This is a genomic window from Rhodococcus sp. IEGM1339 (genome assembly GCF_050321925.1).
In the GTDB taxonomy this organism is placed as follows: domain Bacteria; phylum Actinomycetota; class Actinomycetes; order Mycobacteriales; family Mycobacteriaceae; genus Rhodococcus; species Rhodococcus pyridinivorans.
In genome coordinates, this window is the sequence record NZ_JBNQFT010000001.1 from 285,542 (window position 1) to 342,369 (window position 56,828).

Consider the following 56,828-nt stretch of genomic DNA (forward strand, 5'->3'; position numbering starts at 1 on the left):
CAGTTGACGGAGACGCGGGAGATGCTCGTGCAGGCCCTCGTCGACCTCTCCGCCGACCCCGATGAGTCGAGCCGCGCACTCGGGCTGGGTACGAAGGGCGCCGACGAGATCGAACGCAACGCGAAGTTGTGGGTCTCCCCCACCCGCCCGGCGCTGGAGCGGTACACCGGCGTGCTGTACGACGCGCTCGACGCGGGAGCCTTCACGAAGGCGCAGCGCGACAAGGCCTATCGACGCCTGGGCATCGGGTCGGCGCTGTTCGGCGCGGTCCGGGCTGCGGATCCGATCCCCGCCTACCGCCTCTCCGGAGGGTCGAAACTGCCCGGCTTCGGCACCGTGAAGTCCGTGTGGCGGAACGAGCTCACCGACGCGCTGGTGGCCGAAGCCGGCGGCGACCTCGTGGTCGATCTCCGCTCCGGGATCTACCAGCAGCTCGGTCCCGTGCTGGGTGCGGTGACCGCAACCGTGCTCACCGAGCAGCCCGACGGCACCCGCAAGGTCGTCAGCCACTTCAACAAGCACCACAAGGGCCTGCTGGCCCGCGCGCTGGTCCTCACCCGCGCGGAGCCGAGCGATATCGGAGCGCTCGCCCGCGTCGCGACGAAGGCGGGACTGAGGGTCGAGGTGGAGTCGCCGACCGAGTTGGTCGTGCTCACCTGACCTCGAGTCCCATCGCCGCGACGATCCGGCGAGCCGTGTGCAGGACGGCGCCGAGTCGCGCGGTCAGGACCAGGTCGTCCGATTCGGTGGCGAACCGTTCGAGGTCGGTGAGATTGCTGCGGCACGTCCCGTCGGGGTCGACCTCCCGGCCCGCCCCCACGGCATCGACCATCTCGGCGAGGGCGTCGAGCATCGCTGCGATCCCCGTCCGCAGGCGGCGACGGTCGGCTTCGGCGACGTCGTCGCCGAGTACGGGGTCCAGAGCGTGCGCGAGTTCCTCGACAGCGCTGGACACCGACGAGAGGTCGTCGAGGGTCCGGTCCCAGCGACGTGCCCATTCCCTGGCCCGTGCAGCGGCGGGGCGTGGGTTCATCCGGGCACTCTCGTGCGCCCACCGTGATTCCTCGAAGGCGCGCTGCACGAGGCTGTCGATGCCCCGCGCGCGCTGCACCCAGTCCCGCACACCCGACGATCCCTCACGGCATCCGGACGCCATGTCCCGCAGCAGGTCGCGCAGCTCACCGGTGAGTTCGCGGGCCTCCTTGCCCGCCGAGTACACCGGCGGGAAGACCAGCGCCGTCACGGCCACGCCGATCGCCGCGCCGATCGCCGTCTCCGCGAGTCGTTCACCGAGCAGGATCGGGCTGTCCGAGGCGCCCGTCGCGATCACCAGCAGCGCGGTGATCGCCACCCAGATGCCACTGGCCCCGAACCGTCGCCAGCGACCCGCGAAGTAGCCGATCGCCACGGCGATGCCGATCGCAGCGGTCGTCGACTCCACGAGCCGCGTCACCACGACCGCGACCAGCAGACCCGCAACCACCGCCCCGACCTGCACCACCGCCTGCTGGAGCGAGCGCACGAGTGTCGCCTCGACGAGGAAGACCGCGACATAGGGCGCGAGGAAGGCCTGCTGGAAGTGGAAGACCTCGGTCACGACGAGCCACGCGACGACCGCGGCGAGCGTGGACCGGAACGCCTGGAGGGCGACGTACCGCTCGTGTCCGGCCTCGCGCACCGCGCGGACGATCCACGATCCGACGAATCTGCCCCGTTCGAGAACACCGACCTGCATGAGTGTCGGGTACCCGGGGGTCGTGCGTGGCAGGCGTGAGCAAACTCATCCGCCGCAGCGATCGCTCGTCCGCCACGGTGACGGTCCGACGGTCAGGAGGTCTGCGCGGCCTTCTCGGCCTCCTGCGCCTGCGCGACCTCTTCGGGAGTGAAGCGGATGAACAGCGCCGCGACACCGGCGATCACCGCGCAGACCGCGCAGCCGACGAGCGCGAACATGTATCCCTCGCCCTGGGCGACGAGCTGGGCGTCGGTCATGTCGGCGACGGCTCCGGAGACACCACCGAGCGACATCGTCCGCGAGGTGGCCATCGCACCGATCACCCCGAGGCCGACCGGACCTCCGAGAGTCTGGGCGACCTGCGCGATCGCCGAGAGCGGTCCGATCTCGTGCGGTCCCACCCCGGAGATCGCGCACAGCGGCAGCGGGACCACGGCCAGGCCGACCCCGAAGCCGACAACGAGCACCAGCACGAACAGGGTCGGGAAGTAGCGGACGCTGCCGTCCATGGTCGAGCCGTAGAGCAGGCTGACAGTCATGATCGCCGAGCCGGTGACCACGAGCCAGCGCGGTTCGATCCGCGCGACCAGCTTCGACGACACCGCGGCGGCACCGCCGAGACCGAAGGCGAACGGCACGAAGGCCAGACCCGCGGCGAGCGGGCTGTAGCCGAGGATGTCCTGCACGAACAGGGCGACGAAGGCCGCGAGGCTGAACATCACGGCGCCCGCGAAGAAGATCGCCACGAAGGTCGCGACGCGGTCCTTGTTGCGGAACAGCACGAACGGCAGCAGCGGGTTCTCCGCCCGCCGCTCGACGAGCAGGAACACTCCGAGCAGCACGAAGCCGGCGACGATCGCGCCGATGACCGAGGGGCTCGACCAACCGACTTCGGGACCCTCCGTGAGACCGAAGACCAGGCCGGTGCATCCGAGTGTCGCGAGGATCGCGCCCGGCACGTCGAGCGCGAGGCGTTCGGAGGCGGTCTCACGCAGCGCGATCGCGGCGAGCACGACGATGAGGACGCCGATAGGGACGTTGATGAGGAAGATCCAGCGCCACGAAAGCTGGGTGAGCGCACCCCCGAGGATCAGTCCGGCGATGGACCCGACACCGGTCATGGCCGCGAAGACCGCGATGGCGCGGTTGCGTGCCGGACCTGCGGCGAAGGTCGTCGCGACGAGCGCGAGGGCGGTCGGGGACGCGACCGCGGCGCCGACGCCCTGCAGGGCGCGGGCGCCGATGAGCATCGCCTCGCCGGTCGCCAGACCGCACAGCAGGGACGCCAGGGTGAACAGGCCGACTCCGCCCATGAACGTGCGTTTGCGTCCGTAGCTGTCGCCGAGACGGCCGCCGAGGAGCATCAACCCGCCGAAGGCGAGGGCGTAGGAGGTGAGGACCCAGTTGCGACCCGCATCCGACAGTCCCAGATCACTCTGCAGCGGCGCGAGCGCGAGGTTCGCGACCGTTCCGTCGAGCACGACCATCAACTGGAGGCCGCTGAGGACCAGCATGGCCAGAGCGACCGCGCGGGTGGCCGACGGATGCGAAGTGGCTGACACGTGATCCAACGTTACCCACCGTCCGAGTCGGAGCCGGTCCGCGGATCGAGTCCGAATCCGGCCACCGGCCCGATCACGACGATCGCGGGCGGGCGCACGGCCTCGTCCCGGACACGCTGAGCGACGGTCGACAGATCGGCACGCACCACACGTTGGCTGCTCAGCGTGCCCTCCTGCACGACGACCACGGGGGTGTCGGTGGGACGTCCGCCGACGATCAGGGCGTCGGCGAACTGCTCGATGCGTTCGACGGCCATGAGCAGGACGAGGGTGCCGCGCAGCTTGGCGAGCGCGTCCCAGTCGGTGAGCGAGTCGGGATGTCCGGGCGCGACGTGGCCGCTGGCCACGACGAATTCGTGGGTGACCCCTCGGTGGGTGACGGGGATCCCGGCCGCGGACGGCACGGAGATCGCGCTGGTGATGCCGGGGACGACGGTCACCGGGATGCCGGCCGCGGTGCAGGCCTCGAGCTCCTCATAACCGCGACCGAAGACGTACGGGTCGCCGCCCTTGAGTCGGACGACGAACTTGCCGGCCTTTGCGCGGTCGATGAGGGTCTCGTTGATGACCTGCTGGGCCATGGCCCGTCCGTACGGGAGCTTCGCCGCGTCGATCACCTCGACGTGCGAGTCGAGTTCCGCGAGCAGTTCCTGCGGGGCGAGATGGTCGGCGACGACCACGTCGGCGCGGGTGAGGAGGCGTCGACCGCGCACGGTGATCAGGTCGGGATCGCCCGGTCCTCCGCCCACGAGGGCGACGCCGACCGGCTTCGGCGCGGTCTCGGCGAACTCGGCGACGGCCGCTCCGGCGAGGGCGTCACGGATCGAGGTGCGTACGGCGGCGGACCGGCGGTGGTCGCCACCGGCGAGGACGCCGACGGTCAGACCCTCGTAGCGGGCCGTGGCGGGGGTGACGGCACTGCCGTGACGGGCGTTGTCCGCACGGACGCAGAAGATCCTGTTGCGTTCGGCTTCGGCGACGACCGCTGCGTTGGTCTCGGGTTCGTCGGTGCAGGCCATGGCGTACCACGCGCCGTCGAGGTCGCCGTCGCGGTAGTCGCGCAGGTCGAGGGAGATGCGGCCCTTCGTCGCCATGCTCTCGACCACGGGGGTCGCGGCCCGGGCGACCACGTGGACGTCGGCGCCGGACGCGACGAGCAGACCGAGACGCCGCTGCGCGACGCTGCCTCCTCCGACGATCACGACGCGGCGTCCACGGAGATCGAGTCCGACCAGGTAACTGGTCTCGTCCTCAGCGGCAGCGGACACGGGCATCTCCCCATCTCTCGTGTCGGGGCGAATCCGATCGGACCCACCTTCGGGACACCTGTGGCCCGGGCATCGCCCCGGGCCACAGGTGCAGTGATCGGATCAGACCGCGGCGGCCTCTGCGGGTGCCTCGGCCACGGTGTCGGAGACGACGTCGAGCTGCAGCGACTTCGTGCTGTGGTCCCATACCTGGCGGAACAGGTCGGGGTTGTCGGACAGCTTCAGACCGAGCGACGGGACCATTTCGCGGAGCTTGGACTGCCAGCCCGCCCACTGCTGCGGGAAGCAGCGCTCGAGGACGTCGAGCATGGCTGGAACGGCCGTCGAGGCACCCGGCGACGCACCGAGCAGACCGGCGATCGAACCGTCACCCGCGTTGACCACGGCGGTACCGAACTCGAGGACACCGCCCGCACCCTTCCGGCGGATGACCTGCACACGCTGGCCGGCGACGATGAGCTCCCAGTCCTCGAGGCGCGCCTCGGGCACGAACTCGGCGAGGGTGCCGATGCGGTCGGCGGGCGACTGCATGAGCTCACCGACGAGGTACTTGACCAGGCCGAGCTCGGTGACGCCGACGCCGAGCATCGACATCAGGTTGCCGGGCTTGACGGACTTGGGCAGGTCCATGATGCCGCCCTGTTTGAGGAACTTGGGCGACCAGCCGGCGTAGGGACCGAAGAGTAGACCCTGCTTGCCGCCGATGACGCGGGTGTCGAGGTGCGGCACCGACATCGGAGGGGCACCGACCGCGGCCTTGCCGTAGACCTTGGCGCTGTGCTGCGCGATGACCTCGGGATTGGTGCAGCGCAGGAAGGCACCGGAGACGGGGAAGCCACCGAAGCCCTTGATCTCCTTGATGCCCGACTTCTGCAGCAGGTGCAGCGCGCCGCCGCCGGCGCCGACGAAGACGAACTTCGCCTGGACCTTGCGCGACTCGCCGGTGCGGCGGTTGCGGACCTTCACGATCCAGCTGCCATCGGACTGCTTGGACACGTCGGTGACGTCGTGGCCGAAGAAGACGGTGCCGCCGGAGGCCGCGACGTGGTTGATGAGCTGCTTGGTGAGGGCACCGAAGTCGATGTCGGTGCCGGTCTGCGTCCAATTCAGGGCAACCGGGTCGGAGAAGTCGCGGCCCTTGCCCATGAGCGGCAGACGCTCGGTGAAGACCTCGGGGCTCTCGGTGTACTCCATGCCCTCGAAGAGGGGATGGCCGGCAAGGGCGTCGTAGCGGGCACGCAGGTACTTCACGTTCTCGGCGCCGTGTACGAAGCTGACGTGCGGAACCGGATTGATGAAGTTCTTGGGGTCGGACAGAATGCCGTTGTCGACGGCGTACGCCCAGAACTGGCGCGAGACCTGGAACTGCTCGTTGACGTTGACGGCCTTCGCGATGTCGACCGAACCGTCCGGCTTCTCAGGAGTGTAGTTGAGCTCACACAGCGCGGAGTGGCCCGTACCGGCGTTGTTCCAGGGGTCGCTGCTCTCGGCGGCCGCGGCGTCGAGGCGCTCGAACGCGGTGATCGACCAGTCGGGCTGCACCTGACGCAACAACGCACCGAGGGTTGCGCTCATGATGCCCGCGCCCACGAGCACTACATCGGTTTTCGCTACTACGTTCTCTGACACTGGGAAATCGACTTCCTTGTCTGGTTCGCACGCGCCGCCGAAGTACGGAGGTACCGTCTCGCGTGGGTGTCCCGTCAACGCGGCGCGCGAATGCGACCGACGGGTTACCCGCGCGTGGTCCAACGTTTCATTTCACCTCATTGTGTACCCATGAGCGGTGGTCGGCGAACACACCTAGGGTGTGATAGTGACTACTTGGCGTCCTGACGTCCTCGGAGACGGCTACGAACAGCTCGAACTGCCGCTGGGCATCGACCCCGACGGCGAAGGCGAGATCTCGGCGACCCTGGTGCGCTACCAGCCTCCGTCTACCGATCTCCCCGACCGGGCGGTGCTCTACGTCCACGGCTTCACCGACTACTTCTTCCAGCAGCACCTCGCCGAGCACTTCGCGGCGCGCGGTTACCGCTTCTTCGCGCTGGACCTGCGCAAGTGCGGTCGTTCGCGGGCACCCGGGCACACCCCTCACTTCGTCACCGATCTCTCCCACTACGACGCCGAACTCGACGAGGCGCTGCGCGTGGTGCGCGAGGAGGTCGGTGGCGGTGTGCTGCTGGCGGCCCACTCGACGGGCGGGCTCGTCCTGCCGTTGTGGCTCGACCGTCTCCGTCGCCGGCCCGGCGGGGTTGCCGCAGCGGGCATCGTGGGTCTCGTCCTGAACAGTCCGTGGTTCGACCTGCAGGGACCGTCCTACCTGCGCAATGTCGGCACGGCGGCCGTCGACATCGTCGGCCGCCTCCGCCCGCGCGCGCTCATACCGCTGCCGAAGACCGAGGCCTACGGCCGCAGCCTGCAGTGCGACGGCTGGCGCTACGACCTCGACTGGAAGCCGTTGACCGGGTTCCCCGTCCGCTTCGGCTGGTTACGTGCCGTGCGGCGGGGCCAGGCCGTCCTGCACCGCGGGCTCGACATCGGGGTGCCGTCGCTGATCCTGCGGTCCGGTGCCTCGCGCTTCGCTCCGCGGTACGACGCGAGCGTCGACACCGTCGACGCGGTCCTCGACGTCCGCCAGATAGCCCGATGGGCGGGATGCCTCGGCAACCGCACGACGATCGTGCCGATCGACGGTGCCCGTCACGACGTGTTCCTGTCCACACCCGGTCCCCTGGCGGAGGCCTTCCGGGAATTGGACTTGTGGCTGGAATGGTTGGACGGAGCGGACGAGGCGGACACCTCCGGTTCCCGAACCGAGGCCGACGACTCCGACGACTCCGCCACCGTTTCCGTACTGCACCGACTCACGGGAGAGCACGCGTGACCCACTACGACCTCGCGATCATCGGCACAGGATCGGGGAATTCGATCCTCGACGAGCGGTACGACGGGAAGCGCGTCGCTCTCCTCGAAGAAGGCACCTTCGGGGGCACCTGCCTCAACGTGGGCTGCATCCCCACGAAGATGTACGTCTACGCCGCGGAGGTCGCCCACACGGTCCGCACCGCGGCGAAGTACGGCGTCGACGCGTCGATCGACGGAGTGCGGTGGAACGACATCGTCGACCGGGTCTTCGGTCGCATCGATCCCATCGCTGCGGGCGGCGAGCGCTACCGCCGCGAGGACTGCGCGAACGTCACCGGCTACGACGGTCACGCGCGGTTCGTCGGCGAGCGCCGCATCGACACCGGAACCGGTGAGGTGATCACCGCGGACCAGGTGGTCGTCGCGGCCGGTTCGCGGCCCGCGATCCCGCAGGAGGTACTCGATTCCGGTGTGAGATATCACACGAGCGACGGCATCATGCGGTTGCCTAAACTGCCCGAGTCCCTCGTAATCCTCGGGACGGGTTTCATCGCGATGGAGTTCGCCCACGTCTTCTCGGCGCTCGGCACGCGGGTGTCGGTGATCGCGCGGACCGACCGTCTACTGCGGCACCTCGACGCCGACGTCTCCGAGCGGTTCACGGCGCTCGCCGCGGCCAAGTGGGACGTCCACCTCGCCAATCCGGCCCGGGCGTTCCGTCCGGTCGGCGACGGCGTGGAGGTCGAACTCGCCGACGGCACCGTTGTGAGCGGCGACGCCCTGCTCGTCGCGACAGGTCGGCAGCCCAACGGTGACCTGCTCGACGCCGCGGCGGCCGGCATCGAACTCGATGCGAAGGGCCGGATCGTGGTCGACGAGTTCCAGCGCACGTCCGCGGCGGGTGTGTTCGCCCTCGGCGACGTGTCGTCGCCCTACCAGCTCAAGCACGTGGCCAACCACGAGGCGAGGGTCGTCCAGCACAACCTGTTGCACGACGCGTGGAGCGGCGACACCACGGGTCTGCAGCGGACGGACCACCGCTACGTCCCCTCCGCGGTGTTCACCGATCCGCAGATCGCGTCGGTCGGTCTCACCGAGGCCGAGGCCCGGGAGGTGGGATTCGACATCTCCGTCAAGATCCAGGACTACGGCAACGTCGCCTACGGCTGGGCCATGGAGGACACCGAAGGTTTCTGCAAGCTGATCGCCGATCGGTCGACGGGTCTGCTGCTCGGCGCCCACATCATCGGGGCCCAGGCGTCGACGGTCATTCAGCCCCTCATCCAGGCCATGTCGTTCGGTCTGCCCGCGCGGGAGATGGCGACCGGGCAGTACTGGATTCACCCCGCGCTGCCCGAACTCGTCGAGAACGCCCTGCTGGGTCTCTGAACTTCGGGGTCTCCGAGCACCTTCACCAGCGCCGTGTGGCCTGCTGCCCTCTCCGGGCCGCAGGCCACACGCGTCTCACCAGCTTCCGGTGCGCAGCGCGATCGCGGACGCGAAGTCGGTGGGCGCCTCGGCGGGCACGTTGGCGACCCCGGCGAGTTCGACCACCCGGAACTCTCCCGTCACGTAGCGCATCGATGCGTCCGCTTCGGGTCGACGCGAGGCATCGCCCACGACGATCGTGGTGGGCACCTCCGCGGGCGGCGCCGACGCGTCGCGCACCGTGCCGTCACGATCCGCGACCGCGGGATGGCCGCGGTCGGCGACCACCAGGCTCGCGAAGCGTCCGAAGCGTCCTGCGGCGACGGCCCAGGCCAGTTCGGCTCCCGCGCCGCTGCCCGCCAGATGAACCCAGGGCAGGGCGAGGGCGTCCAGTAGGGCGAACACGTCGGCGGGCGCGAGTCCGTCGATCTTCTCGACCACGATCGTCCGCAGGTCGGACGTGTGCAGCCGCTCGCACACGACGTCGTACACACCTGCGTCCTCCCCCACGTCGGGGAAGAGAAGCACCGTGTAACGACTTTCGGGGCCGCCGATCCGAACCTGCACGTCCCCACCGGGCGTGGTCACCGTCCTCGATTCCATGGGCAAACGCTACATGGCCGCAGTCCGTGCTCCGCCTCTTGCCGTATCGACGACGGGCTGGGGAGTGGACATGCGGAGGTTCGGGATCCTGCGTTTCGTCACCGACAGTTCCGTGGTGCAGTTCCTGGGCTTCTTCGCCACCATGCTCCTGATCGTTGCGCTGTCGATGCTCGTCGGGGCAATCCAGAACCGTTGGCGCGCAACGGGTCTGCTGACGGCCGCCGCGTCCGTCGTCGTGATCGGCGGTCTCGCCGCGACCCTCGTCACGTGGACCCGGTCGTGGTCGTCGCTGTGGTCGTGGATCGTCGACGCGTCGCCGACGACGACCCTGGTGGCGCTCCCCCTGCTGGTGGCCGCGGTGTGCGTGGGCGCGACCTGGCAGGTCGCCCGCAACGCGGCACCCCAGGCCGGCCGCCTTCCGGAACAGGTTCGGCCCCGACCCTTTCCGGGTCGGGGCCGAACTCCGTGCTCGCTCAGCGAGCGGAGGTCACGGCAGGGTGAGGATCTCGGCGCCGGTGTCGGTGACGACGATGGTGTGCTCGAACTGCGCGGTCCACTTGCGGTCCTTGGTGACGACCGTCCAGCCGTCGTCCCAGATCTCGTAGTCGGGCGTACCGAGGTTGATCATCGGTTCGATGGTGAACACCATGCCGGGCTCGATGATCGTGTCGATGTCGGGCCGGTCGTAGTGCAGGATCACCAGGCCGTTGTGGAAGGTCTCGCCGATACCATGGCCGGTGAAGTCGCGGACGACGCCGTAGCCGAAGCGGTTGGCGTAGGACTCGATGACCCGGCCGATGACGTTGAGGGCCCGGCCCGGCTTGACCGCCTTGATGCCGCGCATCGTGGCCTCGCGGGTGCGATCGACGAGCAGGCGGACGTCCTCGGAGACGTCGCCGGCCAGGAAGGTGGCGTTGGTGTCGCCGTGGACGCCGTCGATGTAGGCGGTGACGTCGATGTTGACGATGTCGCCGTCCTCGACGACGGTCGAGTCGGGGATGCCATGGCAGATGACCTCGTTGAGCGAGGTGCAGCACGACTTGGTGAAGCCGCGGTAGCCGAGGGTCGACGGGTAGGCGCCGTGGTCGCACATGTACTCGTGCGCGACGCGGTCGATCTCGTCGGTGGTCACGCCCGGCGCGACAACCTTACCGGCCTCGACGAGGGCCTGTGCGGCGATCGTCGACGCGAGTCGCATCTTCTCGATCGTCTCGGGTGTCTGCACCCACGGCTCGTTGCCTTCCTTCGCCGTGGGCTTCCACACGTACTCCGGCCGTTCGATCGATGCGGGCACCTCCCGGACGGGAGTCGGAGTGCCGGGGACGAGCGGAGCGCGGGTAGCCATGACTTCCAGATTAGCCGCCGCGCCCCGCTCCCCCGTCATCCACCGATCGGGCCGTCGTGCGCCGCTCAGCCCACAGCGCCCGCCTGGCGCAGCTTGAAGCGCTGGACCTTGCCGCTCGGCGTCTTGGGCAGGTGCGGCACGAAGTGCACCGCGCGCGGGTAGGCGTGGGCGGCGTACTTCTGCTTCACGAGCTTCTGCAGCTCCGCCTCGACCGCGTCGTCGCCCTCGACACCCTCCCGCAGCACCACGAACGCCTCGAGGACCTCCCCCCGCAGTTCGTCCGGCAGACCCACGACGGCGGCCTCGATCACGTCGGGGTGCATCACGAGCACCGACTCGACGTCGAACGGGCCGATGCGGTAACCGGCCATGATGATCACGTCGTCGTCGCGGGACGAGAAGAAGAAGAAGCCGTTCTCGTCGACCTTGCCGGCGTCGCCGGTCAGGTACCAGCGGCCGTCCTCGCTGAACCGGTCGGCGGTCTTCTCGGGTGCGTCGACGTAGCCGGTGAACCACACGAGCGGGCTCGCGTGCACGTCGATCGCGACGCGTCCGACCTCACCGGGCTCGGCGATCTCGTCGCTGTCCTCGCGCAGCACCGCGCAGCTCCAGCCCGGCAGCGGCTTGCCCATCGAACGCGCCGGGGTGTCCTCGCGCAGCTCGTCCGCCCACGCGTCGACGACGAACATGCCGTGTTCGGTCTGTCCGTACTGGTCGCGCACCACGACACCGAGGGTCTCCTTCGACCACTCGAGGACGTCCGGGGTCAGCGGCTCACCGGCCGAGGAGGCACGACGCAGCCGCACCGGCGGGTGCTCGGCGGTGTCGGCCTTGAGGCTGCGGTAGACCGTCGGGGCCGCCGCGAAGTTGGTCACCCCGAAGGTGTCGAGGATCTGCCAGGTGAGCGCGGGCGAGAAACCGGCGTGCAGCAGGAGGCTGCGCCGACCGGCCGCGAGCGGCCCTAGTAGCGCGTAGTAGAGCCCGTACGCCCATCCCGGATCGGCCGCGTTCCAGAAGACGTCGTCCTTGCGCACGTCGAGGCCGAACTCCAGGTAGGCGTGGAAGGACGCCAGCGCCTTCACCGGGACGGGAACACCCTTGGGAGTGCCGGTCGTGCCGGAGGTGAACAGCTGGACCAGGCGCCCCTCGGCGCCGACGGCGACGGCCTCGCCACGCGGGTCGTCGGCCGACTGCGCGGCGACCAGCTCGCCGAAGTCGCGGGCCCCACGCCCGGACGCGTCGGCGTCTCCCTCACCGGCCACGACGACCTGCCACGGCACCTCGGCGGGAAGATCCGATCCGGCGGCGAGCTTGCCGGCCTGATCACGATCGGCCACGACCACCTTGGTGCCGCTCGCGTCGAGCCGGAAGGCGATCGCCGGCGGGGCGAAGGCGGTGAAGAGCGGCACGTGCACGGCGCCGCGACGCCAGATACCGAGAACCGCGACCACCAGGTCTGCCGACTTGCCCATGAGCGTCGCGACGTGGTCGCCGGGTTCGACACCGAGATCCGCCAGCGCCGCGGCGAAGCGGATCGACCGTTCGCGGAGCTCGCCGTAGGTGAGATCGGTGGAGCTCAGGTCCGCGTCGACGACGGTGAACGCCACCGCGTCGGCGGGATGGTCGTCGCACAGCAGTCGGGCTGCGCAGGCGTCTGCCGTGTCGTACCGCTCGAGCAGTGTCCGCACGCGGCTCGCTGTGTCGCCCATTGTGGTCCTTTCGTCCGTACCGGCCAGGGTGTTCCTGATCTGTGGAGCACACCCGTTCGACGTCTATGATTCGAGTCACACCATGTTCCCCGATACCCCCGGAAAGGGGTGGCGTTCGTGTCGTCCTCCTCGTCGGCGCTGCTGCGTCCCCGTGACGGTGATGCCCTGCGCGGTGAACTCCGCCGCACCGCGGCGCAGGCACAGTTGCCGGTGGTCTTCGCCGGCGAGGTCCAGCAGGGATCGCTGCAGCTCAGCGAATTCTTCGGCACCCGCACCAACAGCCTGGCGGGGGTCGTGGTGCCTCCGCGGGCCGGTCTCGGCGGTCGCGTCCTCGCGGAGTCGCGGGTGGTGACGGTGTCGGACTACGGTCGCTCTGCGTCGATCACGCACCACTTCGACCGTCCCGTTCTGTACGAGGGATTGCGGTCCATCCTCGCCGTGCCGGTACTCGTCGAGGGCAAGGCCCGCGCGGTGTTGTACGGCGCCGCGCGCGAGTGCGCGCCGGTCGGTGATCGGGCGGTGACGGCGTTCGCGCAGGCGGCCGCACGTCTCGCGCACGAGATCGAGGTGCGCGACGAGGTCGATCGGCGACTTGCGATGCTCGAGCGGTCGTCCGGCGACCGCGATCCCGTCGCGACCGCGCAGGTCCGCGAGGTCCACGCCGCGCTGCGGGTGCTCGCGCAGGGCACGACCGATCCGGCGCTGCAGGAGAAGCTCCGCTCGTTGTCCGACCGTCTCGCCGGGGTGCTCGACGGAACGGAACCGGAACCGACGGACGTCGTGCTGTCCCCGCGCGAGACCGACGTGCTGTCCCATGTGGCGCTGGGGTGCAGCAACGCCGAGATCGCCCAGCGCCTGTCGGTCGGTGCCGAGACGGTCAAGAGCTACCTGCGCAGCGCCATGAGCAAGCTCGACGTCCATTCCCGCCACGAGGCCGTCGTCGCCGCGCGAAAATCGGGTCTGCTGCCCTGATATCCGGCCGGTCCCTCATCGGCGGACAGGGTGCGGAAGGGGGCCTGCGGTGGCCGAGACGACCGACTCACCCCAGCTCGTCCGCGTCCTCGGACCGGGTCTGCTCCTGCTGTTCGTCATCGGCGACATCCTGGGCACCGGCATCTACGCTCTCACCGGGGAGGTCGCGAACGAGGTCGGCGGCGTGGTGTGGCTGCCGTTCCTCGTCGCGTTCGCCGTCGCGACGGTGACCGCGTTCAGCTATCTGGAGCTGGTCACGAAGTATCCGCGGGCGGCCGGAGCGGCGCTCTACACGCACAAGGCGTTCGGCGTGCATTTCCTGACCTTCCTGGTGGCCTTCGCCGTGATGTCCTCGGGCATCACCTCTGCCGCCACTGCTGCGCGGGCGTTCGCCGCGAACTTCGCCGAGGCCTTCGGACTCGACCTGGCCGGCACGGCCGGGATCACCGTGATCGCGCTGGTCTTCGTCCTCGTCCTGGCGGTGATCAACTTCCGCGGGGTCGGCGAGAGCGTGAAGACCAACGTGGTGCTCACGATGGTCGAGTTGGGCGGCCTGCTCATCATCGTCGCGATCGGCATGTGGGCGTTGGGTTTCGGCGGCGGGGACTTCTCGCGTGTGGTCGAGATCGATCCCGGCGACCGGTCCGTCTTCTCCGCGGTGGTCGCAGGGACGGCCCTGGCCTTCTTCGCGATGGTGGGGTTCGAGGATTCGGTGAACATGGCCGAGGAGTGCAAGGAGCCCACCCGGATCTTCCCCCGGATGCTGCTGCTCGGCCTGGGTCTCGCCGCGTTGGTGTACGTGCTCGTTTCGATCACCGCGATCGCGCTCGTCGCGCCCGAGGAGCTCGGGGCGGGCGAGACGCCCTTGCTGCGGGTGGTCGAGGTCGGCGCGCCGGCGTTCCCGGTCGGGATCTTCGCCTTCGTCACGATGTTCGCGGTGGCCAACACCGCGCTGATCAACATGCTGATGGCGAGCCGGCTGGTCTACGGCATCGCCCGCGAGGACGTCCTGCCCGCCGTCCTGGGGCGGGTGCACCCCACGCGCCGCACGCCCTATGTCGCGATCGCGTTCACGACGCTGCTCGCGGTCGGTCTCGTCGTCTTCGTCGGCGGGGTGCCCGAACTCGGGGGGACGACGGCGCTGCTCCTGCTGGGGGTGTTCGCGATCGTCAACGTCGCCGCCCTGGTCCTGCGCCGGGACCACGTGGAGCACCGGCACTTCCGCGCGCCGACGATCCTCCCGGTGCTCGGGGCGGCCAGTTGCCTGTTCCTCGTCCTGCCGTGGGTCGACCGGCCCGTGACCCAGTACCGGACGGCCGGGGTGCTGCTCGGGATCGGTGTGGTGCTGTGGCTGGTGACGCGACTCGCGGGGCGGCGCGACGGTCGGCCCGCGAGTACGACCTGAGCTCAGGCTCCCTCGTCGTATTCCGGCGGCAGGGCGGCGAACATGTCGCGGGTGACCGCGACCGCGTTGTCGGAGCTGCCGCCGCGCACGACGAGCGTCGCGAACGCCAGATCCCCGCGGTAACCGACGAACCACGAGTGCGACCCGCCCTCGACCTCGGCCTCGCCGGTCTTGCCGTAGACGTCGCCCTGGTCCCGGATGCGGTCGGCGGTACCGCTCGTGATCACCAGGCGCATCATCTCGCGCAGACCCTCCACCATCTCCGGCGTCACCGGCGGCGGCGAACCGCTCACAACGGTCTCGCGACCCGCGATGAGATAGGGCACCGGGGTACGGCCGGCGGCGACCGTCGCCGCGGTGAGCGCCATCCCGAACGGGCTCACGACCACCTTGCCCTGACCGAAGCCGTCCTCGGTCCGTTCGACGAGATCCTCCGCGGGCGGAACCGATCCGGTGAAGGTCGGCATCCCGACCACCTCGTAGTCCACACCGATACCGAACTGCGAAGCGGCGACGGTCAGCGCGTCCGGGGCCATCTCGGAGGCGAGCTTGGCGAAGGAGGTGTTGCAGGATCGGGCGAAAGCGGTAGCGAGAGAGACCGTCCCGAGCTCGAACTCGTTGTAGTTCGGCACGCTGCGCTCACCGATCGTGATGCGGCCCGGGCACGGCACCATCGTGTTCGGGGTCGCGCTCCCCTCGGCGATCGCCGCACCCGAGGTGACGATCTTGAACGTCGAGCCCGGCGGGTACTGGCCGGCCAGCGCGACCGGGCCGTCCCGGTCGGCGGCCTTGTTCTGGGCCACCGCCAGCACCGCACCCGTGGACGCCTCGATCACGACCGTCATCGCCTGCTCGGTGCGGGCATCGACGGCCGCCTGGGCCGCGAGCTGGAGGGGACGGTCGAGACTGACCGAGAACGACGGCACCGGTTGCGGCGGCGTCTCGGTGAGCACCCCGGTGTCCACGCCGTACTGGTTCACCACGACGACGCTCCACCCGGCCGTGCCGTCGACCTCGTCGATGACGGTCTTCTTGATCTGACCCACGAGATCCGGCGCGAAGTTGCGATCGGTCGCGACGAGGTCGGCCTGCTCGGTCACCACGACACCGTCGATCCCGGCGAGACGTGGGGCGACGCGCTCGTAGTCGTCCTCGCGCAGTCGCATCACCGAGCGCGGCCCGGAGGAGGCCGTCACCGATTCCGCGATCGCCTGCGCCGTGAGCGAGGAATCGAACTCCGACAACGTCGACGCGAGCTGTCGTGCGGCGCCGGCGACGTCGGTGGTCTGCGCGGCGTCGAAGGCGATGCCGTAAACCGTGCCGGGGACGAGGATGTCGCTGCCTGCGTGCTCGTTGACCCGGGCACGCGGCGCCGGGCTGCTGCGGAGCTGCATGGTCTGCCGTTCGCCGAGCTGCGGGTGCAGCGCGGACTTCGCCCACCGCACGATCCAGTCGTTCCCGCTGCGCCCCATGTTGAGCTCACCGGTGTACTGCCATACCCGTTCCTTCGGCAGGTGCCACTCGTAGTTGTAGCCCACGGTCGCGGAGTCGCCGCTGATCCGGGTGGATGTCGTTGTGGCGATGAGGGATTCGGCTTGAAGCCCGTCCAGGACCTCCTGCATCGCGACGGCCGCGTCGTCGGGGCGGTCGGTGCGATCCGCCGCCGACGCGACGTCCTGCGCGGCGAACGAGTCGAGAAACGCCTGGGCGGCGGCCTCCGGCCCGGCCGGCCGCGGCGTGCACGCGACGGCCAGGCCGAGGAGCACGACGGCCGCCGACCACACAGCGCCGATCCGGAGTGCGCGTGCGTACGGGGATGCCGGGGTGGAACTTCGAGGTCTCATCGCCCGTCATCGTAGGCAGAGCCGACGGGAAATCAGTCGAGCAGCACCGTGGAGAACGTCGCGACCTGACGGAAACCCGCGCGGGCGTAGGCTCCACGAGCCGGGGCGTTGAAGCTGTTGACGTAGAGGCTGGGCAGGCGACCACTGCGAGCGACCGCGCAGGCCACGGCGGCCGTGCCGATCGTGCCGAGGCCCGAGCCACGATGCGCGGGATCGACCCAGACGCCCTGGATCTGGCCCACCGTGGACGACTGCGAACCCACCTCCGCCTTGAACACGACCTGTCCGTCCTCGAACCGCGCCCAGGCGCGTCCCGCCGTGATCAGGCTCGCGACGCGGCGCCGGTAACCCGCACCGCCGTCGCCGGTTCGCGGGTCGATGCCGACCTCCTCGATGAACATCGAGATCGCGGCGGGCAGATACACATCCAGTTCGTCGGTCCGCACGGGCCGGACCAGCGGGTCGGGGTCCACGAGCGGCTCGCGGTCGAGAACGAGCAGGGGTTGTTCGGCCCTCACCTCGCGGGGAGCGCCCCACACCGATTCGAGCCGCTCCCACATGGGCAGCGCGTACTCGGCGCGACCGACGATGGACGAACACAGTCGCGGCCCGCGACTCGCGCGCTCGGCGAACGCCTGGATGTCGTCCGGACTGCCCAGCAGCGGAATGAGGTTCGCGCCGGAGAAGCACAGCGAGGTCTCGGGGCCTCCGCGGCTCCACATCTCGCCGCCGACGGCACGCCCGTCGAGTCCGTACTCCTCGACGCGGCCGGCCACCATGCACGCGGCCACGGGGTCGCGGGAGAGCACCCGGAGCACCGCGGCGGTGTCACGTCCGCCCAACGACCGGACGCCCAGAAGCTTGAGCACTCGCTCACCACCCGTCGAGAAGCCGATACGAGATCAGAGTGCCATGCCGGACGGCGGCGTGGAAACCTGAGTCCTCGAAAGTGAGAGAACGCCGTCCCGTGCGCCCCACCCGTATCAGCCGACCGACACCACGGGGCCGCCGCCCGAGTCGTTGCCGTCCATCTCGTCGGCGATGCGCATCGCTTCCTCGATGAGGGTCTCGACGATCTGCGCCTCGGGCACGGTCTTGATGACCTTGCCCTTGACGAAGATCTGGCCCTTTCCGTTTCCGGAGGCCACACCGAGGTCCGCCTCACGAGCCTCACCGGGTCCGTTGACGACGCAACCCATCACCGCGACCCGCAGCGGCACCTCCATGCCCTCGAGTCCGGCGGTGACCTCGTTGGCGAGGGAGTAGACGTCCACCTGGGCACGCCCGCAGGACGGGCACGAGACGATCTCGAGTTTGCGGGGACGCAGGTTCAGCGACTGCAGGATCTGCGTACCGACCTTGATCTCCTCGGCGGGCGGCGCCGACAGGGACACGCGGATGGTGTCGCCGATGCCCTCGCTCAGCAGCGCACCGAAGGCGACGGCCGACTTGATGGTGCCCTGGAAGGCGGGGCCGGCCTCGGTCACACCGAGGTGCAGCGGGTAGTCGCACTGCGCGGCGAGCTGCCGGTAGGCCTCGACCATCACGACGGGGTCGTTGTGCTTGACGGAGATCTTGATGTCGCCGAAGCCGTGTTCCTCGAACAGGCTCGCCTCCCACAACGCCGACTCGACGAGCGCTTCCGGGGTGGCCTTGCCGTACTTGGCGAGGAGCCGGGGGTCGAGGGAGCCGGCGTTGACGCCGATCCGGATGGGGATCCCGGCGTCTCCGGCCGCCTTGGCGACCTCCTTGACGCGACCGTCGAACTCCTTGATGTTGCCGGGATTGACGCGCACGGCCGCGCAACCGGCGTCGATCGCGGCGAAGATGTACCGCGGCTGGAAGTGGATGTCGGCGATCACCGGGATCTTGCTCTTCTTCGCGATGATCGGGAGTGCGTCGGCGTCCTCCTGACGCGGGCACGCGACACGCACGATGTCGCAGCCGGACGCCGTGAGCTCCGCGATCTGCTGGAGGGTGGCGTTCACGTCGTGCGTCTTCGTGGTGGTCATCGACTGCACGGACACCGGATGATCGCTGCCGACGCCGACATTTCCGACCATGAGCTGGCGGGTCTTGCGTCGGGGTGCGAGGACCGCAGGAATTTCGGGCATGCCCAATCCGACGGGGCTGGTCACAGTTCGCCTTCTTTCGTCGCTACTCGGCAAGTCTACCGGCGCAGATCAGAACAGCTTGATGGGGTTGACGATGTCTGCTGTAAGGGTGAGCACCATGTAGGCGCCACCGATGACCACCGCCACATAGGTCAGCGGCAGCAGTTTCATGTAGTCCACGGGAGGGCCGACCGGCAGTCCGCGCAGGCCGCGCAGCCAGTTGCGGGCCTTCTCGTAGATCGCGACGGCCATGTGCCCACCGTCGAGCGGCAGCAGCGGGAGGAGGTTGAACGCACCGAGGAAGAAGTTCAGCTGAGCGAGCAACAACACGAACGACTCCCAGATGCCGCGCTCGGCGAACTGGCCGCCGATGACACTGGCGCCCACGACACTGACCGGGGTGTCGACCGCGCGCTCTCCCCCGGTGACGGCCGTCCACAGGTCGGCGACCTTACTCGGCAGGCTCACGAGGGCCTCGGCCGTGCGGACCGCCAGGTAACCGGTGAAGTCGAAGGTCGCGGGGATCGCCGAGAGCGGCGTGTACTCGATGATGCCCGGCTCTCCCCCGACCCCGATCGCACCGACGGTGCGGGAGACGGGTTCGGCGTCGAGCGACTCGCTCTCGTAGACCCAGCGCTGGACCTGCTGGACCGTGACGGGCACGGTGAGGGTCTCGTCACCACGCTCGACGGTGAACGGTACGGTGCCCGACAGGGGCTGCGTGGCCCGGACGAGGTCGCCGAAGGTCTCGACGGACTGCCCGTCCACGGCGACGATCACGTCGCCCGGTTCGATGCCGGCCTGCTCGGCCGGGCCGGGACCCGAGCAGTCGGCCGGGGTGTAGTCGGGCGGCCCGTCCTGGGTCGGCGCGGCACAGCCGACGGTGCCGACCACCGCGCGGTTGTCGGTGTTGGGCAGTCCCGCGCTGGCAGCGAGGCCGTAGATGAGCACGATGCCGAGCAGGAAGTTCATCGCGATGCCACCCGACATCACGACGAGACGCTTCCACGTCTTCTGCTTGTACATCGCGCGCTCGACCTCGTCGGGCGCGAGTTCGTCCAGGGCCGTCATGCCGGCGATGTCGCAGAACCCGCCGGCCGGAACCGCTTTGAGACCGTATTCGGTCTCCCCGCGGCGGAAGGCGAACACACGGGGACCGAACCCGATGTAATAGCGCCGGACCTTCATGCCCAGCTTCTGCGCCGTCCACATGTGGCCGGCCTCGTGCAGGGCGATGGAGACGGCGATGCCGAGGGCGAACACCACCACGCCCAGTACGAACATCATGAGTGGCCGATCCTCCTATACGAGTGTGCGCGCCCGGTCGCGGGCCCAGCCGTCGGCGGCGAGCACGTCGTCCACGGTACTGGGTTCGGCGGACCACTCGTGTGCGTCGTTCAGCACGGCCTCGACGGTCTGCACGATCCGCGGAAACGACAGCGTCCCCGCGAGGAAGGCCTCGGCGGCGACCTCGTTGGCCGCGTTGTAGACGGCGGTGAGGCATCCGCCGCCCACGCCCGCTTGGCGCGCGAGCCGCACGGCGGGGAAGACGTCGTCGTCGAGGGGTTCGAACTCCCAGGTGGACGCAGTCGAGAAGTCGAGTGCCGGGGCGGCGTGCGGGACGCGGTGCGGCCAGCCGAGGGCCAGCGCGATCGGCAGCTTCATCGACGGCGGCGATGCCTGGGCAAGGGTCGATCCGTCGACGAAGGTGACCATCGAGTGCACGATCGACTGCGGGTGCACCGTCACGTCGATCCGGTCGTAGTCCACACCGAAGAGCAGGTGGGTCTCGATGAGTTCGAGTCCCTTGTTGACGAGGGTCGCCGAGTTGAGGGTGTTCATCGGCCCCATCGACCAGGTGGGGTGGGCGCCGGCCTGTTCGGGCGTCACCGATTCGAGGCGATCGGCGGTCCAGCCGCGGAACGGACCGCCCGAGGCGGTGAGCACGAGACGCGCCACCTCGCCGCCGGTGCCGCCGCGCAGGCACTGCGCGAGCGCGGAGTGCTCCGAGTCGACGGGCACGATCTGGCTCGGCGCCGCCGCCTTCGTCACGAGCGAGCCGCCCGCGACCAGCGATTCCTTGTTCGCCAACGCGAGTCGTGCACCGGTGTCGAGCGCCGCGAGGGTTGGTTCGAGACCGAGGGAACCGACCAGGGCATTGAGCACGACGTCCGCGCCGACCTCACGCACGAGTTCGGTGACGGCGGTCGGGCCGCTCCGGACCGGCAGGTCGAGACGTGCGGCAGCGTCAGGGTCGGCCACGGCGACCTCGCGGACGCCGGTCGCGCGGATCTGTTCGGCGAGTAGGTCCGTCTTGCCTCCGCCCGCGGCGAGACCGACGACTTCGAAGTCGTCGGGATTGGCGGCGATCACGTCGAGTGCCTGGGTACCGATGGAACCGGTACTGCCCAGCAGGAGCACCCGGGTGCGGGAAGAAGATCGAGTCTCGGCCACGCGAGCATTGTTCCCCACGCACCTGAACGGTTCCTGAACCGCCCGGCTTCCACCCGTCGGAACGCACCGCACGCATGCCCCGCTTCGTACGACGCGGGGTCGTATGTCACGATAAGCAGCAACAGCAGCATCTGGTGAGCAGGAGGAAACCGTGGCCGGTACCGAGTTGCAGTCCACTCGTGGTGATGTGGCGGCGGAAGTGCCGTCCGCCGAGTGGGGTTGGAGCGGGGAAGCCCCCAGGTTCTTCCGCGTCATGGCCCTGATCGTGGCGGTGTTCCTGCTGCTGATGCTGATCGGCAACCACGAAGGCCACGTGGAGAGCCTGTACCTGATCGGCTCGGCGGCCCTGCTCGTGTTCATCGTCGCGCGCGACGCGGTGCGCCGGCGCCGTCTGCGCTAGTTCCACGAACGTTCGGGGCCCGTCCGGAATTCTCCGGACGGGCCCTGTCGTGTCTTCGGTGCCGCCTCAGCCTTCGGCGGCGAGCTGCCCGCAGGCTGCCGCGATCTCCTGGCCACGCGTGTCGCGCACGGTGCACGACACGCCCTGGGCCTGCACGCGCCGCACGAACTCACGTTCGACGTCCTTCGGACTGGCGTCCCACTCACTACCCGGGGTGGGGTTGAGCGGGATGAGGTTCACGTGCACGAGCGACCCGAGAGCCTTGTGGAGCTTCTTGCCGAGCATGTCGGCGCGCCACGGCTGGTCGTTGACGTCGCGGATGAGGGCGTACTCGATCGAGACGCGCCGGCCGGTCTTGTCGGCGTAGTATCGCGCCGCCTCGAGAACCTCGGCGACCGACCACCTGTTGTTGACGGGGACGAGGGTGTCGCGCAGTTCGTCGTCCGGGGTGTGCAGCGACACCGCGAGGGTGACGCTCAGACCTTCGTCGGCGAGGCGCCGGATGGCCGGTGCGAGTCCCACGGTGGAGACGGTGACCGAACGCTGCGACAGACCGAGGCCTTCGGGAGCGGGTGAGGTGATGCGCCGCACCGCCGCGACCACGCGCTTGTAGTTCGCGAGCGGCTCCCCCATGCCCATGAACACGACGTTCGACAGCCGTCCCGGTCCGCCGGCGACGTCACCGTCGCGCAGGGCAGCGGCAGCCGCGCGCACCTGGTCGACGATCTCGGCCGTCGACAGGTTCCGGTCGAGGCCGCCCTGGCCTGTCGCGCAGAACGGGCATGCCATGCCGCATCCGGCCTGGCTGGAGATGCACAGCGTGGCGCGGTCGGGATAGCGCATGAGGACGCTCTCGAGAAGGGTGCCGTCGTGGGCGCGCCACAGGGTCTTGCGAGTCTCGCCTCCGTCGCACGCGATGTGCTTGACCGCGCTGAGCAGAGGCGGGAACAGCGACTCCCCCACCTTGTCGCGGACGGCGGCGGGAAGATCGGTCATCTTCGCCGGATCCGCCTCGAGCCGTCCGTAGTACTGGCGGGCGAGCTGGTCGGCACGAAAGGCCGGAAGCCCCAGTTCGCGCACCGCATCACGACGCTGATCTGCGTCGAGGTCGGCAAGATGGCGCGGCGGCAGACCACGCTTGGGCGCATCGAAGACCAGGGGCAGAGAAGAAGCCATAATCACCCATTGTCCCATGATCCGGGACGGATGGGTCGCGGTGTCGCTGTGATACTCGCCCCCATTCCTGTGCCGGTGTCACCGCTCGGTCTCCCTCACGCCGAGTCACCCGGGCGCGGAGGGGGAATACGGGAGCATGGACATCATGACCGGTCTCGTCGCTCCCGAAGTCGCACGCTCGTGGTTGCTCGTTCCGGGCCGCTCCCCCGATCTCTTCGACGCCGCCGCCGACTCGCCCGCCGATGCGGTGGTGCTCGACCTCGAGGATGCCGTACCCGCCGCGGCCAAACCCGCCGCTCGCGACGGCATCGTGGCGTGGCTGCGCGAGGGTGGGAAGGCCTGGGTGCGGGTCAACGACGCCACCACGTCGTTCTGGGCCGACGATCTCGCCGCGCTCGCCGGCCTATCGGGCCTGCAGGGCGTCATGCTCGCGAAGGCGGAGAGCGGTCACCAGGTCGAGGCCACCGCCGACCTGCTGCCGGAGGGCACGCGCATCCTCGTGTTGATCGAGTCGGCGATGGGTCTCGAGGCGGCTCCCGAGATCGCCCGCGCGGAGGGCACCTTCCGCCTGGTCTTCGGCAGCGGCGACTTCCGGCGCGACACCGGCATGAGCGACAGCCCGATGGCGATGGCATACGCGAGATCCCGGTTGGTCATCACAAGCCGCGCCGCGCGCCTGCCGGGACCCATCGACGGACCCACACTCAGCGACGACCCCGAGGTCCTCGAACGTGAGGCCGAGCTGACGCGCTCGATGGGGATGACCGGCAAGTTGTGCATGACCGGCGAACGCGCGTCGTACGCGAACGTGGCTCTGAGCCCGAACAGCACGGACGTGGACTGGGCGGAAGGCATCATCGACAAGCTCGGTGAGGACGGGCGCAACGTCCGCGACGGCAGCGACCTCCCGAACCTCGCGAAGGCGAAGAAGATCACCGAGCTGGCGCGGATGTTCGGTATCGGCCGGTAGCGCTGACCGGTCTCAGCTCAGTTCCAGGCCGATGGGTCTGCGGCGCACGTGCAGCCGGTAGCGGACGGTGAGCGTCGTGCCGGGTGTCTCCCGGATCGCCCGGGTCGCGACGCGGGGTGCGAACTCGATGCCGAGCACCCGCTCGAGGGTCGCGCGGTCCGGGAACTCCCACAGCGTGTCGATGCGGCGCAGATCGAATCCCTGCGCCTCGAAGAACGCCTCGACCGCGGCCGGGTCGTAGTGCGGGAGGTCGTCGCGCATCCAGTCGCCGTAGGGATGGGCGGTGGCGTCGAGGTCGACGACGGCGAGCGCCCCGCCGGGACGCAGCACCCGCATGGCCTCGAGGATTCCGGCGCCGCACCCGGGGCCGAAGAAGTAGGCGGTGCGGGCGTGGACGAGATCGACCGAGGCGTCAGGCAGCGGCATGTCCGCGGCGGAGCCTTCCGTCACGGTGACCGACGGAAGACCTTTCACGCGGGTGCGGGCCGCGGCGACCAGCGGCGGGTGCGGCTCAATTCCGGTCACCGTGCGTGCGTCGGACGCGAACATCGGAAGGTGGAAACCCGAACCGCACCCGACGTCGACGACGTGGCGGCCGATCCAGTCCGCGGCCTCCCGCAGCGCCGCGTACACGGCGCCGCGGGGGTCCTGCGCGCGGTTCTCCTCCTCGTACACCTCGGGCCAGTGCCAGATGTTGGGGCTGGCGATCACACCACTTCCCGACTTCGGCGCACGAAGCTTCGACGGACGCACCATCGGCCGACTACACGAAGGCCGTGAGGATCAGCCAGGTGACGAAGGCCGACGGCAGGATCGAGTCGAGCCGGTCCATGATGCCGCCGTGACCGGGCAGCAAGGTGCCCATGTCCTTGATACCGAGGTCGCGTTTGACCTGCGACTCGATCAGATCTCCGGCCGTCGCCGTGAACACGAGCACCGCACCGAGGATCACACCGACCCACCACGGGCCGTCGAGCAGAAGCATGACCGTGAGGACGCCGACGGCGACGCACGCCACGAGCGACCCGCCGAATCCCTCCCAGGACTTCTTCGGGCTGATCGCCGGCACCATCGGGTGCTTACCGAAGAGCACGCCCGCTGCGTAGCCACCGATGTCCGACGCCACGCACACGAGCATCAGGCAGAACACGCGCTGCGCGCCCTGATCCTCGAGGACCATGAGGGTCGCGAACGACGCCAGCAGCGGCAACCAGGCGGCGACGAAGACCGCGACAGCGGTATCGCGCAGGTAGTTGCGTGGCTGCGCGACGAGACCGTGGTCGAACAGGCGCCACAGCATCGTCACGACGACCGTGCCCGCGAACGCGCCCAGCACACCCGTTGTGCCGTACGGCCACCCGAGCCAGATCATCGCCTGACCACCGGCCAGCAGCGGCAGTCTGGGGACGAGCACGTCGGCTTCACGCAGACGCTTGGTGACCTCCCAGGTCGCGATGCCGATGGCGATCGCGACAACGGCGAGCCACGCCTTCGGGGCGAACAGCAGGATCCCGATGACGAGCGCACCCAGACCCCCGCCGACCGCGAAGGCGGCCGGCAGGTCGCGTCCCGCCCGTGAGGGTTTCTTCACCGGCTCCGACGCAGGGTCGGGGGCCGGTGCCGGGTCTGCAGGGGTGGCACCGGAGTCGGCTCCGGCACCGAGTGGAAGCTGCGGGTCGGAGGACCCGTCGGCTCGACCCACTGTCAGACCTCCATCAGTTCGGCTTCCTTGTGCTTGATCAACTCGTCGATCTGACCGACGTACTTGGCGGTCGTCTTGTCGAGTTCCTTCTCGGCGCGGTTCACATCGTCCTCGCCGGCCTCGCCCTCCTTCTGGATGCGGCCGAGTTCCTCCATCGCCTTGCGGCGGACGTTGCGCACGGCGACCTTGGCGTCCTCGCCCTTGGCCTTTGCCTGCTTGACGAGTTCGCGGCGACGCTCCTCGGTGAGCTGCGGGACCGAGATGCGGATGATGTTGCCGTCGTTGGTGGGATTGACACCGAGATCGGAGTTGCGGATCGCGGTCTCGATCGCGTTCAGCTGCGAGGCCTCGTACGGCTTGACGATGACCATGCGCGCCTCGGGAACATTGATGCTGGCGATCTGCGTGATCGGCGTGGGAGCCCCGTAGTAGTCGACGACGATGCGGTTGAACATGCCCGGGTTCGCGCGACCGGTCCGGATGCCACCCAGATCGTCCCGGGCCACCGTGACGGCCTTCTCCATCTTCTCTTCTGCTTCGAAGAGGGCTTCATCGATCACGGCAGTTCCTCCATGTTCCGTTGTCCGTTCATGACCGTACGAGTGTTCCGATCTTCTCACCGGCGATGGCTCGGGCGATATTGCCCTTGGTCAGCAGATTGAAGACCATGATCGGCATGGCGTTGTCCATGCACAGGCTGAAGGCGGTCGCGTCGGCGACCTTGAGGCCCTGTTCGATGACCTCGCGATGGGTGATCTCCTCGAACAGCACCGCATCCGGGTTCGTGCGGGGATCGTCGGAATAGACACCGTCCACGGCCTTCGCCATGAGGACGACCTCGGCGCCGATCTCGAGTGCGCGCTGAGCGGCGGTGGTGTCGGTGGAGAAGTACGGCATGCCCATGCCGGCACCGAAGATGACCACACGCCCCTTCTCGAGGTGGCGGCGCGCACGCAGCGGCAGGTAGGGCTCGGCGACCTGCCCCATCGTGATGGCGGTCTGGACGCGGGTGTCGATGCCTTCCTTTTCCAGGAAGTCCTGCAGCGCAAGGGAGTTCATGACCGTGCCGAGCATGCCCATGTAGTCGGATCGCGCGCGTTCGAGACCGCGCTGCTGGAGTTCGGCGCCGCGGAAGAAGTTGCCGCCACCGATCACGACCGCGACCTCGGCGCCACCGCGCACGACCTCCGCGATCTGCTGGGCCACCGTCGTCACCACGTCCGGGTCGAGTCCGACCTTGCCGCCGCCGAACATCTCGCCGCCGAGCTTGAGCAGTACCCGGCCGAATCCGGGCCGATCGTGGGCGTGGTCGGACATGACTCTCCTCTGGTTGCGCATGAATCGGCCCTTATCATCCTGCCTCATCCGCTCGCGGGAACCGAGATCGGGCGGATAGACACGCCACACCTGTCACCGCGCAGCACGCGCGGGCGCCTCCGGGCCCCGAGGCGGCGTGGCCCGACACACCTCGACCCCGCCGGTAGCAGCACCGACGGGGTCGTGGAGTGGAAGAACTAGCTGGCGCCGACCTCGAAACGCACGAAGCGGACGACGTTCGCGCCGGCCTCGTCGAGGATCGCCTTGACGGTCTTCTTCGAGTCCGTCACGGACGCCTGCTCGAGCAGGACGACATCCTTGAAGTAGCCGTTGACGCGGCCTTCGACGATCTTCGGCAGAGCCTGCTCCGGCTTGCCCTCGGCCTTGGCGGTCTCCTCGGCGATACGACGCTCGTTGGCGACGATGTCCTCGGGAACCTCGTCACGGGTGACGTACTTGGCCTTCAGAGCGGCGATCTGCATGGCGGCAGCGCGAGCGGCCTCTGCAGCAGCGTCGCCCTCACCGGTGTACTCGACGAGCACGCCGACGGACGGCGGCAGGTCGGAAGCACGCTTGTGCAGGTAGACGGCGGTCTGACCGTCGAAAGCGGCAACGCGACGCAGCTCGAGCTTCTCGCCGATCTTCGCGGACAGCTCCTGGACGAGGGCGTCGACGGTCTTGCCGTCGGCCTCGACGGCCTTGAGCGCCTCGACGTCGTTCGCGCGGGCCTGTGCGGCAGCGGTGACGACCTTGTCGGCGAGAGCCTGGAACTCGTCGTTCTTGGCGACGAAGTCGGTCTCGGAGTTCAGCTCGACGAGAACGCCGTCCTTGGCGACGACGAGGCCTTCGGCGGTGGAGCGCTCGGCGCGCTTGCCCACGTCCTTGGCACCCTTGATGCGCAGCTGCTCGACGGCCTTGTCGAAGTCGCCGTCGTTGTCGGCGAGAGCGTTCTTGCAGTCCAGCATTCCGGAGCCGGTGAGCTCACGGAGACGCTTGACGTCGGCGGCGGTGTAGTTCGCCATGGAAGCGAGCCTCCTGTGTCTGTGGTGGAAAAGTCTCTGGGGGCGGCCCTGTCGCGCGGATGAGCTCGGGCCGCGATGCGACGGCCCCGACCAGGATCTCTCGATCGGAAGGTCGGGGCCGGGCAACGAATCAGGCCTCGGGGGCCGCGTCTGCTGCGGGGGCTACGTCCGCTGCGGGCGCCTCGGCGTCGGCGGCGGGGGTGGCCTGCGCGAGCAGCTCCTGCTCCCACTCGGCGAGAGGCTCGGCACCGGCCTCGGGCTTGGCCTCCGCGTCGCTGCTCTTGCCGGCGCGCGCCTGCAGGCCCTCGGCGACGGCGGAAGCGACGACCTTGGTCAGCAACGCCGCGGAACGGATCGCGTCGTCGTTGCCCGGGATCGGGTAGTCGACGAGGTCCGGATCGCAGTTGGTGTCGAGGATGGCGATGACCGGGATGTTCAGCTTGCGGGCCTCACCGACGGCGATGTGCTCCTTGTTGGTGTCGACGACCCAGATCGCCGACGGAACCTTCGCCATGTCGCGGATGCCGCCGAGGGTGCGCTCCAGCTTGTTCTTCTCACGCGTGAGCATGAGGATTTCCTTCTTGGTGCGTCCCTCGAAGCCGCCGGTCTGCTCCATCGACTCGAGCTCCTTCAGGCGCTGCAGGCGCTTGTGAACGGTCGAGAAGTTGGTGAGCATGCCGCCGAGCCAGCGCTGGTTCACGTAGGGCATGCCCACGCGGGTGGCCTCTTCGGCGATGGATTCCTGAGCCTGCTTCTTGGTGCCGACGAACAGCACGGTTCCACCGTGAGCGACGGTCTCCTTGACGAACTCGTACGCCTTGTCGATGTACGTCAGGGTCTGCTGCAGGTCGATGATGTAGATGCCGTTGCGGTCGGTGAAGATGAACCGCTTCATCTTCGGGTTCCAGCGACGGGTCTGGTGTCCGAAGTGGGCGCCGCTGTCGAGCAGCTGCCGCATAGTCACAACAGGCATGCCTGTTTCTCTCTTTCGTGTCGGTTTCCGCGGTGGATCTTCCGATCCCCGCCCTGGCGCCCACATGCCCGTCGAACCCTTGCGGGACCGGCCGACGGCCATTTCCGATGCGGCCCGGAGAAACGGGTCGGCATCGATGCGCGGACGCGCGAAGTCGATCTGCGTATACAGACCGCCCGACAAGTGTACGCGGAGCAGGCGCGGATCCCTAACCGGGAGTCACCGGACCTGTGGACGGATCCGGAGTTGTCCACAGATCGCGTCGCCCCCCTGGTGCGCAGCGACTCCGATTCACGAGGCTGGCGGGCATGCTCCTCACCGCTCCCCTCCGGTCGCTCGCCGTCGTGATCGCCGCGGTCGTCGTGCTCACCGCTGCGCCGGGACCCGGATCGGCCGACGCCGGACGGTTCGTGTGGCCGCTCGATCCCCGTCCGGTCGTGAGCCGGCAGTTCGACCCGCCCGAGCAGAACTGGCTCCCCGGTCACCGCGGTGTCGACCTCGACGCACACGTGGGGCAGACCGTCGTGGCCGCCGGTGACGGCGTCGTCGCGTTCGCCGGTGTCGTGGCCGGGAAGCCTGTGGTCTCCGTCGATCACGAGGGCGGGCTGCGCACCACCTACGAGCCGGTGGAGGCGGCGGTCGCCGCGGGTCGCCGGGTGACGAGGGGCGATCCCATCGGCACCGTCGTCGCCGGTCACGATGGCTGCGCCTCCCCCGCATGCCTGCACTGGGGACTCCGACGCGGCCGCGACGACTATCTCGACCCGCTGCCCCTCGTCGAGCGCCCGGTGATCCGCCTGCTGCCGGTATGAGACGTCCCGGGGCCCGTGCGCCCCGCCTGGCGCACGGCGTGTCGACCCGACTAGCGCCCCGCGTGTCGACCCGACTAGCGCCTCGCGTGTCGACCCGACTAGCGCCCCGCGTGTCGACCCGACTAGCGCCCCGCGTGTCGACCCGACAGTGCAGGGAAGTCGTCGGCGACCATCGCGGCGAGTTCGACGAACGCCGTGCGTGTCGCGGGGCGGAGGCGTTCGAGATCGATCTCGGCTCCCTCGGCGAGATGCTCGTCGAAGGGCAGCACCTTCACCGCCCGGCACCGCGCGAGGAAATGCGCGGTCAGCGCGTCCATGTCGATGCTCGCCGCACCCGGGCGCGGCGAGCTGATCACCACGACCGTGCGTTCGACCAGGTCGGAGTAGCCGTGCGCCTGCAGCCAGTCGAGGGTCGCCGCCGCACTGCGGGCCGCGTCGACCGCAGGTGAGGCGACGAGGACGAGGGTGTTCGCCAGGTCCAGCACGCCCCGCATAACCGATTGCATGATCCCGGTCCCGCAGTCGGTGAGGATCACGTTGTAGTAGACCTGCAGAATGCCGACGACGCGGCGGTAGTCCTCCTCGCTGAACGCTTGGGAGGCAGCGGGATCGCGTTCGCTCGCGAGCACTTCGAGCCGGCTCGGCGCCTGGGAGGTGTGGGCACGCACGTCCGAGTACCGGCGGATGTTCGACGCGTTCGCGAGCAGGTCCCGCACCGTCGAGGTGGTCTGCTGCGGAATTCTCTGCCCGAGGGTGCCGAAGTCCGGATTCGCGTCGACGGCGATGACGCAGTCGCCGCGCAGCGACGCGAACGTCGACCCGAGCCCGACGGTCGTGGTGGTCTTTCCCACCCCACCCTTCAGCGACAGCACCGCGATCCGGTAGTCGCCCGGGATCGGCTGGCGGATCCGGGCGACGAGCTCCTCGCGGCGCTCACTGCCTCCTCCGTCGAGCCTGCCGCCGGTCAGCCGGTCGACCCGCTCCCGCCACCGCCGCGTGGAACGTCGTGACCTGCGGACGAGCACTCCCGACGCGAGGTCGACATTCGACGGCTGATGGTCGAACCGCTGGGCCTCGTGTTGCAGGTCGTCGACCGGAGCGTCCGTTCGCGCCGGTAGCGGGCCCGAGACCTCGGGTTCGACCGGTCCAAGAGCGACCTCCGTAGTTTCCGGGCCCGACACCTCAGGTGCAGGTGCAGGTGCAGGTGCCACAGTGTCGGGCTGCGTCTCCATGGCTTCGGGTGCCGCTTCCGAGAAGACGGGCTCAGGCTCGGGTTCGGTCACGGCTTCCGGAACCACCGCATCGGTCGCTGCCGAGACCGCCGCCTCGGGCTCCGACGATGGGAGCACCGGATTCTCGGGTCGCGCCGGTTTGTGCGCGACGAGCGGTTCGGACGCCTCCGGCTCCGGGTCGTCTGCGCTGATCCGGGGCCGCAACGCCATGCCGAGAGGCACGGAGGCCGTCATCTCGATCGGAGCGGAGGCAGTGGGCGGAATCGCACCGTCGCCAGGCGAAGTGGAGGAGCCGAGCGCCTCGGCGACTCTGGCCGCGCGGCGGAGGCCGCGGCGCGCGTGGTCGGTTCCGGATTCCGGTGGGTCCTGCAGCCAGGCGGGCACGGCAGGACCCGGTTCGTTGCGTCTCATCTGTTCCCCCGATTCGATGGTGCCGGCGCACGCTATCAAACCGGGACGGCTTCTCGGGCAGGCCGATCAGGCGCGGGGATGAGCCTGATCGTGCGCGGCGCGCAGACGCGCCACCGACACGTGGGTGTAGAGCTGCGTGGTGGCCAGACTCGAATGGCCCAGCACCTCCTGGACCACGCGCAGGTCCGCTCCCCCTTCGAGCAGGTGCGTCGCAGCACTGTGCCGCAGGCCGTGCGGTGCGAGGTCGGGTGCGCCCGGCACCGACGAGACGGCGTCGTGCACCACAGACCGGACCTGCCGCTGATCGATCCGGCCACCACGCTTGCCCAGCAGCAGCGCCGCACCCGACGACGGTCGTGCGAGATGCGGGCGTCCGTGACGCAGCCACGCGTCGAGCGCCTCTGCCGCGGGACCTCCGTAGGGAACGATCCGTTCCTTGTCGCCCTTGCCGAGAACCCGGACGACCCGCCGCTCGGCGTCGACCTCGTCGATGTCGACCGCGCACAGCTCACCGACCCGGATTCCGGTGGCATAGAGCAGCTCGACGATCACCCGGTCACGCAGTGCGACGGGATCGAGTTCACGCGCACCGGATTTCGCGGCCTCCATGATCTCCAGTGCCTGGTCGTCGCGGAGCACGGCGGGCAGGGAGCGGTGCGGACGTGGCGAGACCAGACGCGTCGCCGGATCGGCGTCGAGTCGGCGGGTGCGTACGAGCCATGCCGTGAAGACGCGTGCCGACGAGGTGCGCCGCGCGAGCGTGGTGCGGGCCGCTCCCGCCGCCACCATCCCGGCGAGCCAGGATCGCAGCAGATCGAGGTCGAGGTCGGTGATGCGCGCATCGGGATTCCGGTCGGCGAGGTGCTGCAACAGCGAACGGATGTCGGCGCGATAGGCGCGGATCGTGTGTTCCGAGCGGTTGCCTTCGAGGCGGAGGTGGTCGACGAAGTCCTCGAGGTGCACGTCCAGCGTCGCGGGGAGCATGTCGGATTCCTTGCCTCGCATGGGTCTACCGTGCGGCACGACCGCCTCGGGTGCAACGGCCCGCGCCGACTAAGGTGCTTTCGTGAACAAAACGATCCCGGTACCGATGTTGTGCGCCCTGGCGTTGCTGTCGGCGATCGCGCCGCTCGCCACGGACATGTACCTCCCGGGACTTCCCGTCATGGCGGAGAGCCTGGGCAGTTCGACCGTCGGCGTCCAGCTCACACTCACGACGTTCATGGCGGGTCTCGGACTCGGCCAGCTGCTCGTGGGTCCCCTGTCGGACGGCTGGGGCCGTCGACGGCTGATCCTCGCCGGCACGATCGTCCTGGCGGTGAGCAGCGCGATCTGCGCGATGGCACCCACCGTCGAGATCCTGATCGCTGCGCGTCTGGTCCAGGGCTTCAGCGGCGGCACCGGCATCGTCCTCGCCCGGGCGGTCATCGCCGACCGGGCGCGAGGCAATCAGGCCGCCAAGCTGTTCAGCCTGATGATGATCATCGGTGGCATCGCGCCCGTCGCCGCTCCTCTGCTCGGTGGTGTGCTGCTTGGACCGATCGGATGGCGCGGCATCTTCTGGGTGCTCACGGGCCTGGCCGTCCTGATGGCCGTCGGCGCCTTCGCGTTCGTCCCGGAGACCCTGCCGCCGGAGGAGCGGCACGGCGGCGGTCTGAAGACGATGGCCGGCAACTTCGGGTACGTCCTCCGGCAGCGACGCTTCGTCGGTTACGCCGCCGCGATGGCCCTGGGCTTCGGCGCCATGTTCTCGTACATCTCGGCCTCGCCGTTCGTCACCCAGAACATCCTCGGTCTGAGCCCCGGCCAGTTCTCGATGGTGTTCGCCGTGAACTCGGCCGGTCTCGTGCTGGCCAATGCCGTCAACACCCGCCTCATCGGCCGGTTCGAGGTGCGGACACTGCTGCTCTTCGGTGTGACCACCATGTTCACGGCGGGCGCCCTGCTGTTGCTGACGATGGTCGTCGTCGGCTACGTCGCGGCGCTGATCCTGCCGCTGCTGTTCGTCGCGATCAGCATGATGGGCCTGACGCTGGGCAACGCCACCGCGCTGGCCCAGTCGCAGGTCCCGAAGGCGGCCGGTACGGGCTCCGCCGTGATCGGCGCCTCCCAGTTCGGTCTCGCCGCCGTGGTCTCCCCCCTCGTCGGGCTCGGCGGCGAAGGCACAGGTATCCCGATGGCCGTCGCCATCGTCGTGTGCTCGGGACTCGCGCTTACCTCCGCTGCGGTGCTGGCGCGTGACTCGGCCGCGGTGCCGGCGCGCGAGTCCTCGAGCTGACGCGAACCGCCGCCGTCAGTTGCTCTCGACGGCCGCCAGTTCGCTCTTCCATACGCGGAAGCCCTCCTCGGTGCGTCCGCGACGCCAGTAACCCGAGATCGACGCGCGTGCCGGCGGTACGGCCCGTTCCTTCCGCAGGTACGGCCGGATGTGCTTCATGACGGCCTCGGCCTCACCGTGCACGAAGACCTGCACGTCGCCGCCCGGCCAGGGCAGGGCCTTCACCGCTGCGACGAGCGGCGAGTTGCCGTCGATCAGGTCGGCACCGGCGTCACCGGCCGCGACACCGCGATGGAGCCACGTGATGTCCACACCCGCCGGCGCGTCGAGTTTCAGTTCGTCGCCTGGACCGATGACCTCCAGGAAGACCGCGCCCCGCGCGTCGGCGGGCAGGTCCTCGAGCGCAGTCGCGATCGCAGGGATCGCGGTCTCGTCGCCGGCGAGCAGATGGAAGTCGGCGGAGCGATCGGGCCGGTATCCCGCGCCGGGTCCCCGCACCACGACCTGCGTGCCCGGTTGCACCGAGCGAGCCCACGGCCCCGCGACACCCTCGTCGCCGTGCACGACGAAGTCGATCCAGATCTCCCCGGCGTCCGGGTCCACGCGCCGGACGGTGTAGGTGCGGACGACCGTCTCGTCCCCCGCGGGCAGCTCGATCTTCACGTAGCTGTCGGTCTCCGCACGGGCCTGGAACTCGCCGAAGCCGTCTCCGCCGAGCACCACGCGGACGAAGTGCTCGCCGATCGCCTCGGTCCGCAGAACCGTGAGTGTCGTCCCCATGGGCCCTTTCCGTGCCACCGAACCTCCTATTAGGGTTACCTATCTCGCGTCACCGTACTCTGTCGCGGGGTGCGGCGGGGAGGTCACGATCGGCGAGGCTCTAGGCTCGAGAACATGAGCACCACCGCGGCCGACATCGCCACATGGATGACCGACATCATCACCACCGAACGCAGGGTCACCCAGACCGACATGGTCGACGCGATCGAGGCCAAGTTCGGCTCCGAGTGGATCTACGTGAACGACAACGGCCACCCCTCGATCGACCGCGCCGTCCTCAAGGAGTTCCGCAAGGCCCACCGCGGTGCCGTGAAATGGGACCGCGAGGACCGCGCTTGGTACGTCGAGGACGAGCCGACCGCCGACACCTCGGCCGAGTAGGCGGTCCTCCTCCGAATTCACCCTCGCGCGTCCCCGCGAAACGTCTCGGAGTCTGTGAACATACGGTCACGACTCCTTCGCGCGACCGTCTCCGGCACCGCCGGGCGGATCGGCGCGTCGGCGGCAGGTCGGAGGGCGCCGGGTGGACATCGAGAACGTGCGGGAACCTACCGTTCCCGCTCGCGAACTGGCGACGATCTGTGTGCTGGCGATCGTGGCCGGCGCCGTCATCGGCGTCGTCGGCGGGGCCTTCCGCTGGTGCCTGGAACGGCTCGAGCGATGGCGGATCCACACCGCGGAGTGGGCGCACGAACTTCCCGGTCCGGGATGGCTCGTGCCGGTGGGAATCACGATCCTTGGCGCTCTGCTCGCAGCGCTGATCGTCCGGATGGTCCCCCTCGCCTCGGGTAGCGGAATCCAGCACGTCGAAGCCGTCGACCGCGGGCAGGCCGAGCCCCCACCTCTGTCGGTGCTGCCCTCCAGATTCGTCGGGGCGCTCCTGGCGATCGGGTCGGGTCTCGTCCTGGGACGGGAGGGCCCGATCGTGCACATGGGTGCCGCGGTGGGCGCCGAGACCGCACGCTGCGCCCGGCGTCCCGAGCACGAACGTCTGCTGCAGACCTCGGTGTCCGGTGCCGGACTCGCGGTCGCGTTCAATGCCCCGATCGGCGGTGCGCTGTTCGTCTTCGAGGAGGTCACCGGCAGCTTCCGTTTCCGCACGGTCGTACCCGTCGTCCTGTCGGTGGCCGCCGCGGTGGTGTGCTCGCGGACGATCGTCGGCGACACCCCCGACTTCGCCGTGGACCCCATCGCTCCCCCGTCGATCGTCCTGCTGCCCGTGTTCGTGGTGTTCGGTCTGCTCACCGGACTGCTCGGCGCGGCCTACAACCGGATGGTCCTGGGCTCGCTGAGCGTGGTGGAGTCGGTCCGGTCGCTCTCCCCGGTGATGAAGGCTGCAATCATCGGCGGACTCGTCGGGTTGTTGTCCGTGGTCGCACCGTGGGCCGGCGGTGGCGGCGACTCCCTCGTCCAGCACGTGGTGAGCGGTGGTGCGCTCGCACTGCCGGTGGTCGCCTGGTACGTCCTGCTGCGGTTCGTCGCCGGCCCGCTGTCGTACGCGGCCGGGACACCGGGCGGACTGTTCGCGCCGCTCCTCGCACTGGGCGCTCTCTGGGGTCTGTTGTGCGCCGGGATCTGTACCGCGATCGTCCCCGGGATCGGGTCGTCCCTGGCCGTGCCGATGGCCATCGCGGGGATGGCCGCTCTCTTCGGCGCGTCGGTGCGGGCCCCGATCACCGGAGTCGTCCTCGTCGTGGAGATGACCGCGGCGACGGGAGTGACGGTCCCGATGCTCGCCGCGACGATCTGCGCCGTCGTCGTGGCGTATTCCACGCGGGTCCCGCCCATCTACGACAGCCTGCGCGACCGCATGTTCGGCACCCCTCCCGACCGGGGGTAGACCGCCCCGGGCGTCGATCCGCCGTCACGTCCGCCGCCACCCTCCGTCCGTCACCACCACCAGACCGTCGAGTTCGAGCAGGGGCAGTGCCGCCCGCACCCGCTCGATCGGCAGCCCCGCGGACTCGGCCACCATCGCCGGATCACAGACATCCGACGCCGGAAGCGCCTCGTAGACCAGGGCCATGTCGCCCGACAATCCGTCCAGGTCGCGGCGGAACAGGCCGTCGAGGTCGTCGTCCCCGCCCGCCAGCAGCGGACCGCACTCCTCGACGACGTCGCGCGCCGCGCCCACCAGACGCGCCTCGCCCTCCCTGATCATGCGGTGACAGCCCTGCGAGGCCGCCGAGGTCACCGGTCCGGGCACCGCCATGACAGGCCGCCCGAGTCGTCGCGCCCACGCCGCGGTGTTGCGCGCCCCGCTGCGCCAGCCCGCCTCGACGACGACCGTGCCGGCGGACAACCCCGCGATCAGCCGGTTGCGGGCGAGGAACCGGTACCGCGCCGGAGTCGTGCCCGGGGGATACTCGCTCACCACCAGACCCGATTCGGAGATCCGCCGCAACATCGTCGCGTGTGCCGCCGGATACGCCCGGTCGACACCGCAGGCCAGGATCGCGACGGTGGTGCCACCCACCCCGAGCGCCGCGCGGTGTGCGGCCGCGTCGACGCCGAAGGCCGCGCCGGACACGACCGTCCATCCGTCGGCGGCGAGATCCCCGGCGATCTCGGCGGTGACGTGCTCCCCGTAACCGCTCGCGGCGCGGGTCCCGACGATGCCGATCGCGCGTTCGGCGAGGTCGTCGATCCGCCGGCTCCCCCACACCCACAGCGCGAGGGGTGGCCCTTCGGCGTCGGTCGCGGTGTCGAGAGTGCCGAAGCCGAGCATCTGCCAGGCAGGCCATTCGTCGTCGTCGGGCGTGACCAGTCGCCCGCCGGCCCGTCCCAAACGATCGAGATCCCGTGCCGCGGTATCGAGGTGTGCCCGCACCGAGTACCGCGACGTGAGTTCGTCGAGGCCCGCACCCGACCGGATGGCGGCTGCCACCTCGAGTACACCCTCCGCTTCCACTGCCGCCGACAACGAACGCGACGCACCCTGTGCGACGGTCGACAGATAGGCCCAGGCCAGGCGCCGTTCGTCGCCGTGCCCGCTCATGCGACACCCCGATCCCGGAAGTCGAGTGCGGCAGCGACGTGCGTCGCCGTCGGCGAATCGGAACCGTCGAGGTCGCTCAGCGTCCACGCGACCCGCAGTGCCCGATCCGCTCCTCGCGCGGTGATGGCGCCCTTGCGCAGCGCCCATTCGACGGGTTCGAGCGCAGCACGTGGAAGACGGAACTTCTGCCGGAGAGCCGGCCCGGGCACCTCGGCGTTGGTGGCCCAGCCGTGCTCGGCCCACCGCTCGCGTGCCGCGGCTCTCGCCCGGGCGACGCGCGCCCGTACGTCGTCGGTGCTCTCGCCGGTCTCCCCCATCAACGCGCTGGTCGCGACGGCTTGCATCCGGACCCGCAGGTCGACGCGGTCGAGGAGCGGGCCCGACAGACGCCCCAGATAGCGGCGACGTGCGGTCGGCGCGCACACGCAGTCGGCGTCGCGTGGTGGTGCGCACGGGCACGGGTTGGCGGCGAGGATCAGCTGGAAGCGGGCCGGATATCGCGCGACACCGTCCCGGCGGGCGATGCGCACCTCCCCGTCCTCGAGCGGCGTCCGCAGCGCTTCGAGTGTCTTCGTCCCCATCTCGGCGACCTCGTCGAGGAACAGCACGCCACGGTGTGCCCGGCTCACCGCGCCGGGTTTGGCCATGCCGGTACCGCCTCCGATCAGCGAACTCACCGACGCCGTGTGATGGGGCGCGATGAAGGGCGGTTCCGTCACGAGCGGCCGGTCGCTGGTGAGGGTGCCCGCCACCGAATGGATGGCCGTCACCTCGAGGGCGTGACTTTCGTCCAGGTCCGGCAGGATCCCCGGAAGTCGCTGCGCGAGCATTGTTTTCCCGATTCCCGGCGGGCCGGTCAACATCAGGTGGTGCGCGCCGGCCGCAGCGACCTCGATCGCGCGACGCGCTTCGTGCTGGCCGACCACTTCGCTGAGATCGCCGCGCACCGCCCGCGGTGGCAGCGCGCGCGGATCGGGCCGTTCGAGCGGACCGTCGCCCTGGAGCCAGAGCACCAACTCGCGCAGTGTCTCGGCGCCGTAGACGTCGATGCCGTCGACGAGCGCCGCTTCGGTCATCGTCGCGGTCGGCACCACCACGCGCGACCAGCCGTGTTTCTTCGCCGTGAGCACGGCGGGCAGCACACCGCGCACCGGCCTGACGCGCCCGTCGAGCGCGAGTTCGCCGAGCAGCACCGTCCGGGAGACGGCCTCGGTCGGCACGACATCCGCTGCGTCGAGCACCGCGCACGCCAGTCCGAGATCGTAGACACTGCCGACCTTCGGCAGCGTGGCCGGCGACAGTGCGAGCACGACCTTCGAATCCGGCCACTTGGCACCGGAATTCGACACGGCGGCGCGCACCCGGTCGCGCGACTCCTGGAGCGCGGTGTCGGGCAGCCCGACCATCGTCACGCCCGGCAGACCTCGCCCGATGTCGGCTTCGATCTCGACGACCTGCCCGTCGATCCCGGAGACGGCGACCGACCAGGCACGGCCGAGCGCCATCAGAGGACCTGCTTGCGATGGGTGATCTCCGGGGCGTGTCCCCGCGCGAGCAGGACGGTGACCACATCGACGCGGATGTGCGACCAGCGGCGCGTCTGCTCGGACAACCACTGTCCGGCGAGGCGACGGATCCGTTCGGCCTTCGCGGGCGTCACCGCCTCGGCGGGGGTGCCGTAGCCGGTGCCGGTGCGGGTCTTGACCTCGACGAAGACGACGGACGCGCCGTCCTGTGCGATGAGATCGAGTTCGCCGTATCGGCTGCGCCAGTTCCGTTCGAGCACGACCATGCCGGTCGACTCGAGGTATTCGGCGGCAAGATCCTCGCCTCGCGCGCCCAGATCCCGGTTGTGTGATGTCCGATTGGTCCCCTGCATGCCCCCACTGTGGAGGACCGGGGCACGCGGAATCGGGGTCCGAGCACGAAGATCGGGGAAACTGTGGATGAGTGCGGTGCCTGTGCACAACGGCGGGCGACGAGCCACGGAGAACGGCTCGGTGTCGGCGCCCCGGCTAGGATGCGGCCGCTGTGCGCAGGGTCATCCCCGAGGGCGTCAGCCCAGCTTGTCGGGCAGTCTCAGTTCGGGCTTGTCGAGCTCTTCGATGTTGACGTCCTTGAAGGTGATGACACGGACGTGCTTGACGAAGCGGGCGGGACGGTACATGTCCCACACCCAGGCGTCGGACATGCGCACCTCGAAGTACACTTCGCCGTTGGCGTTGTGCGGCAGCAATTCCACCGCGTTCGCCAGGTAGAACCGGCGTTCGGTCTCCACGACGTACGCGAACTGACCGACGATGTCCCGGTACTCCCTGTACAGCGAGAGTTCCATCTCGGTTTCGTACTTCTCGAGATCCTCGGCACTCATCGGTCTCGGTGTCCTCCCAGTCTGGTGTGTCCTGCAATCATCCCGCATCCGCCTCGTCGGTGAACAATCGACGCCCCAGGTCGTCTGCATACGATCGACGAACCAGGTCGTCGGCGAACAGCCGACGTCGCACTGCGGGCACTCCGCACACCGAGCGCACATTGGCCCACGACCGCCGGTGCTGCGGTGACGGGCCGTGCTCGGCCAACGCCGCCATGTGCGTCGGAGTGCCGTAGCCCTTGTGTACTGCGAAACCGTACTCCGGTAGCTCGCCGTCGAGGTCGACCATCATGCGATCGCGTGTGACCTTCGCGAGCACGCTGGCCGCCGCGATGCACGCAGCCGCCGCGTCGCCGCCGATCACGGGCAGCGACGGTGCGGGCAGTCCGGGCACTCGGAAGCCGTCGGTCAGCACGTAGCCGGGCGGAGTCGACAGACCTGCCACCGCGCGTCGCATGCCTTCGATGTTGGCGACGTGGATGCCGATCGCGTCGACCTCCTCCGCGGGGATCACCACCACGCTCCACGCCCGGGCGCGTCGCACGATCACCGAGTACAACTCCTCGCGGATGCGTTCGGTGAGCTTCTTCGAATCGTCGAGCCGGTCGAGCGACGCGTGCGGCCGGTCGCCGAGCACGCAGGCGGCGACGACGAGCGGCCCGGCGCAGGCACCGCGACCGGCTTCGTCGACCCCCGCGACCGGACCGAGACCGCACCGCGCGAGCGCGGACTCCATGGTGCGCAGTCCGGAGGAGCGACGGATCACGGGTCGAGGTGGCCAAGCAGTCACGAGGGAAGGATCTCCGGTGAGTCGATGAGGCCCCATCGGCCGGGAGGCAGCACGATGAAGCGGGCTTTTCCGATGACATTGTCCAGCGGGATAGAGCCCTGGTGCTCGTCCCCGACGTGGTAGCGCGAGTCGGCCGAGTTACTGCGGTTGTCGCCCATCACCCAGACGTGGCCCTCGGGCACGGTGACGGGCCCGAAGCAACGCCCGGAGGGGACTTCGGTCTCGCAGGTGACGACACCCGGGGTGAACGGGAAGTCCATGGTCACGTACGGCTCGTCGAGTGGGACACCGTCGACGAGGACGCGGCCCTGGTCGTCGCAGCATTCCACCGTCTGCCCGCCGGTCGCGATCACGCGCTTGACGAGGTCGTTCTCGTCCGGCGGCACGACGCCGACGAGCGAACCGATCTCCTGCAGTCCCCGCACGACGACGTTGTCGGAACGGGTCGAGGTGTAGCCGGCCGACCACGAGTCGGGGCCTTCGAAGACGATGACGTCGCCGGGACGGGGGTCGGTGAAGCGGTATCCCACCTTCTCGACGACGATGCGGTCGCCGGTGCAGCCCGGGCAGCCGTGCAGTGTCGGCTCCATCGACTCCGAGGGGATGAGATAGACCCGCGCCACGAAGGTCTGCAGCAGGAAGCTCAGGGCCAGTGCGACGACGACCAGGATCGGCAGTTCACGCCAGAACGACTTCTGCTTCTTCGCCGTCGGGGCGGTGTCCTTCGCTGCGGGGTCCTCGCGCCGGTGGTGTGCACCGTCGGCTCGATCGCTCCGAGCCGAACCTCGAACATCGTTGCGGTTCATATCCGGTCGAGCCGGATCGTGCGGGGAATCTGCCACCTCGACAGACTAGCGTCTGCGGCACGGCGGCCCGCCGAGGACGACCGTCGACCGGACGGGAGAGCGCCAGACCGCTGCCCACAACGACGACGACCCGGCCGGGACGGAAGTCCGGGCCGGGTCGTCGGATGCTGTATCGGGTGGCTCGGGAGCCGTGCCGAGCAGCCCGAGGGGCTGGTCAGCGGCCGAAGATCAGCGCTTCTCCTTGATCTTGGCAGCCTTGCCGCGCAGCTCACGCAGGTAGTAGAGCTTCGCGCGACGGACGTCGCCACGGGTCAGCACGTCGATCTTGGCGAGGTTGGGGCTGTGGACCGGGAAGGTGCGCTCCACGCCGACGCCGAAGGAAACCTTGCGGACGGTGAAGGTCTCGCGGATGCCGCCGCCCTGACGCCGGATCACGACGCCCTTGAAGACCTGCACACGCTCCTTGCTGCCCTCGATGACCTTGACGTGCACGTCGAGAGTGTCGCCGGGACGGAAGTCCGGGATGTCGTCGCGCAGCGACTTGGCGTCCAGAAAGTCCAGGGTGTTCATCGGTTTTTCATCCTCTTGTTCGCTCGAGCAGAGGAACCTGGCGGCGACCGCCGTGTGGCGGGCTCGACCGGTTCGTGCCCAGGTCAGGTAGGCGTGCCCGAACGGGGCAACCCGTCCATTGTGCCAGACGGAACATCGATCGATGAAATCGGCGGTGGCGCCGGCTTGACGCGACGGTCCAGTTCGGCCTCGGTCGCGGTGCGCGAGTGCTCGACACTGCCCCGCACGGTTTCGAGCGTCGGTGCGCCCGCGACGAGATCCTGCACGAAGATCTTGGCGCGGATCACCGGGCGCCGCAGTCGACGTTCGCGTTCGAGCGCGCGCGCCATGCGACGGGGCCGCTTGCCGTACCGCCAGCGAGCCCAGGGCGCGCCGGGCCGGGAGAGCCGGATCGCGCCGACCCACAGCAGCGGAACGACGAACAGCCCCACCAGGCCCGTCCAGATCTTTCCTTTCGCCAGGACGATCGCGGCGAGCAGGAGGTTCACGAGCACGGCCACCACCAGCGCGGCCCGTCCGGCCCAGTCACCGCTGTCCTCGAAGTTCGTGGTGTCCCCGAGTTCGAACGGTCGCAGGCCGAGCAACCACATCCCGGTCACGGCGATCGCCACGAAGACGGCGTCGACGGACACCCGTCCCTGTTCTTCCCAGTACACGTCGTTCAGATAGAAGATCAACGCGAACTCGTCGAGTGTCAGTGCGGCGCCGACTCCGAAGAGCGCCGCGAGGATGCACGCGGCGACGCGGTTCGCGTCCTCCGAGATCGCGATCAGTCCCCCACCGGCGATCACCATCGTGACGACACCGAACACCACGTGGTGCACGTGCTGACCGCCCGGGGTGATGTTGCCGGGCCACCAGCGCACCTGCGCGCGGATCAACCGCACGCTGATCCGGATGAAGACGAACGCGGCCACGAAACCGAGCAGGAAGAACAGCAGCGGCAGGCGGCCCTGATCGACGATCTCGCGCCGCATCCAGTCGAGCATCACCGGATCACCCCGGCCACCGTGGATCTCATGTCCACAGCATTGCAGGAGTGACCCGGTGATTCGCGTCAGTTGTTGCCGAAACCGGCGCGTCGCAGGGCGTCGGCCAAGGATCCGGAGGCGGCCGGCGTCGAACGGCGGTCGCCGCCACGGCCCTGCTGCCCACGATTGCCCTGACCGCTGCGTCCACGACCGCCGCCCTGGTTGCCGCTGCCCTGACCTCCGGGGCGACGGCCACCTCCGCGCGGCTGGCCGCCCGACTTCTCGGCGCCCGGGGTGGGGACCTCGTCGTCGAGGCGCAGCGTCAGACCGATGCGCTGGCGCGCGACGTCGACCTCGAGAACCTTCACCTTGACGACCTCACCGGACCGGACGACGTCGTGCGGATCCTTCACGAAGCTGCGCGACATCGCGGAGACGTGCACGAGGCCGTCCTGGTGCACACCGACGTCGACGAACGCACCGAAGGCCGCGACGTTGGTGACCACTCCTTCGAGGACCATGCCGGGCTTCAGGTCGGCGACCTTCTCGATACCGGCGGCGAACGTCGCGGTCTTGAACTCCGGACGCGGGTCGCGGCCGGGCTTCTCGAGCTCGGAGATGATGTCGGTGACGGTCGGGACACCGAAGCGGTCGTCGGCGAACTCGTCGGCGCGCAGCTTCCGTAGGGTCGCGATGTTGCCGAGCAGTTCGCGGACGCTGCTGCCGGTCCGGTCGACGATCCGCCGCACCACCGGATACGCCTCGGGGTGCACCGCGGACGCGTCGAGCGGGTCGTCGCCGTTGGGGATGCGCAGGAAGCCCGCGCACTGTTCGAAGGCCTTCGGGCCGAGTCGCGGAACGTCCTCGAGCGCTCGCCGTGCACGGAACGGACCGTTCTGGTCGCGGTGGGCGACGATGCTCTCCGCGAGCGAGCCGGTGATCCCCGAGACCCGCGACAGCAGCGGGACAGATGCCGTGTTGACGTCGACGCCAACGGCGTTCACCGCGTCCTCGACGACCGCGCCCAGCGACCGCGCGAGCATCGTCTCGGACACGTCGTGCTGGTACTGGCCGACCCCGATCGACTTCGGGTCGATCTTGACCAGTTCGGCGAGTGGATCCTGCAGGCGGCGTGCGATGGAGACCGCACCGCGGATGGACACGTCGAGATCCGGGAGTTCCTTGGTGGCGTACTCGGAGGCCGAGTAGACGGACGCGCCCGCCTCGGACACCACGATCTTCGTCAGCCCGGGCACCTTCGCCAGCGACACGAGTTCGGCTGCGAGAGCGTCTGTCTCACGCGACGCCGTGCCGTTGCCGATGGCGATCAGTTCGACACCGTGCCGCGCGACCAGCGCGGCGAGCACCGCGAGGGCCTCGTCACGCTTGTTGTGCGGCTGATGCGGATAGATGGTGGTGTGGTCGACGACCTTGCCGGTCGCGTCGACGACGGCGACCTTCGTGCCGGTGCGGTAGCCGGGGTCGAGGCCCATCGTCGGTCGCGTTCCGGCCGGTGCGGCGAGCAGCAGATCCTTGAGGTTGGCGGCGAAGACGTCGACCGCGTCCTTCTCGGCGGACTGCCGCAGCCGCATCCTGATGTCCAGCGACAGCGACATCTGCAGCTTGGTGCGCCACGCCCACCGCACGGTGTCGAGCAGCCACTTGTCGGCGGCGCGTCCCTCGTCGGCGATGTCGAAGCGCGTCGCGATCCGGCCCTCGTAGTAGGTGCGCTCACCGGGCACCGGCTCGTCGATCTCGGGATCGAACGACAGCGACAGCACCTCCTCCTTCTCGCCGCGCAGGAGGGCGAGAATGCGGTGCGAGGGCAGCTGGGTGAACGGTTCCGAGAACTCGAAGTAGTCGGAGAACTTCGCGCCGTCGTTCTCCTTGCCGGACCGCACGGTGGAGCTCACCTTGCCGCGCGTCCACATCGCCTCGCGGAGCTCGCCGACGAGGTCCGCGTCCTCGGCGAAGCGTTCGACGAGGATGGCGCGCGCACCGTCGAGCTGCTCGGAGGTGTATCCGGCGGGGTCGGTGGTGGGGTCGCCGATGAGCGCGTCGGCGACGGGTTCGTGACCGGCCTCGCGCGCGATCTGCGCCTTGGTGCGCCGCTTCGGCTTGAACGGCAGGTAGATGTCCTCGAGCCGCGCCTTGGTGTCGGCGAGCATGATCTGTCCGCGCAGCGTGTCGTCGAGCTTGCCCTGTGCCTCGATCGATTCGAGGATCGCGACACGGCGCTCGTCGAGTTCACGCAGATAGCGGAGGCGTTCCTCGAGGGTGCGCAGCTGGGCGTCGTCGAGCCCGCCGGTCGCCTCCTTACGGTAGCGCGCGACGAACGGCACGGTCGCGCCGCCGTCGAGCAGTCCCACGGCCGCAGCGACCTGGTCTTCGCGGACGTCGAGTTCCTGGGCGATCCGCTGGTTCACGGTGTCGAGTTCGGTCGTCACGTCGAACGACCCTACAGTTGCCGTCCCCCGCCCGCGCCTGTGACCGTGGGGCGCCCGCGCGCGTAACGGCACTCGCGCTCGCGAGCGGGGTCCGTGCAGGCTGCCGGGTGGACCGGCGCTATCGTCCACAGCACAATGGAATGCAGGAACCGGACATGAAGCACGGGCGCGGACGCGCACGATCGGGCGCGATGATGCTGTGCGTGGCCACCGCACTGGCCGTATCCGGCTGCGAATCGATGGACTCCCATCCGCTCCCGCACGAGGCGCTCGGTCTCGCCTCGGTGACGGACACCGATTCCGACGAATCGACCGTGACGCTGTCGACGGCCGAACTGCCCCGACAGATCGACGCGGCCGTCGCGCTCGCCGACAGCCGCGGAGCGCGCCTGACTGTCGCCGTGCTCGACCGTGAATCCGGGACCCGCGTGCTCGGCGGTTCGGACGAACCCTTCGAGACCGCCTCGACGGTGAAGCTGTTCATCGCCGAGGAGGTCCTGTACCGCGAGGTGACGGGCGAGGCGACGCTCGCCGACGAGGACCACGAGTTGATCCGGTCGATGCTGCGGTCGTCGGACGACAACGCGGCGACGCTGTTGTGGGAAACCTACGGTGGTCCCGAGATCGTCGAGCACGTCGTGGAGCGGCACAACCTGACCGGCACGACTCCCCCGGATCCGGGGTCCTGGTGGTGGAACACGACCACGACGGCGTCGGACCTGCTGACCTGGTACGACGATCTGCTCGGCGACAGTGCCTCCGGTGATGAGAGCGCGGCCCGGATCGTCGGCCATCTGGTGGAGTTCACCGACGAGGGCATCGACGGATACGACCAGCGTTTCGGGCTTCCCGAGGGTCTCGGCGACTCCACGGACCTGGGTGTGAAGCAGGGGTGGATGTGCTGCCTGGCCGGTGAATGGCTGCACCTGTCCACCGGGTTCTTCGGCGACGACCACCGGTACGCGGTCGTGGTCGCGGCGCGGGAGACCGTCACCTACGAAGAGTCGGATCCCTTCTACGACACCGGTTTCCTGCCCGACACGGCGATGTACGACGCGACGGACGACGGGAGCGCGCAACACGCGCGCGAGACCGTCACGCTGGCGGTCGCGACGACGCTCGGAAGCGCGCACCGGCCCTGAGGACCGTCGGGCCCGGCGTCAGTCGTCGGACGGGAGCAGATCGGGTCGTCGTTCGCGGGTGCGTTCGAGCGACTGCTCGTGGCGCCAACGAGCGACCTTGCCGTGGTCGCCGGACAGCAGCACCGGTGGCACCTCGAGGTCGCGCCACACCGCCGGCCGAGTGTAACTCGGCCCTTCGAGCAGTCCGTCGGAAAACGAATCCTCTTGATGCGACGCCTGATTGCCGAGTACACCGGGCAGCAGACGGACGACGGCCTCGACCATGACGAGGACGGCGACTTCCCCACCGATGAGGACGTAGTCGCCGATGCTCACTTCTTCGACGCGCACGCGCCGCGCGGCATCGTCGAAGACGCGCTGGTCGATTCCTTCGTAGCGGCCGCAGGCGAAGACGATCCGCTTCTCCTTCGACCACCGTTGTGCGGTGGCCTGATCGAAGCGGCGACCGGCGGGCGTCGGGACGACGAGCAGTACGTCGGGATCGGTTTCACCGTCGGGCCCGGCGAGCACGTCGTCGAGCGCCGGTCCCCACACGGTGGGTTTCATGACCATGCCCGGTCCGCCGCCGTAGGGCGCGTCGTCGACGGCCTTGTGCACGTCGTGCGTCCAGTCGCGCAGGTTGTGCACACCGACGGAGATGAGCCCCTTGTCGATCGCCTTGCCGAGCAGGGCGACGCGCAGGGGTTCGAGATATTCGGGGAAGATGGTGACGACGTCGAGCCGCACGGACTACTGCTTCCCCTCGGTCGACTTCTTCTTCTTGGACGGCGGTTCCCCGAAGTCGGGGTCGAGGAGTCCTTCGGGCGGATCGATCTCGATCACGCCGTCCCGGACCGACACCGTCGGGACGATCTCGGTGACGAACGGGACGAGTAACTCTCCGCGCTCCTGGCCGGCTGGCCGGATCGACAGCAGTTCGCCGGCGGCCGTGTGCAGGACCTCGCGGACGGTGCCGACCTCGGTTCCGCCGTCGGGGCGACCGGCGACGATCCGCACCGTCAGCCCTTCGAGTTCGTGGTCGTAGAACTCGTCCGGGTCGTCGGACGGCGGAAGGTCGGCGCTGTCGACGACGAACAGCGCCCCGCGCAGTGCGTCGGCGGCGTCGCGACCGTCGATGCCCTGCAGGCGCAGCAGAAGCCGCCCGGAGTGCTCCCGGGCGGCTTCCACTGTGTACTCGTGCAGGTGCCTGTCGCGAGGCTTACGGCCACGCAGGACCGCGCCGACGGCGAAGCGCTCTTCGGGTTCGTCGGTGCGAACCTCGACGACGACTTCGCCTCTGATGCCGTGCGACTTGGCCACACGGCCCACGACGAGCTCCATCGACGCTCGCCTAGCGGTCGGTGTCGACGACGTCGACACGGATACCTCGGCCACCGATTCCGGTGACGAGGGTCCGCAGCGCGGTCGCGGTGCGACCGCCGCGGCCGATGACCTTGCCGAGGTCGTCGGGATTGACGTGCACCTCGACGGTGCGGCCCCGACGGCCCGCGATCAGGTCGACGCGGACGTCGTCGGGATGGGCGACGATTCCACGAACGAGATGCTCGACGGCATCGGCGACCACGGCGCTCATTACTCGGCGGCCTCGGTGGACTCGGCCTCGGTGGACGCCTCGGCGGTCTCTTCCTTGGCAGCCTTCTTCTTCTTGGGCGTGACGGCCTCGGCAGCCGGCTCGTTCTCGGCCTGCGCGAGGGCGGCCTGGAACAGCTCGAGCTTGGACGGCTTCGGCTCCGCCTTCTTCAGCGTGCCCTCGGCACCCGGCAGGCCCTTGAACTTCTGCCAGTCACCGGTGATCTTGAAGAGGTTGAGGACCGGCTCGGTCGGCTGCGCGCCAACGTTCAGCCAGTACTGCGCACGCTCCGAGTCGATCTCGATCAGCGAAGGCTCTTCCTTCGGGTGGTACTTGCCGATGGTCTCGATGGCCCGGCCGTTGCGGCGGGTGCGCGAGTCCGCGACGACGATGCGGTACTGCGGGTTGCGGATCTTGCCGAGACGGGTGAGCTTGATCTTGACAGCCACTGCTGTGTTCTCCTTCGGGGTGCGCCGAGGCGCGTGTCACGTGCAATTCGGACGACGCGCCCTTCTGGCACGCCCGGTTTTGCCTCTAGCCTGTGACCGCCGCGCGGTACGTAACCGGATGCGACGACAGCGAACCATTCTGCCAGACGCGCGAGCCAGGACGAAACCGGCACCCGGTGACTCCGCGCACCCTCTCTACAGCCGCGCGGGGCGCCCCGAGACCACCCGGCCGCACAGCGTACGCCTCGGTCGGGTCGAGACCCACACGCACGAGCGATGCGATCTCGTCGGCGATGCGCCCGTGCTGCACCTGGCCACCTGCATCGGTGCCCGCGTAGATCGGGATGCCGGCCTCGTGGGCGGCGCCGATGGTCTCGTCGGTCAGGCCAGTGCCGTGTTCGATGCAGTCGATCCCCGCCGCGAGCAGTCCGGACAGGGCGTCCTCACCGAGGACGTGCGCCGTCACCCGCGCGCCCTCGCGGTGGGCCGCGGCGATCGCCTCGACGAGGATCTCGTCGCTCCACAGCGGCGCGAGGTCGCCGACCTCCCGGTCGATCCAGTCGCCGATGAGTTTGACCCAGCCGTCGCCGGCCCGGGCCTGACGGGCCACTTCGTCGGGCAGCTGCGACTCGTCCTCGAGGTCGACGGGCAGCCCGCGGATGTAGCGCTTGGGCAGAGCGATGTGCCGGCCCGCCCGGATGACCCGGGGCAGGTCCGCCCGCTGATCGAGGGCCCGGGTGTCGACAGGTGAACCGGCGTCACGGAGTAGCAGGACACCCGCGTCGCGTTCGGTGACGGCCTGCGCGAGCAGACCCTCCTCGTCCTCCGCTCCCCCGCCGAACCTGATGCCGACGTGGCAGTGCGCGTCGACGAGACCCGGCAGGATCCAGCCGTCGGCACAGAGCACCTCGGCGTCGCGGCCGGGCTCGGCCGTGAACGATCCGTCGGCCCCGACGAACAGCTCGACGGTTTCGCCGTCGGCCAACGACCGGCCCCGCACCACGAAGGAACGCGCATCACCCTCGGTCACGGTCATCCCCGGCCCGGCTCAGTTCTTGGGGAACTTCAGCTTCGACAGGTCGAAGTTCTCGAGTCCCGGAGGAAGCTCGTCGAGGCCCTTCGGCATCTTCGACAGGTCGGGCATCCCGGCGGGCATGCCACCCGGGAGACCGGGGAAGCCGCCGGGCATACCGCCCCGCACCTTCGGCGGCGTCGGTCCGCGACCGCCCTTCTTCCCCTTCTTGCCCTTCTTGCGCTGGTTCTTGCGTGCGCCCGGCATGCCCATCTGGCCGGCCATGGCCGTCATCATCTTCCGGGCCTCGAAGAACCGGTCGACGAGCTGGTTGACGTCGGAGACCTTCACACCGGAACCATTGGCGATACGCAGTCGCCGCGAGCCGTTGATGATCTTCGGGTTGGCGCGCTCCTCCGGCGTCATGCCGCGGATGATCGCCTGGATGCGGTCGAGCTGCTTCTCGTCGACGTTGGCCAGGGCGTCCTTCATCTGCCCGGCTCCGGGCAGCATGCCCAGGAGATTGGCGATAGGGCCCATCTTCCGCACGGCCATCATCTGCTCGAGGAAGTCCTCGAGGGTGAGCTCGCCCGAACCGATCTTGTTGGCGGTGGCCTCGGCCTGCTCGGCGTCGAAGACCTGCTCGGCCTGCTCGATCAGGGTGAGCACGTCGCCCATGCCGAGGATGCGGCTGGCCATGCGCTCGGGGTGGAAGACGTCGAAGTCCTCGAGCTTCTCACCGGTGGAGGCGAACATGATCGGCTGGCCGGTGAGCTCGCGGACGCTGAGCGCGGCACCACCACGGGCGTCGCCGTCGAGCTTGGTGAGCACCACGCCGGTGAAGCCGACGCCCTCGCGGAACGCCTCGGCGGTGCTCACGGCGTCCTGACCGATCATCGCGTCGAGGACGAACAGCACCTCGTCGGGCTGCACCGCATCGCGGATGCCCGCGGCCTGCGCCATGAGTTCCTGGTCGATACCGAGGCGACCGGCGGTGTCGACGATGACCACGTCGTACTGCTTGTTGCGCGCCTCGGCGATGCCCTGCTCGGCCACGGCGATCGGGTCGGCAGCGGTGACTCCGAGTTCGTTCTCGCCTCCGCCGATGGAGGTGCCGGGATGGGGAGCGAAGACCGACACGCCGGCACGCTCACCGACCACCTGCAGCTGGGTCACAGCGCCGGGACGCTGGAGGTCGCAGGCGACCAGCATCGGGGTGTGTCCCTGCGCCTTGAGCCACTTCGCGAGCTTGCCCGCGAGGGTGGTCTTACCGGCACCCTGCAGACCGGCGAGCATGATGACCGTCGGCGGGGTCTTCGCGAACTGCAGACGACGGGTCTCGCCGCCGAGGATCCCGACGAGTTCCTCGTTGACGATCTTGACGACCTGCTGGGCCGGGTTCAGCGCGCCGTGCACCTCGGCGCCCTTGGCGCGCACCTTGATCTTCTTGATGAACTCGCGCACGACGGGCAGCGCGACGTCGGCCTCGAGCAGGGCGAGGCGGATCTCACGGCAGGTCGCGTCGATGTCCGCGTCGGACAGCCGCCCCTTGCCGCGCAGGTCCTTCAGGACCCCTGTCAACCTGTCGGAAAGGGATTCGAACACCGAATGCGCTCCTGAGCTCTGACGAAGATGCGGACATTGCTGCGAACCAGGGTAACCGCTCCCGATCCGTCGCGACCGCGGGTGGCCACGCCACAGGGCGGGCCGCCCGCGCGGTCACGATCTGTCGGTCACGGTCTGTCGGCGGGCGCAGGCGGCTCGGGGGCAGGCAGGACCGACAACAGTTCCTTCTCGAGATGTTCCCGGGAGACACGGGTGTGGGCACCGGCGAGATCGACGCAGAACGAGTCGATCACCGTCGAACCCAGCGTGCTCACCCGTGCCCATCGCACGTCGGCTCCGACACGTTCGAAGACGTCCGCGAGGCGGCACAGCAGACCGATCCGGTCCTCCGACCGGATCTCGAGCACGACCTGGTCCGCTTCGGATCCTTCGAACCAGATGATCCGCGGCGGCGCGAGAGCGGCGCTGACGGGAACCGCCCGGGCCGTTCGCTCGGGAAGCCTGCTCTCACGTTCGGCGCGGTCCTTGGTCTCGAGGGCACCGAGGAGATCGAGGTCGCCGGAGCGTGCCCGCACGAGTTCCTGCCGGAGCAGCGCCGCTTCGGGCGGTGAACCGAATCTCGGGGCCACGACGAAGCTGTTGACCGTGCTGCCGGCGTGACTGCCGATCGAGGCCGACAGCACACGCAGACCGTGCAGCGAGAGCACGCCGGCCTCGTCGGAGAGCACACCCCGCTCGTCGGGCGCGACGAAGGTCGCGGTGAAGCTGCGACCGTCCTCGCGTGGTTCGAGCGCGACGTGCAAGGCGCCGTCCTCGGCGAGGTTCGCGAGGGCGGGATCGATCGGATCCGGTGCCGGCAACTCGTCCCCCGCCATCATCATGCGGCACCGGCGCACGAGTTCCCTGATCAGCGACGCCTTCCAGTCCCCCCAGACTCCCGGGCCGGTGGCCTGCGAATCCGCCTCGGCCAAGGCGTGGAGCAGGTCGAGCAGCACCGGATCGCCGTCGAGGGCGTCGACGACCGCGGCCACGGTCTCCGGATCGTCGAGATCGCGCCGGGTCGCGGTGTGCGGCAGGAGCAGGTGGTGTCGCACCATCGAGGTGAGCAGCGCCAGGTCCGAGGGCCACAGACCCATCCGCCGTCCGATCTGCAGGGCCAGTTCGGCACCGACCACGCTGTGGTCGCCGCCGCGTCCCTTGCCGATGTCGTGCAGTAACGCGCCGAGGACGAGCAGGTCCGGCCGGGCGACCCGTGTCGTCAGTTCGCTCGCGTAGACGGCGGTTTCGACGAGGTGCCTGTCCACGGTCCACGTGTGGACGGCGTCGCGCGGCGGCAGGTCGCGCACCGCACCCCATTCGGGGAGCAACCGCCCCCACAGTCCGGTGCGGTCCAGCGACTCGATGACGTCGACCGCGCGACGTCCCGAACCGAGCAGCACCAGGAAGTCGTCGAGGGCTTCGCGGGGCCAGGGTTCGCGCAGTTCCGGGGCGTGATCGGCGAGCCGGGTGAGCGTGGCCGCCGAGACGGGCAGTCCGGCCTGCGCGGCGGCCGCCGCGACCCGCGTGATCAGGCCCGGGTCGCGACGCGGATGCGCGTCGCGCGCGAGGGCCACCTCTCCCCCGTGCTCGACGACCCCTTCGTCGAGGGGTCGCCGCACCGGTCCGCGACGCAGACGCGACAGGCCCTTGCGCGGCAGCGAATTGGCCGCGGTGCGCAGACCGACGTCGACGGAGTAGCTGATCGTGCGGGCCGATTCGGTGAGTACCCGCGCGAGATCGAAACGGTCGCCGATCCGCAGCGCCGCGGCGATCTCGTCGGCGTCCTGCGCGCGCAGCTGGTCGCGGGAGCGGCCGGCGACGCGGTGCAGCTCGGTGCGTACGTCGAGCAGTCGCCGGTGGGCGGCCGCGAGACCACCCCCCGGGACGTCGGGTCCGAGTCCCGGCATGCCGTCGGTGAGCTGCGCAACGGACAGGGCATTGAGCAACTGCACGTCCCGCAACCCGCCGCGACCGCTCTTGAGGTCGGGTTCGGCCCGGTGGGCGATCTGCCCGCTGCGCTGCCACCGCACCTCGGTCATCTCGATGAGTTCGTCGAAGCGGGACCGGATGCCGGTGCGCCACTGACGTCGCACACCGCCGATGAGCAGATTGCTCAGCTGGGCGTCGCCCGCGATGTGCCGCGCCTCGAGCATTCCCAGTGCGGCCGTCAGATCGGACGAGAACACCTGGAGGGCCTGGGGCACCGTCCGGACACTGTGGTCGAGTTTGATGTGCGCGTCCCACAGCGGGTACCAGAGCTCGTCGGCGACCTTCGACACGACGGACGGCGCCATGTCGTCGTGGAGGAGGATGAGATCGAGATCGGAGTACGGGAGCATCTCGCGGCGTCCGAGACCCCCGACGGCGACGATGGCGAAGCCTCCCTCGCGCTTGATGTCGAGTTCGGAGCCCTTCGTCGTCAACCAGAATTCATGCAGGTCCACGAGGGCGTGACGCAGGGCCACGGTGTCGAGGCGGCGGCTGCGGGGGCCGCCGGAGAGCAGGGTGTCGCGGGCGGCCGCGAGATCGGCGGCGCCCGCCGGTGCGGTTGTGCGGGCCGAGGACACCGAAGGCCCCGACCCCGCTGCCGAAGCAACGGGATCAGGGCCTCGAGTGCCGGACCCCTGGGGGTCAGAGCGCATCCGAACCTCGTTCTCCGGTGCGGACCCGGACCACGGCTTCCACGGGCGTGACCCACACCTTGCCGTCGCCGATCTTGCCGGTACGGGAGGCCTCGACGATGGTCTCGACGACCTTGTCTACAGCGGAGTCGTCGACGACGACCTCGACGCGGACCTTCGGCACGAAGTCGACGGAGTACTCGGCTCCGCGGTAGACCTCGGTGTGGCCCTTCTGGCGGCCGTACCCCTGCACCTCGCTGACTGTCATTCCGAGCACACCGGCCTGCTCCAGGCCTGCCTTGACGTCCTCGAGCGTGAACGGCTTGATGATCGCCGTGATCAGCTTCATATCCTCATCCTTCCCAGAGCCCGCTGGCCGCTGTCATCCCTGCTCGCTGTCGTGGTCTTCTTATCACTTGAGAGCCGGCGCGAAGTCGTATGCGGATTCCGCATGTTCGGCTTCGTCGATACCGCGGGCCTCTTCCTCGTCGCTCACACGCCAGCCCATGGGCTTGAGTGCGAAGGCGATCACTGCGGTGACGACGGCGGTGAACACCAGGGCGACGACTGCGATGACGATCTGGATGACGAGCTGCTTGTAATCGCCACCGTAGAACAATCCGGTCTCGGTGCCGAGGAAGCCGATGGCGACCGTGCCCCACAGGCCGGACACGAGGTGGACACCCACGACGTCGAGCGAGTCGTCGTAACCGAACTTGTACTTCAGACCCACGGCGAGGGCGGACAGGACACCGGCGATGACGCCGAGGGCGATCGATCCGACCGGGCTCAGCGAGCCGGCAGCGGGGGTGATGGCGACCAGGCCGGCGACGGCACCGGACGCGGCACCGAGGCTGGTGGCCTTGCCGTCACGGATGCGCTCGGTGAGGAGCCAGCCGAGGATGGCGGCAGCGGTGGCGGTGGTGGTGTTGACCCAGGCCAGGCCGGCGGTACCGTCGGCGGCGAAGGCGGAGCCGGCGTTGAAGCCGAACCATCCGAACCACAGCAGCGCGGCACCGAGCATGACGAACGGCAGGTTGTGCGGACGGAAGGCGGTGCGTCCGAAGCCGGCGCGCTTGCCGATGACGATCGCCAGGACGAGAGCGGCGATACCGGCGTTGATGTGCACGACCGTGCCACCGGCGAAGTCGATCGGGTGGACCGCGGCAGTCAGGCCACCTTCACCGTCGTCGACCGTTCCGAACAGTGCGGCCGCGATGCTGTCCTCGGAGCCCGAGAGCAGACCGCCGCCCCACACCATGTGGGCGAGCGGGAAGTAGGCGCAGGTCACCCAGATCGCGACGAACGCCATCCACGTACCGAACTTCACGCGCTCGGCCAGCGCACCGCTGATCAGGGCGGTGGTGATGATCGCGAAGGTCACCTGGAAACCGATGTCGATGATCTGCGGGTAGTTGCCGATGCCGGCGAGGAATTCCCCGTCTTCGCCGTAGATGGCGCCCTGCAGACCGAACTGCTCGAACGGGTTCGCGAAGATGCCGAGCACGCTCTCGGTGCCGTAGGACATCGACCAGCCCCACAGGACGTAGATGACGCCGATCAGTGCCATCGCCCCGAACGACATCATCATCATGTTGAGCACGGACTTGGAGCGGGACATCCCGCCGTAGAAGAACGCCAGGCCCGGGGTCATCAGAAGCACGAGCGACGCTGCTATCAGCATCCACGCTGCGTCGCCGGTGTTCACCACTTCCTCCACTTGCAACCTCCCTGTAGGCCGCGCCGATCGGCGCGTTGTCGAGGGAAAGCTTGCTGCCCGGATGTTTCCGTGGAGGCGCCGCGCTGTTTCGTGGGCGTGAACGCAGGAACCGACCTTGTTTCATCCTTGTTTCACACTTTTCGGACACCGCATCCCCACCGACGGAACCGGCCGCTGCCCGCGTGAGCGGACAGCGGCCGGAACAACGGACGCGGTGCGGATCAGCCCAACAGGGCGTCCACGAAGGCTTCCGGTTCGAAGGGGGCGAGATCGTCGGCGCCCTCACCGAGACCCACCAGCTTCACCGGGACGCCGAGTTCGTGCTGCACCTGGAAGACGATGCCGCCCTTGGCGGTTCCGTCGAGCTTGGTGAGCACCACACCGGTGATGTCGACGACCTCGGCGAACACGCGGGCCTGCATCAGACCGTTCTGGCCGATCGTCGCGTCGAGGACGAGCAGAACCTCGTCGACGGCGGCCTTCTTCTCCACGACGCGCTTGACCTTGCCGAGCTCGTCCATCAGGCCGGTCTTGGTGTGCAGGCGGCCGGCGGTGTCGACGAGGACCGCGTCGACACCGTTGTCGATGCCCCTCGCGACGGCATCGAACGCCACCGCGGCCGGATCGGCGGCCTCCTTGCCGCGGACGACCTCGGCGCCGACGCGTTCGGCCCAGGTCTGCAGCTGGTCGGCGGCCGCGGCACGGAAGGTGTCGGCGGCACCCAGCAGCACCCGGCGTCCGTCCGCGACGAGCACGCGGGCGAGCTTGCCGGTCGTCGTGGTCTTTCCGGTGCCGTTGACACCGACGACGAGCAGCACCGCGGGATGGTCCTCGTGCGGGAGGGCCCGGATGGAGCGGTCGAGCTCGGGGCGGAGCTCATCGACAAGCACGCTGCGCAGCACGGCGCGGGCGTCGGCCTCGCTGCGCACGTTGTTCACGACCATCTCCTCACGCAGACGGTCGACGATCTTGGTGGTCGTCGCGGCACCGAGGTCGGCCACGAGCAGCGTGTCCTCGATCTCCTCCCAGGAGTCCTCGTCGAGATCGCCACCACCGAGCAGGCCGAGCAGGCTCTTGCCGACCGCTGACTGCGAGCGGGCCAGACGGCCGCGCAGGCGGACAAGGCGACCTGCGGTGGGTTCGATCTCCTCGATCGGGGCTGCCGGAGGAACAGCGGCCGGTCCGGCCGGTTCGACGATTTCCGGTTCGACGACCTCGGGTTCGGTGACCTCGGGTTCGGCAACGGTCTCTGTCGCCGGGGCGGGCTCGACCTCGGGCTCGACGGGCTCGGGAGCGGGACGCTCCGGCTCCGGGGCGACCTCGGGCTCGACCGGCTCCGGTTCGGCAGGCTTCGGCTCCGCAGGCTCCGGCTCGGG

The 56,828-nt window shown here is 69.3% G+C and carries 54 protein-coding genes (2 of these 54 running past the window's edge); 12 read left to right on the top strand and 42 right to left on the bottom strand.

What is annotated here, in order from left to right:
- Positions 1-660 carry the 3' portion of a peroxide stress protein YaaA gene (yaaA, locus tag ACQR3U_RS01380; protein ID WP_230809517.1) on the top strand. 84 nt of this gene lie to the left of the window's left edge, so 660 of the gene's 744 nt are visible here — the last part of the coding sequence; the start codon falls outside the window, past its left edge; it ends in the stop codon at positions 658-660.
- Here yaaA and ACQR3U_RS01385 read toward each other — a convergent pair.
- The 4 genes from ACQR3U_RS01385 to mqo all read right to left on the bottom strand — a co-directional run bounded on the left by ACQR3U_RS01385 (position 653) and on the right by mqo (position 6,194).
- Positions 653-1,735 (bottom strand): FUSC family protein, encoded by a 1,083-nt coding sequence (locus ACQR3U_RS01385; protein WP_230809518.1) that lies wholly within the window; start codon positions 1,733-1,735, stop codon positions 653-655. The two genes, yaaA and ACQR3U_RS01385, sit on opposite strands and share 8 nt — an antisense overlap.
- Before the next feature lie 92 nt (positions 1,736-1,827).
- Entirely contained in the window at positions 1,828-3,249 is a 1,422-nt protein-coding gene (locus tag ACQR3U_RS01390) for an MFS transporter (protein WP_228045118.1), read from the bottom strand.
- Positions 3,250-3,308: 59 nt separating this feature from the next.
- Complete coding sequence (gene cobA, locus ACQR3U_RS01395; RefSeq protein WP_230809519.1) at positions 3,309-4,571, bottom strand: uroporphyrinogen-III C-methyltransferase; 1,263 nt, start codon at positions 4,569-4,571, stop codon at positions 3,309-3,311.
- Between the two features lie 96 nt (positions 4,572-4,667).
- Entirely contained in the window at positions 4,668-6,194 is a 1,527-nt protein-coding gene (gene mqo / locus ACQR3U_RS01400; protein WP_024100652.1) for a malate dehydrogenase (quinone), read from the bottom strand.
- Positions 6,195-6,381: 187 nt separating this feature from the next.
- Between mqo and ACQR3U_RS01405 the strand changes: the two genes are divergently transcribed.
- Positions 6,382-7,452, top strand: coding sequence for an alpha/beta hydrolase (locus tag ACQR3U_RS01405; protein ID WP_039586985.1), 1,071 nt, complete (start codon positions 6,382-6,384; stop codon positions 7,450-7,452).
- Positions 7,449-8,822: a mycothione reductase gene (gene mtr / locus ACQR3U_RS01410; RefSeq protein ID WP_230809520.1), complete on the top strand. Its 1,374-nt coding sequence runs from the start codon at positions 7,449-7,451 to the stop codon at positions 8,820-8,822. The genes ACQR3U_RS01405 and mtr overlap by 4 nt, the downstream gene beginning before the upstream one ends.
- Positions 8,823-8,897: 75 nt before the next feature.
- Here mtr and ACQR3U_RS01415 read toward each other — a convergent pair whose 3' ends face one another.
- From ACQR3U_RS01415 to ACQR3U_RS01430, 4 genes are all read right to left on the bottom strand, one after another.
- Positions 8,898-9,464 carry an alpha/beta fold hydrolase gene (locus tag ACQR3U_RS01415; RefSeq protein ID WP_064852543.1) on the bottom strand — a complete coding sequence of 189 codons (567 nt, stop codon included), beginning with the start codon at positions 9,462-9,464 and terminating at the stop codon, positions 8,898-8,900.
- Between the two features lie 9 nt (positions 9,465-9,473).
- Complete coding sequence (locus tag ACQR3U_RS01420) at positions 9,474-9,857, bottom strand: hypothetical protein (protein WP_230809521.1); 384 nt, start codon at positions 9,855-9,857, stop codon at positions 9,474-9,476.
- 94 nt (positions 9,858-9,951) lie between these two features.
- The gene (map, locus tag ACQR3U_RS01425; protein ID WP_230809522.1) at positions 9,952-10,809 is read right to left on the bottom strand and encodes a type I methionyl aminopeptidase; all 858 of its coding nucleotides are present in this window, start codon (positions 10,807-10,809) and stop codon (positions 9,952-9,954) included.
- Between the two features lie 65 nt (positions 10,810-10,874).
- Positions 10,875-12,518: an AMP-binding protein gene (locus tag ACQR3U_RS01430; protein WP_019289131.1), complete on the bottom strand. Its 1,644-nt coding sequence runs from the start codon at positions 12,516-12,518 to the stop codon at positions 10,875-10,877.
- A gap of 108 nt (positions 12,519-12,626) precedes the next feature.
- On the opposite strand from ACQR3U_RS01430, the gene ACQR3U_RS01435 reads away from it, so the two are divergent.
- Together ACQR3U_RS01435 and ACQR3U_RS01440 are read left to right on the top strand one after the other, a co-directional pair.
- Positions 12,627-13,490 (top strand): LuxR C-terminal-related transcriptional regulator, encoded by an 864-nt coding sequence (locus tag ACQR3U_RS01435; protein ID WP_230809523.1) that lies wholly within the window; start codon positions 12,627-12,629, stop codon positions 13,488-13,490.
- A 49-nt stretch (positions 13,491-13,539) separates the two neighbouring features.
- A complete protein-coding gene (locus ACQR3U_RS01440) occupies positions 13,540-14,895 on the top strand; it encodes an APC family permease (RefSeq protein ID WP_019289129.1) in 1,356 nt (451 codons plus the stop codon).
- Positions 14,896-14,897: 2 nt separating this feature from the next.
- Here ACQR3U_RS01440 and ACQR3U_RS01445 read toward each other — a convergent pair whose 3' ends face one another.
- The 5 genes from ACQR3U_RS01445 to dxr form a co-directional block, all read right to left on the bottom strand.
- Positions 14,898-16,739: a penicillin-binding transpeptidase domain-containing protein gene (locus tag ACQR3U_RS01445; RefSeq protein WP_197483248.1), complete on the bottom strand. Its 1,842-nt coding sequence runs from the start codon at positions 16,737-16,739 to the stop codon at positions 14,898-14,900.
- 32 nt (positions 16,740-16,771) lie between these two features.
- Positions 16,772-17,608 (bottom strand): GNAT family N-acetyltransferase, encoded by an 837-nt coding sequence (locus ACQR3U_RS01450; protein WP_230809524.1) that lies wholly within the window; start codon positions 17,606-17,608, stop codon positions 16,772-16,774.
- Between the two features lie 114 nt (positions 17,609-17,722).
- Positions 17,723-18,877 carry a flavodoxin-dependent (E)-4-hydroxy-3-methylbut-2-enyl-diphosphate synthase gene (gene ispG / locus ACQR3U_RS01455; RefSeq protein ID WP_024100645.1) on the bottom strand — a complete coding sequence of 385 codons (1,155 nt, stop codon included), beginning with the start codon at positions 18,875-18,877 and terminating at the stop codon, positions 17,723-17,725.
- A 45-nt stretch (positions 18,878-18,922) separates the two neighbouring features.
- Positions 18,923-20,140, bottom strand: coding sequence for a M50 family metallopeptidase (locus ACQR3U_RS01460; protein WP_024100644.1), 1,218 nt, complete (start codon positions 20,138-20,140; stop codon positions 18,923-18,925).
- A 15-nt stretch (positions 20,141-20,155) separates the two neighbouring features.
- On the bottom strand, positions 20,156-21,307 hold the full coding sequence (gene dxr / locus ACQR3U_RS01465) for a 1-deoxy-D-xylulose-5-phosphate reductoisomerase (RefSeq protein WP_230809525.1): 1,152 nt from the start codon (positions 21,305-21,307) through the stop codon (positions 20,156-20,158).
- Between the two features lie 151 nt (positions 21,308-21,458).
- On the opposite strand from dxr, the gene ACQR3U_RS01470 reads away from it, so the two are divergent.
- Positions 21,459-21,707, top strand: coding sequence for a DUF2631 domain-containing protein (locus ACQR3U_RS01470; RefSeq protein ID WP_024100642.1), 249 nt, complete (start codon positions 21,459-21,461; stop codon positions 21,705-21,707).
- Positions 21,708-21,773: 66 nt separating this feature from the next.
- Here the strand turns inward: ACQR3U_RS01470 and rlmN are convergent, their stop codons facing one another.
- Entirely contained in the window at positions 21,774-22,883 is a 1,110-nt protein-coding gene (gene rlmN, locus ACQR3U_RS01475; RefSeq protein WP_064061626.1) for a 23S rRNA (adenine(2503)-C(2))-methyltransferase RlmN, read from the bottom strand.
- Between the two features lie 136 nt (positions 22,884-23,019).
- On the opposite strand from rlmN, the gene ACQR3U_RS01480 reads away from it, so the two are divergent.
- Entirely contained in the window at positions 23,020-23,853 is an 834-nt protein-coding gene (locus tag ACQR3U_RS01480; RefSeq protein ID WP_039586971.1) for an HpcH/HpaI aldolase/citrate lyase family protein, read from the top strand.
- Positions 23,854-23,865: 12 nt separating this feature from the next.
- On the opposite strand, the gene ACQR3U_RS01485 is transcribed toward ACQR3U_RS01480, so the two are convergent.
- The 6 genes from ACQR3U_RS01485 to rpsB form a co-directional block, all read right to left on the bottom strand.
- Positions 23,866-24,609: a class I SAM-dependent methyltransferase gene (locus ACQR3U_RS01485; protein WP_200359967.1), complete on the bottom strand. Its 744-nt coding sequence runs from the start codon at positions 24,607-24,609 to the stop codon at positions 23,866-23,868.
- Between the two features lie 7 nt (positions 24,610-24,616).
- Positions 24,617-25,555, bottom strand: a complete 939-nt coding sequence (locus tag ACQR3U_RS01490) for a phosphatidate cytidylyltransferase (RefSeq protein ID WP_006550978.1) — start codon at positions 25,553-25,555, stop codon at positions 24,617-24,619.
- A 2-nt stretch (positions 25,556-25,557) separates the two neighbouring features.
- Positions 25,558-26,115 (bottom strand): ribosome recycling factor, encoded by a 558-nt coding sequence (gene frr, locus ACQR3U_RS01495; protein WP_006550977.1) that lies wholly within the window; start codon positions 26,113-26,115, stop codon positions 25,558-25,560.
- Between the two features lie 28 nt (positions 26,116-26,143).
- Positions 26,144-26,872, bottom strand: a complete 729-nt coding sequence (gene pyrH, locus ACQR3U_RS01500; RefSeq protein WP_230809526.1) for a UMP kinase — start codon at positions 26,870-26,872, stop codon at positions 26,144-26,146.
- Between the two features lie 197 nt (positions 26,873-27,069).
- The gene (tsf, locus tag ACQR3U_RS01505) at positions 27,070-27,894 is read right to left on the bottom strand and encodes a translation elongation factor Ts (RefSeq protein WP_006550975.1); all 825 of its coding nucleotides are present in this window, start codon (positions 27,892-27,894) and stop codon (positions 27,070-27,072) included.
- A gap of 130 nt (positions 27,895-28,024) precedes the next feature.
- Positions 28,025-28,867, bottom strand: a complete 843-nt coding sequence (rpsB, locus tag ACQR3U_RS01510) for a 30S ribosomal protein S2 (protein ID WP_024100637.1) — start codon at positions 28,865-28,867, stop codon at positions 28,025-28,027.
- 308 nt (positions 28,868-29,175) lie between these two features.
- Between rpsB and ACQR3U_RS01515 the strand changes: the two genes are divergently transcribed.
- Positions 29,176-29,679, top strand: coding sequence for a M23 family metallopeptidase (locus ACQR3U_RS01515; protein ID WP_006550973.1), 504 nt, complete (start codon positions 29,176-29,178; stop codon positions 29,677-29,679).
- A 122-nt stretch (positions 29,680-29,801) separates the two neighbouring features.
- Here ACQR3U_RS01515 and ACQR3U_RS01520 read toward each other — a convergent pair whose 3' ends face one another.
- Both ACQR3U_RS01520 and ACQR3U_RS01525 read right to left on the bottom strand, forming a co-directional pair.
- Positions 29,802-31,322: a MinD/ParA family ATP-binding protein gene (locus ACQR3U_RS01520; protein ID WP_230809527.1), complete on the bottom strand. Its 1,521-nt coding sequence runs from the start codon at positions 31,320-31,322 to the stop codon at positions 29,802-29,804.
- 66 nt (positions 31,323-31,388) lie between these two features.
- On the bottom strand, positions 31,389-32,327 hold the full coding sequence (locus tag ACQR3U_RS01525; RefSeq protein WP_230809528.1) for a tyrosine recombinase XerC: 939 nt from the start codon (positions 32,325-32,327) through the stop codon (positions 31,389-31,391).
- Between the two features lie 85 nt (positions 32,328-32,412).
- Between ACQR3U_RS01525 and ACQR3U_RS01530 the strand changes: the two genes are divergently transcribed.
- Positions 32,413-33,600 carry a multidrug effflux MFS transporter gene (locus ACQR3U_RS01530; protein ID WP_033096707.1) on the top strand — a complete coding sequence of 396 codons (1,188 nt, stop codon included), beginning with the start codon at positions 32,413-32,415 and terminating at the stop codon, positions 33,598-33,600.
- Between the two features lie 15 nt (positions 33,601-33,615).
- On the opposite strand, the gene ACQR3U_RS01535 is transcribed toward ACQR3U_RS01530, so the two are convergent.
- A complete protein-coding gene (locus ACQR3U_RS01535) occupies positions 33,616-34,380 on the bottom strand; it encodes a siderophore-interacting protein (RefSeq protein ID WP_006550969.1) in 765 nt (254 codons plus the stop codon).
- 114 nt (positions 34,381-34,494) lie between these two features.
- Here ACQR3U_RS01535 and ACQR3U_RS01540 point away from each other — a divergent pair, with 114 nt between their 5' ends.
- Positions 34,495-34,761, top strand: coding sequence for a DUF6953 family protein (locus tag ACQR3U_RS01540; RefSeq protein WP_006550968.1), 267 nt, complete (start codon positions 34,495-34,497; stop codon positions 34,759-34,761).
- A 142-nt stretch (positions 34,762-34,903) separates the two neighbouring features.
- A complete protein-coding gene (locus tag ACQR3U_RS01545) occupies positions 34,904-36,220 on the top strand; it encodes a ClC family H(+)/Cl(-) exchange transporter (protein ID WP_230809529.1) in 1,317 nt (438 codons plus the stop codon).
- A 24-nt stretch (positions 36,221-36,244) separates the two neighbouring features.
- Here ACQR3U_RS01545 and dprA read toward each other — a convergent pair whose 3' ends face one another.
- The 9 genes from dprA to ACQR3U_RS01590 all read right to left on the bottom strand — a co-directional run bounded on the left by dprA (position 36,245) and on the right by ACQR3U_RS01590 (position 45,333).
- The gene (gene dprA / locus ACQR3U_RS01550; RefSeq protein ID WP_200359959.1) at positions 36,245-37,378 is read right to left on the bottom strand and encodes a DNA-processing protein DprA; all 1,134 of its coding nucleotides are present in this window, start codon (positions 37,376-37,378) and stop codon (positions 36,245-36,247) included.
- On the bottom strand, positions 37,375-38,883 hold the full coding sequence (locus ACQR3U_RS01555; protein WP_006550965.1) for a YifB family Mg chelatase-like AAA ATPase: 1,509 nt from the start codon (positions 38,881-38,883) through the stop codon (positions 37,375-37,377). Before ACQR3U_RS01555 ends, dprA begins: the two co-directional genes overlap by 4 nt.
- Positions 38,883-39,257, bottom strand: coding sequence for a YraN family protein (locus ACQR3U_RS01560; RefSeq protein WP_019289117.1), 375 nt, complete (start codon positions 39,255-39,257; stop codon positions 38,883-38,885). Before ACQR3U_RS01560 ends, ACQR3U_RS01555 begins: the two co-directional genes overlap by 1 nt.
- A gap of 177 nt (positions 39,258-39,434) precedes the next feature.
- On the bottom strand, positions 39,435-39,749 hold the full coding sequence (locus tag ACQR3U_RS01565; protein ID WP_006550963.1) for a DUF2469 domain-containing protein: 315 nt from the start codon (positions 39,747-39,749) through the stop codon (positions 39,435-39,437).
- A gap of 37 nt (positions 39,750-39,786) precedes the next feature.
- Positions 39,787-40,539 (bottom strand): ribonuclease HII, encoded by a 753-nt coding sequence (locus ACQR3U_RS01570; RefSeq protein ID WP_230809530.1) that lies wholly within the window; start codon positions 40,537-40,539, stop codon positions 39,787-39,789.
- The gene (lepB, locus tag ACQR3U_RS01575; RefSeq protein WP_230809626.1) at positions 40,536-41,345 is read right to left on the bottom strand and encodes a signal peptidase I; all 810 of its coding nucleotides are present in this window, start codon (positions 41,343-41,345) and stop codon (positions 40,536-40,538) included. Before lepB ends, ACQR3U_RS01570 begins: the two co-directional genes overlap by 4 nt.
- 228 nt (positions 41,346-41,573) lie before the next feature.
- Positions 41,574-41,915 carry a 50S ribosomal protein L19 gene (gene rplS, locus ACQR3U_RS01580; RefSeq protein ID WP_006550960.1) on the bottom strand — a complete coding sequence of 114 codons (342 nt, stop codon included), beginning with the start codon at positions 41,913-41,915 and terminating at the stop codon, positions 41,574-41,576.
- Between the two features lie 83 nt (positions 41,916-41,998).
- Complete coding sequence (locus ACQR3U_RS01585) at positions 41,999-42,904, bottom strand: hypothetical protein (RefSeq protein WP_024100629.1); 906 nt, start codon at positions 42,902-42,904, stop codon at positions 41,999-42,001.
- A 68-nt stretch (positions 42,905-42,972) separates the two neighbouring features.
- Positions 42,973-45,333: a Tex family protein gene (locus ACQR3U_RS01590; protein WP_230809531.1), complete on the bottom strand. Its 2,361-nt coding sequence runs from the start codon at positions 45,331-45,333 to the stop codon at positions 42,973-42,975.
- 155 nt (positions 45,334-45,488) lie between these two features.
- On the opposite strand from ACQR3U_RS01590, the gene ACQR3U_RS01595 reads away from it, so the two are divergent.
- Positions 45,489-46,475 carry a hypothetical protein gene (locus ACQR3U_RS01595; protein WP_230809532.1) on the top strand — a complete coding sequence of 329 codons (987 nt, stop codon included), beginning with the start codon at positions 45,489-45,491 and terminating at the stop codon, positions 46,473-46,475.
- Positions 46,476-46,493: 18 nt separating this feature from the next.
- Here ACQR3U_RS01595 and trmD read toward each other — a convergent pair whose 3' ends face one another.
- From trmD to ftsY, 10 genes are all read right to left on the bottom strand, one after another.
- Positions 46,494-47,201, bottom strand: coding sequence for a tRNA (guanosine(37)-N1)-methyltransferase TrmD (trmD, locus tag ACQR3U_RS01600; protein ID WP_006550956.1), 708 nt, complete (start codon positions 47,199-47,201; stop codon positions 46,494-46,496).
- Positions 47,202-47,204: 3 nt separating this feature from the next.
- On the bottom strand, positions 47,205-47,795 hold the full coding sequence (rimM, locus tag ACQR3U_RS01605) for a ribosome maturation factor RimM (RefSeq protein ID WP_230809533.1): 591 nt from the start codon (positions 47,793-47,795) through the stop codon (positions 47,205-47,207).
- A 10-nt stretch (positions 47,796-47,805) separates the two neighbouring features.
- Positions 47,806-48,048 (bottom strand): RNA-binding protein, encoded by a 243-nt coding sequence (locus ACQR3U_RS01610; RefSeq protein WP_006550954.1) that lies wholly within the window; start codon positions 48,046-48,048, stop codon positions 47,806-47,808.
- Complete coding sequence (gene rpsP / locus ACQR3U_RS01615) at positions 48,048-48,494, bottom strand: 30S ribosomal protein S16 (RefSeq protein WP_033096498.1); 447 nt, start codon at positions 48,492-48,494, stop codon at positions 48,048-48,050. Before rpsP ends, ACQR3U_RS01610 begins: the two co-directional genes overlap by 1 nt.
- A gap of 85 nt (positions 48,495-48,579) precedes the next feature.
- A complete protein-coding gene (locus ACQR3U_RS01620) occupies positions 48,580-49,530 on the bottom strand; it encodes an amidohydrolase family protein (protein WP_230809534.1) in 951 nt (316 codons plus the stop codon).
- 12 nt (positions 49,531-49,542) lie between these two features.
- Positions 49,543-51,111, bottom strand: coding sequence for a signal recognition particle protein (gene ffh, locus ACQR3U_RS01625; protein ID WP_060651070.1), 1,569 nt, complete (start codon positions 51,109-51,111; stop codon positions 49,543-49,545).
- A 128-nt stretch (positions 51,112-51,239) separates the two neighbouring features.
- Positions 51,240-53,753, bottom strand: coding sequence for a [protein-PII] uridylyltransferase (locus tag ACQR3U_RS01630; protein WP_230809535.1), 2,514 nt, complete (start codon positions 53,751-53,753; stop codon positions 51,240-51,242).
- Complete coding sequence (locus tag ACQR3U_RS01635; protein WP_016694628.1) at positions 53,743-54,081, bottom strand: P-II family nitrogen regulator; 339 nt, start codon at positions 54,079-54,081, stop codon at positions 53,743-53,745. The genes ACQR3U_RS01630 and ACQR3U_RS01635 overlap by 11 nt, the downstream gene beginning before the upstream one ends.
- A gap of 63 nt (positions 54,082-54,144) precedes the next feature.
- Positions 54,145-55,452, bottom strand: coding sequence for an ammonium transporter (locus tag ACQR3U_RS01640; RefSeq protein WP_159418594.1), 1,308 nt, complete (start codon positions 55,450-55,452; stop codon positions 54,145-54,147).
- A 221-nt stretch (positions 55,453-55,673) separates the two neighbouring features.
- Positions 55,674-56,828, bottom strand: the 3' portion of a protein-coding gene (ftsY, locus tag ACQR3U_RS01645) for a signal recognition particle-docking protein FtsY (RefSeq protein WP_230809536.1). 405 nt of this gene lie beyond the right edge of the window; the window shows 1,155 of its 1,560 coding nt (coding positions 406-1,560); the start codon falls outside the window, past its right edge; the stop codon is at positions 55,674-55,676.

Excerpts from the sequence above, each read along its gene's own strand:
- ACQR3U_RS01385 (WP_230809518.1), bottom strand. The coding sequence starts at position 1,735 with ATGCAGGTCGGTGTTCTCGAACGGGGCAGATTCGTCGGATCGTGGATC.
- ACQR3U_RS01390 (WP_228045118.1), bottom strand. The coding sequence starts at position 3,249 with ATGCTGGTCCTCAGCGGCCTCCAGTTGATGGTCGTGCTCGACGGAACG.
- cobA (WP_230809519.1), bottom strand. The coding sequence starts at position 4,571 with ATGCCCGTGTCCGCTGCCGCTGAGGACGAGACCAGTTACCTGGTCGGA.
- ACQR3U_RS01415 (WP_064852543.1), bottom strand. The coding sequence starts at position 9,464 with ATGGAATCGAGGACGGTGACCACGCCCGGTGGGGACGTGCAGGTTCGG.
- map (WP_230809522.1), bottom strand. The coding sequence starts at position 10,809 with ATGGCTACCCGCGCTCCGCTCGTCCCCGGCACTCCGACTCCCGTCCGG.
- ACQR3U_RS01430 (WP_019289131.1), bottom strand. The coding sequence starts at position 12,518 with ATGGGCGACACAGCGAGCCGCGTGCGGACACTGCTCGAGCGGTACGAC.
- ACQR3U_RS01445 (WP_197483248.1), bottom strand. The coding sequence starts at position 16,739 with ATGAGACCTCGAAGTTCCACCCCGGCATCCCCGTACGCACGCGCACTC.
- ACQR3U_RS01460 (WP_024100644.1), bottom strand. The coding sequence starts at position 20,140 with ATGATGTTCGTACTGGGCGTGGTGGTGTTCGCCCTCGGCATCGCCGTC.
- rlmN (WP_064061626.1), bottom strand. The coding sequence starts at position 22,883 with ATGGCTTCTTCTCTGCCCCTGGTCTTCGATGCGCCCAAGCGTGGTCTG.
- ACQR3U_RS01480 (WP_039586971.1), top strand. The coding sequence starts at position 23,020 with ATGGACATCATGACCGGTCTCGTCGCTCCCGAAGTCGCACGCTCGTGG.
- ACQR3U_RS01485 (WP_200359967.1), bottom strand. The coding sequence starts at position 24,609 with ATGGTGCGTCCGTCGAAGCTTCGTGCGCCGAAGTCGGGAAGTGGTGTG.
- pyrH (WP_230809526.1), bottom strand. The coding sequence starts at position 26,872 with ATGTCCGACCACGCCCACGATCGGCCCGGATTCGGCCGGGTACTGCTC.
- tsf (WP_006550975.1), bottom strand. The coding sequence starts at position 27,894 with ATGGCGAACTACACCGCCGCCGACGTCAAGCGTCTCCGTGAGCTCACC.
- rpsB (WP_024100637.1), bottom strand. The coding sequence starts at position 28,867 with ATGCCTGTTGTGACTATGCGGCAGCTGCTCGACAGCGGCGCCCACTTC.
- ACQR3U_RS01515 (WP_006550973.1), top strand. The coding sequence starts at position 29,176 with ATGCTCCTCACCGCTCCCCTCCGGTCGCTCGCCGTCGTGATCGCCGCG.
- ACQR3U_RS01520 (WP_230809527.1), bottom strand. The coding sequence starts at position 31,322 with ATGAGACGCAACGAACCGGGTCCTGCCGTGCCCGCCTGGCTGCAGGAC.
- ACQR3U_RS01525 (WP_230809528.1), bottom strand. The coding sequence starts at position 32,327 with ATGCGAGGCAAGGAATCCGACATGCTCCCCGCGACGCTGGACGTGCAC.
- ACQR3U_RS01530 (WP_033096707.1), top strand. The coding sequence starts at position 32,413 with ATGTTGTGCGCCCTGGCGTTGCTGTCGGCGATCGCGCCGCTCGCCACG.
- ACQR3U_RS01535 (WP_006550969.1), bottom strand. The coding sequence starts at position 34,380 with ATGGGGACGACACTCACGGTTCTGCGGACCGAGGCGATCGGCGAGCAC.
- ACQR3U_RS01540 (WP_006550968.1), top strand. The coding sequence starts at position 34,495 with ATGAGCACCACCGCGGCCGACATCGCCACATGGATGACCGACATCATC.
- dprA (WP_200359959.1), bottom strand. The coding sequence starts at position 37,378 with ATGAGCGGGCACGGCGACGAACGGCGCCTGGCCTGGGCCTATCTGTCG.
- ACQR3U_RS01555 (WP_006550965.1), bottom strand. The coding sequence starts at position 38,883 with ATGGCGCTCGGCCGTGCCTGGTCGGTCGCCGTCTCCGGGATCGACGGG.
- ACQR3U_RS01560 (WP_019289117.1), bottom strand. The coding sequence starts at position 39,257 with ATGCAGGGGACCAATCGGACATCACACAACCGGGATCTGGGCGCGCGA.
- ACQR3U_RS01565 (WP_006550963.1), bottom strand. The coding sequence starts at position 39,749 with ATGAGTGCCGAGGATCTCGAGAAGTACGAAACCGAGATGGAACTCTCG.
- lepB (WP_230809626.1), bottom strand. The coding sequence starts at position 41,345 with ATGAACCGCAACGATGTTCGAGGTTCGGCTCGGAGCGATCGAGCCGAC.
- rplS (WP_006550960.1), bottom strand. The coding sequence starts at position 41,915 with ATGAACACCCTGGACTTTCTGGACGCCAAGTCGCTGCGCGACGACATC.
- ACQR3U_RS01585 (WP_024100629.1), bottom strand. The coding sequence starts at position 42,904 with ATGCTCGACTGGATGCGGCGCGAGATCGTCGATCAGGGCCGCCTGCCG.
- ACQR3U_RS01595 (WP_230809532.1), top strand. The coding sequence starts at position 45,489 with ATGAAGCACGGGCGCGGACGCGCACGATCGGGCGCGATGATGCTGTGC.
- rimM (WP_230809533.1), bottom strand. The coding sequence starts at position 47,795 with ATGGAGCTCGTCGTGGGCCGTGTGGCCAAGTCGCACGGCATCAGAGGC.
- ACQR3U_RS01610 (WP_006550954.1), bottom strand. The coding sequence starts at position 48,048 with ATGAGCGCCGTGGTCGCCGATGCCGTCGAGCATCTCGTTCGTGGAATC.
- ACQR3U_RS01620 (WP_230809534.1), bottom strand. The coding sequence starts at position 49,530 with ATGACCGTGACCGAGGGTGATGCGCGTTCCTTCGTGGTGCGGGGCCGG.
- ACQR3U_RS01630 (WP_230809535.1), bottom strand. The coding sequence starts at position 53,753 with ATGCGCTCTGACCCCCAGGGGTCCGGCACTCGAGGCCCTGATCCCGTT.
- ACQR3U_RS01635 (WP_016694628.1), bottom strand. The coding sequence starts at position 54,081 with ATGAAGCTGATCACGGCGATCATCAAGCCGTTCACGCTCGAGGACGTC.